The organism is Ruegeria sp. O4, from assembly GCF_056535125.1.
The window spans coordinates 1-45,963 of sequence record NZ_JBQERO010000026.1; the positions used below are offsets into that span (position 1 = coordinate 1).

40 protein-coding genes are annotated in these 45,963 nt (G+C 54.2%); 17 read left to right on the top strand and 23 right to left on the bottom strand.

The genetic code is table 11. The annotated features are described in order from the left end of the window. Window positions 1–86: 86 nt before the first annotated feature. The 4 genes from ACR0J7_RS18990 (at window position 87) to ACR0J7_RS19005 (ending at window position 3,992) form a co-directional block, all read left to right on the top strand. Window positions 87–818 (top strand): nuclear transport factor 2 family protein, encoded by a 732-nt coding sequence (locus ACR0J7_RS18990; RefSeq protein WP_480915310.1) that lies wholly within the window; start codon window positions 87–89, stop codon window positions 816–818. A gap of 60 nt (window positions 819–878) precedes the next feature. Continuing rightward, window positions 879–1,745 (top strand): protein-ADP-ribose hydrolase, encoded by an 867-nt coding sequence (locus tag ACR0J7_RS18995; RefSeq protein ID WP_480915262.1) that lies wholly within the window; start codon window positions 879–881, stop codon window positions 1,743–1,745. Continuing rightward, a complete protein-coding gene (locus ACR0J7_RS19000; protein ID WP_480915264.1) occupies window positions 1,733–2,632 on the top strand; it encodes an SIR2 family NAD-dependent protein deacylase in 900 nt (299 codons plus the stop codon). The genes ACR0J7_RS18995 and ACR0J7_RS19000 overlap by 13 nt, the downstream gene beginning before the upstream one ends. Window positions 2,633–2,777: 145 nt before the next feature. Then, window positions 2,778–3,992: a cytochrome P450 gene (locus ACR0J7_RS19005; RefSeq protein ID WP_480915265.1), complete on the top strand. Its 1,215-nt coding sequence runs from the start codon at window positions 2,778–2,780 to the stop codon at window positions 3,990–3,992. A gap of 73 nt (window positions 3,993–4,065) precedes the next feature. Here the strand turns inward: ACR0J7_RS19005 and ACR0J7_RS19010 are convergent, their stop codons facing one another. The 9 genes from ACR0J7_RS19010 to ACR0J7_RS19050 are packed head-to-tail and all read right to left on the bottom strand — an operon-like array spanning window position 4,066 to window position 12,828. Further along, window positions 4,066–4,452: a nuclear transport factor 2 family protein gene (locus tag ACR0J7_RS19010; protein ID WP_480915267.1), complete on the bottom strand. Its 387-nt coding sequence runs from the start codon at window positions 4,450–4,452 to the stop codon at window positions 4,066–4,068. Between the two features lie 9 nt (window positions 4,453–4,461). Then, entirely contained in the window at window positions 4,462–5,907 is a 1,446-nt protein-coding gene (locus tag ACR0J7_RS19015) for an aldehyde dehydrogenase (protein ID WP_480915268.1), read from the bottom strand. Between the two features lie 33 nt (window positions 5,908–5,940). Continuing rightward, on the bottom strand, window positions 5,941–6,720 hold the full coding sequence (locus tag ACR0J7_RS19020; RefSeq protein ID WP_480915270.1) for a coniferyl-alcohol dehydrogenase: 780 nt from the start codon (window positions 6,718–6,720) through the stop codon (window positions 5,941–5,943). Window positions 6,721–6,733: 13 nt separating this feature from the next. Further along, window positions 6,734–7,735, bottom strand: a complete 1,002-nt coding sequence (locus ACR0J7_RS19025) for a branched-chain amino acid ABC transporter permease (RefSeq protein WP_480915272.1) — start codon at window positions 7,733–7,735, stop codon at window positions 6,734–6,736. Further along, window positions 7,732–8,622 (bottom strand): branched-chain amino acid ABC transporter permease, encoded by an 891-nt coding sequence (locus ACR0J7_RS19030; protein ID WP_480915274.1) that lies wholly within the window; start codon window positions 8,620–8,622, stop codon window positions 7,732–7,734. The genes ACR0J7_RS19025 and ACR0J7_RS19030 overlap by 4 nt, the downstream gene beginning before the upstream one ends. Continuing rightward, window positions 8,623–9,333: an ABC transporter ATP-binding protein gene (locus ACR0J7_RS19035; protein ID WP_480915276.1), complete on the bottom strand. Its 711-nt coding sequence runs from the start codon at window positions 9,331–9,333 to the stop codon at window positions 8,623–8,625. Next, a complete protein-coding gene (locus tag ACR0J7_RS19040) occupies window positions 9,330–10,061 on the bottom strand; it encodes an ABC transporter ATP-binding protein (protein WP_480915278.1) in 732 nt (243 codons plus the stop codon). The genes ACR0J7_RS19035 and ACR0J7_RS19040 overlap by 4 nt, the downstream gene beginning before the upstream one ends. An 8-nt stretch (window positions 10,062–10,069) precedes the next feature. Then, a complete protein-coding gene (locus ACR0J7_RS19045; RefSeq protein WP_480915280.1) occupies window positions 10,070–11,356 on the bottom strand; it encodes an ABC transporter substrate-binding protein in 1,287 nt (428 codons plus the stop codon). Window positions 11,357–11,382: 26 nt separating this feature from the next. After that, window positions 11,383–12,828, bottom strand: a complete 1,446-nt coding sequence (locus tag ACR0J7_RS19050) for an aldehyde dehydrogenase family protein (RefSeq protein WP_480915281.1) — start codon at window positions 12,826–12,828, stop codon at window positions 11,383–11,385. A gap of 88 nt (window positions 12,829–12,916) precedes the next feature. Between ACR0J7_RS19050 and ACR0J7_RS19055 the strand changes: the two genes are divergently transcribed. Continuing rightward, window positions 12,917–13,783 carry an AraC family transcriptional regulator gene (locus ACR0J7_RS19055; RefSeq protein WP_480915282.1) on the top strand — a complete coding sequence of 289 codons (867 nt, stop codon included), beginning with the start codon at window positions 12,917–12,919 and terminating at the stop codon, window positions 13,781–13,783. Between the two features lie 11 nt (window positions 13,784–13,794). Here ACR0J7_RS19055 and ACR0J7_RS19060 read toward each other — a convergent pair whose 3' ends face one another. Next, on the bottom strand, window positions 13,795–14,682 hold the full coding sequence (locus ACR0J7_RS19060; RefSeq protein ID WP_480915283.1) for a LysR family transcriptional regulator: 888 nt from the start codon (window positions 14,680–14,682) through the stop codon (window positions 13,795–13,797). Window positions 14,683–15,135: 453 nt separating this feature from the next. Between ACR0J7_RS19060 and ACR0J7_RS19065 the strand changes: the two genes are divergently transcribed. Next, window positions 15,136–15,372, top strand: a complete 237-nt coding sequence (locus ACR0J7_RS19065; protein ID WP_480478382.1) for a glycine zipper domain-containing protein — start codon at window positions 15,136–15,138, stop codon at window positions 15,370–15,372. A 117-nt stretch (window positions 15,373–15,489) separates the two neighbouring features. On the opposite strand, the gene ACR0J7_RS19070 is transcribed toward ACR0J7_RS19065, so the two are convergent. Both ACR0J7_RS19070 and ACR0J7_RS19075 read right to left on the bottom strand, forming a co-directional pair. Next, window positions 15,490–16,485: a helix-turn-helix domain-containing protein gene (locus ACR0J7_RS19070; RefSeq protein WP_480915285.1), complete on the bottom strand. Its 996-nt coding sequence runs from the start codon at window positions 16,483–16,485 to the stop codon at window positions 15,490–15,492. A 31-nt stretch (window positions 16,486–16,516) separates the two neighbouring features. Then, window positions 16,517–17,923 carry an efflux transporter outer membrane subunit gene (locus ACR0J7_RS19075; protein ID WP_480915287.1) on the bottom strand — a complete coding sequence of 469 codons (1,407 nt, stop codon included), beginning with the start codon at window positions 17,921–17,923 and terminating at the stop codon, window positions 16,517–16,519. A 250-nt stretch (window positions 17,924–18,173) separates the two neighbouring features. Between ACR0J7_RS19075 and ACR0J7_RS19080 the strand changes: the two genes are divergently transcribed. Next, on the top strand, window positions 18,174–18,455 hold the full coding sequence (locus ACR0J7_RS19080; RefSeq protein WP_480915289.1) for a hypothetical protein: 282 nt from the start codon (window positions 18,174–18,176) through the stop codon (window positions 18,453–18,455). Window positions 18,456–18,607: 152 nt separating this feature from the next. On the opposite strand, the gene ACR0J7_RS19085 is transcribed toward ACR0J7_RS19080, so the two are convergent. From ACR0J7_RS19085 to ACR0J7_RS19105, 5 genes are all read right to left on the bottom strand, one after another. Then, a complete protein-coding gene (locus ACR0J7_RS19085) occupies window positions 18,608–19,840 on the bottom strand; it encodes an HlyD family secretion protein (protein ID WP_480915291.1) in 1,233 nt (410 codons plus the stop codon). Further along, window positions 19,833–20,189, bottom strand: coding sequence for a hypothetical protein (locus ACR0J7_RS19090; RefSeq protein WP_282153365.1), 357 nt, complete (start codon window positions 20,187–20,189; stop codon window positions 19,833–19,835). The genes ACR0J7_RS19085 and ACR0J7_RS19090 overlap by 8 nt, the downstream gene beginning before the upstream one ends. 36 nt (window positions 20,190–20,225) lie before the next feature. Then, window positions 20,226–20,963 carry an outer membrane protein gene (locus ACR0J7_RS19095; protein WP_480915293.1) on the bottom strand — a complete coding sequence of 246 codons (738 nt, stop codon included), beginning with the start codon at window positions 20,961–20,963 and terminating at the stop codon, window positions 20,226–20,228. 70 nt (window positions 20,964–21,033) lie between these two features. Continuing rightward, window positions 21,034–22,542 carry a DUF1254 domain-containing protein gene (locus tag ACR0J7_RS19100; protein ID WP_480915295.1) on the bottom strand — a complete coding sequence of 503 codons (1,509 nt, stop codon included), beginning with the start codon at window positions 22,540–22,542 and terminating at the stop codon, window positions 21,034–21,036. A 98-nt stretch (window positions 22,543–22,640) separates the two neighbouring features. After that, a complete protein-coding gene (locus ACR0J7_RS19105; RefSeq protein WP_480478599.1) occupies window positions 22,641–23,978 on the bottom strand; it encodes a DUF1254 domain-containing protein in 1,338 nt (445 codons plus the stop codon). A gap of 190 nt (window positions 23,979–24,168) precedes the next feature. Between ACR0J7_RS19105 and ACR0J7_RS19110 the strand changes: the two genes are divergently transcribed. Further along, complete coding sequence (locus ACR0J7_RS19110) at window positions 24,169–25,188, top strand: helix-turn-helix transcriptional regulator (protein WP_480915297.1); 1,020 nt, start codon at window positions 24,169–24,171, stop codon at window positions 25,186–25,188. 483 nt (window positions 25,189–25,671) lie between these two features. Beyond that, complete coding sequence (locus ACR0J7_RS19115; protein WP_480915299.1) at window positions 25,672–26,727, top strand: tyrosine-type recombinase/integrase; 1,056 nt, start codon at window positions 25,672–25,674, stop codon at window positions 26,725–26,727. Between the two features lie 84 nt (window positions 26,728–26,811). Here the strand turns inward: ACR0J7_RS19115 and ACR0J7_RS19120 are convergent, their stop codons facing one another. Beyond that, complete coding sequence (locus tag ACR0J7_RS19120) at window positions 26,812–27,864, bottom strand: ParB N-terminal domain-containing protein (RefSeq protein WP_170702625.1); 1,053 nt, start codon at window positions 27,862–27,864, stop codon at window positions 26,812–26,814. Continuing rightward, on the bottom strand, window positions 27,861–29,171 hold the full coding sequence (locus tag ACR0J7_RS19125; RefSeq protein WP_170702626.1) for an AAA family ATPase: 1,311 nt from the start codon (window positions 29,169–29,171) through the stop codon (window positions 27,861–27,863). Before ACR0J7_RS19125 ends, ACR0J7_RS19120 begins: the two co-directional genes overlap by 4 nt. Window positions 29,172–29,544: 373 nt before the next feature. Between ACR0J7_RS19125 and ACR0J7_RS19130 the strand changes: the two genes are divergently transcribed. Next, window positions 29,545–30,243, top strand: coding sequence for a DnaA N-terminal domain-containing protein (locus ACR0J7_RS19130; protein WP_480900845.1), 699 nt, complete (start codon window positions 29,545–29,547; stop codon window positions 30,241–30,243). 55 nt (window positions 30,244–30,298) lie between these two features. Here the strand turns inward: ACR0J7_RS19130 and ACR0J7_RS19135 are convergent, their stop codons facing one another. Next, on the bottom strand, window positions 30,299–31,318 hold the full coding sequence (locus tag ACR0J7_RS19135; protein WP_480915301.1) for a nucleotidyl transferase AbiEii/AbiGii toxin family protein: 1,020 nt from the start codon (window positions 31,316–31,318) through the stop codon (window positions 30,299–30,301). After that, window positions 31,309–31,905 (bottom strand): DUF6088 family protein, encoded by a 597-nt coding sequence (locus ACR0J7_RS19140; protein WP_171127191.1) that lies wholly within the window; start codon window positions 31,903–31,905, stop codon window positions 31,309–31,311. The genes ACR0J7_RS19135 and ACR0J7_RS19140 overlap by 10 nt, the downstream gene beginning before the upstream one ends. Before the next feature lie 714 nt (window positions 31,906–32,619). Between ACR0J7_RS19140 and ACR0J7_RS19145 the strand changes: the two genes are divergently transcribed. From ACR0J7_RS19145 to ACR0J7_RS19170, 6 genes are all read left to right on the top strand, one after another. Next, the gene (locus ACR0J7_RS19145) at window positions 32,620–33,669 is read left to right on the top strand and encodes a sugar ABC transporter substrate-binding protein (RefSeq protein WP_480481488.1); all 1,050 of its coding nucleotides are present in this window, start codon (window positions 32,620–32,622) and stop codon (window positions 33,667–33,669) included. A 167-nt stretch (window positions 33,670–33,836) separates the two neighbouring features. Beyond that, window positions 33,837–35,369 (top strand): sugar ABC transporter ATP-binding protein, encoded by a 1,533-nt coding sequence (locus ACR0J7_RS19150; protein ID WP_480537557.1) that lies wholly within the window; start codon window positions 33,837–33,839, stop codon window positions 35,367–35,369. Between the two features lie 12 nt (window positions 35,370–35,381). Continuing rightward, window positions 35,382–36,542 carry a sugar ABC transporter permease gene (locus tag ACR0J7_RS19155; RefSeq protein WP_480900847.1) on the top strand — a complete coding sequence of 387 codons (1,161 nt, stop codon included), beginning with the start codon at window positions 35,382–35,384 and terminating at the stop codon, window positions 36,540–36,542. A gap of 83 nt (window positions 36,543–36,625) precedes the next feature. Beyond that, complete coding sequence (locus tag ACR0J7_RS19160) at window positions 36,626–37,693, top strand: substrate-binding domain-containing protein (RefSeq protein WP_480900849.1); 1,068 nt, start codon at window positions 36,626–36,628, stop codon at window positions 37,691–37,693. 60 nt (window positions 37,694–37,753) lie between these two features. Beyond that, entirely contained in the window at window positions 37,754–38,737 is a 984-nt protein-coding gene (locus tag ACR0J7_RS19165; protein ID WP_480900850.1) for a carbohydrate kinase family protein, read from the top strand. A 34-nt stretch (window positions 38,738–38,771) separates the two neighbouring features. Next, window positions 38,772–41,120: a glycoside hydrolase family 65 protein gene (locus ACR0J7_RS19170; RefSeq protein WP_480900852.1), complete on the top strand. Its 2,349-nt coding sequence runs from the start codon at window positions 38,772–38,774 to the stop codon at window positions 41,118–41,120. Window positions 41,121–41,171: 51 nt separating this feature from the next. Here ACR0J7_RS19170 and ACR0J7_RS19175 read toward each other — a convergent pair whose 3' ends face one another. Continuing rightward, a complete protein-coding gene (locus ACR0J7_RS19175) occupies window positions 41,172–42,329 on the bottom strand; it encodes a sugar-binding transcriptional regulator (RefSeq protein WP_480900853.1) in 1,158 nt (385 codons plus the stop codon). 137 nt (window positions 42,330–42,466) lie between these two features. Here ACR0J7_RS19175 and ACR0J7_RS19180 point away from each other — a divergent pair, with 137 nt between their 5' ends. Then, on the top strand, window positions 42,467–43,129 hold the full coding sequence (locus ACR0J7_RS19180; RefSeq protein WP_480915306.1) for an HAD family hydrolase: 663 nt from the start codon (window positions 42,467–42,469) through the stop codon (window positions 43,127–43,129). A 147-nt stretch (window positions 43,130–43,276) separates the two neighbouring features. Here the strand turns inward: ACR0J7_RS19180 and ACR0J7_RS19185 are convergent, their stop codons facing one another. After that, window positions 43,277–45,913, bottom strand: a complete 2,637-nt coding sequence (locus tag ACR0J7_RS19185) for a molybdopterin-dependent oxidoreductase (protein WP_480915308.1) — start codon at window positions 45,911–45,913, stop codon at window positions 43,277–43,279. Window positions 45,914–45,963: the final 50 nt, after the last annotated feature.

Here is a 45,963-nt window from a genome sequence, read left to right on the forward strand (position 1 = left end):
TCGATCCCAAAGGCAACCTGCGAGAATATGGGAAACGCGTGCTCAGCGCTTAAGGTGTCATTCTGCACTCAGCCGGAGCAGACCCCATTTTCACCAACTTCGACCCGGATGCGGCACAACAGTTGCTGGCTGACAACTACATTCAACACAATCCCGCCGTTCCCACCGGCGCAGCGTCAATTCTGGGTTTCATACCCGCATTGCAGGAAAGTGGTCTGAAAACCGAAACACACCGTGTCATTGCAGAAGGCGACCTGGTTGTCCTGCATAACACGTACCACAACGCTCAGGCCTTTGGAGCTGAAACTCTCGTCGGTTTCGACGTATTCCGTGTCGAGGACGGCAAAGTGGCTGAGCATTGGGACAACCTGCAAGTACCAGGAAAAACAAACCCGTCTGGTCACACCATGACAGACGGTGCGGCCGAGATCTCCGATCTCGACAAAACGGCGGAAAACAAAGCTCTGGTAACGAGTTTTGTTGAAACCGTTCTGCAAGGTGGCGACGCATCCAACATTACGGACTTTATCTCTGCTGAAACATACATTCAGCACAACCCGGCCATCGCTGACGGCCTGGACGGGCTGGGATCGGCATTGGCCGCAATGGCCGATAACGGCATCTCAATGGTTTACACCGATACACCAATTGTTGTGGCAGAAGGCAATTTCGTTTTCACGGCTTCAGAAGGAACTCTGGGCGGCGCACCGACAGCATTCTTTGACCTGTTCCGAGTCGAAGACGGTAAGATCGTAGAGCATTGGGACACGACCTCCGAAATCCCGTCCGAAATGGCCCACAACAACGGAAAATTCTGACATCCGAACCTTATGCCTCCTGGCGACATTCGCCGGGAGGCACCATCAGGGAGCAAAGCAATGCTGCAATATGCTGATCTGATCAAACTAAGAGTGCCCTTTGTGCCGGCATCCGGCGCTGCCTATCTGACAGATGCCGTGTCAGCGATCAAAGCAGATCCAGCCTCCCGCGAATTCTGCAGCCGCCATCAAGTCCCCCATTCTCCGGCAGAAAAAAGACGATGGGTGCAGGCTGCGCTTACAATGCGACCGACCGGAGCGCTGTCGGATGAATTGACAAACTCTGTTGATCGTTTGCTACAATCTGAATTAACGCAAAAGGACATCGTGGATGCGGCGTCTCTGCCACGTACTGCTGGCCCCTGCCCTTTTGGCGAATTGATCAGCTTTTGGAACGGCGACATCACGACACTAAAGATTGATGCGATAACTAACGCTGCAAACGCGCAGATGCTGGGGTGTTTCCAACCTTTTCATGCTTGCATTGACAACGCCATACAATGTGCCGCCGGGCCTCAGTTGCGCGAAGATTGCGCCACGATCATGTCCCTACAAGGTCGGGATGAACGGACAGGCGAAGCTAAAATCACGCGCGGATACAACTTGCCGTCAAAATTCGTGCTGCACACGGTTGGTCCCATCGTCCGAAACCATCGATCCACAGCTGAGCAAGCTCGGCAATTAGCGAGTTGTTACACGTCTTGCCTTTCTCTGGCGGCACAAGCCGGGGTAAAATCGCTTGCCTTTTGCGCAATTTCGACAGGCGTTTTTGGATACCCGCCAGAAGAAGCAGCTGGCGTCGCCTTGCGAACGGTTTCGGATTGGCTGCAAGCCCATCAAGGAACTTTAGAACACGTCGTTTTCAATACATTCGGCGATGCAGCCACTCAGATCTACGAAAGGAAAGTTGCGTCATGGAAGCGATAACGCAAGCAGCGCAGTTTGTGATGGATGCGGACGCGATTCTGATAGGTGCAGGCGCGGGATTGTCTGCTGCAGCGGGGCTTGATTATACAAGCGAAGCTGACTTCGCTGAACGTTTTCCGGGCATGCTGCAATACGGGGCCAGGTACCAATATCAGCTGATGGGATATCCCTTTCCTGACGAAGCGTTGAAATGGGGATATTATTCGGTGGCGCTGGACTATGTATACAGAGCGCAATCGACTGAGGTTTATCAAAATTTGCGCGCCATTGTAGGTGGCAAGGCGTATTTCGTCCTGACCTCAAATGTTGATCGATACTTCCACAAGAACGGATTTGCCGAAGAGCAGATTTTCACGCCCCAGGGTGACTATGAACGATTCCAGTGTTTCAACCGCTGCCATGACGGCACATGGGATGGGAAGCCTCTCGTTGCTGCAATGCTCCCGCATGTGAACCAAAAAACGCAGATGATCGAAGATCCGTATACGCTGCCAACCTGCCCCCGATGTGGTGGGCAGGTATTCATGAATGTGCGCGGCGGCAACTGGTTTGTGGAAGACCCGTACAGGCCGCAGGCGCGACGGCTTACCAAGTGGCTTTCGGAACAGGAAGGAAAGAAGCTTGCCCTGATCGAAATTGGCTCAGGATTCAACACGCCTGGTGTGATACGGGTGCCGATGGAAACGATTGCTGCGCAACTTCCAAATGCCACGCTGATCCGCATCAACCGCGACCACGCGAACGGCCCTAAAGGAACGGTTTCGATCCAAGCAACAGCGGATCAGGCGCTGGCTCAACTATTGAAAGCACGGGAATCCACCTTAGAGCAAATGCCCAAATCGAGCCGGGCATTGACTTCATTCCGGGGGGCTTTCGGTTGCCGTTGAAAGGGGATCGGAGAGAAAGATCCGACTGGTCACAGGCGGTCAAACGAGCCCCACGCATCCAGGTGCCGTTCAATTGGTACCTGACAGCGCGTGCGGCGACCTGTTCTCGATACGACGAGAAATCCATAAATGCGGAGTTACACAGATGCCAGACACCCCCATGACCGTGGCTCTTGATGCGGAAGAGTTTAAACAGGACAGATACGGGTTTATCGAACATTTGAGGGCACAGTCCTTTTATGCACGCACACCCGATGGAGGGATGATTTTCTACAATCAGGAAGACGTTGCAGAGATATTCAAATGCAGGGATTTCCGATTCTATTTTGAAGGGATAGACGAAACAAAGAGCCCCTACCTGAAAAAAGCGATTGATCACGAACTTCTTAATATGCACGGGGTAGGTCATGATCGCCTATCACGGCTGGTCAAAATCGCTTTACGGGATCGGATCGTGGACGGGATGCGCCAATCCATCGAAGCGATTTCCAGGGATCTGACAGCGGTTTTTCCTGACACAGGAGAGGTTGAGTTTTGCGCGGACTTGGCCGACCCTTTGCCTTCACGGGTTCTGGGGCCAATGTTTGACGTACCTTACGTGGAAACAGAAGGCCTGAACGACTGGATCAAGGTGGGTGGTCGCAAGCTGGATGCCCTCCAAACCGGTGTCGGGATAGAAAAGGTCGAAGAAGCCAATCGCCGAATTCACACCTATTTGCGCGATCTGCTGTCTGAACGCCGTAAAAATCCAGGCGAGGATCTGTTCAGCGAACTTATTCAGGCCGAAATTGACGGCGATCGAATGTCTGAAGATGAGATTGTCTATTTGTCCGCCGAACTGGCCTCGGCCGGGGTGGATACAACGCGGACACAGCTTCCCTTGATCCTTCTGGCGTTGCTTCAACACCCTGATGAACTTGAAAAACTCCGAGCGGATCCCGGTCTTGCGCTGCGCGCTGTTGACGAGGGTATGCGTTTCGCCCCGCTTCCATGGGCCATTCCACATCAGGCAACCGGAGAGTTTGAGTACAAGGGCCTGAAGTTTCGTAAAGGGGATGTTGCCTATGCGCTTGTGCCAGGTGCTAATCGGGACCCGTCGGTTGTCAAAGATCCTCAGAGTTTCAATATCACCCGCGAGGGGCGCACACGCAATTTCTCGTTCGGAGCAGGCATGCATGCGTGTCCCGGCGCGCAACTGGCAAGGATGGAAATGTCGGTGGCGCTTCAGGGTCTGGTATCAGAGTTTTCGACCGTCAGCCTGTTTGAACAACCCGATTGGGAACCGGGTTATGAGGGGCGCGGGCTCAGAACACTGAAGCTCCGTGTAGAGCGCAGGGCAGAGCACCGTCGCACACAATAACGCGTATCTCTTATCGAAGAACCGGACCCGGAATCTCTCGTATCGAAAGACAACCGGGTCCGGGTCAGTAAGTTCAGAACATACCGTTATCGTTTCTGGCGTGGTCGGGGATCACTTGCAGGACGTCCCAGTGTTCGACAATCTTGCCATTTCCATCCAGACGAAAGATGTCCATTCCCGCGTATTCCAGACCTTCTGGCCAGATCTGGTGGCAATGAAGCACGACGTGATTGCCCTCGGCTATTGCGCGTTTCACGACGACTGACTTCACCGGATACTCTTCGGCCATCTTGATGAAATAGTCGATGAAACCCTGCTTTCCGTCTTCAACATCCGGGTTGTGCTGGATGTATTCATCTCCGACATATTGTTCGATGGCTTTAGTCGGTTCGCAATCGTTGAACATCATCTCGTAAAACGCGATGACATTCTTTTTGTTTTGCTCCAGATCGTTTGTCATTTCGGCTCCTCAGAATGGGAAATGCTGATTTGGATCTTCGATTGTTACCCACCGAACCGAAGTGAACGCATCGATCCCGGAACGGCCTCCAAATCGACCGTACCCGCTGTCTTTTACTCCACCAAACGGCATCTGCGCTTCATCTGAAACGGTTGGTCCATTGATATGACAGATCCCGGATACGATGCGATCGGCCACTGACATGGCACGTGTAATATCGCTGCCGTAAACGGCGGCTGACAGACCATATTCCGTGTCATTGGCAACGCGGATGGCTTCTTCGTCGTCCTTGACGCGAATGATTGATTTCACCGGGCCAAAGCTCTCTTCGCTGTAAATCCGCATCTCTGGCGTAACATTGTCGATCAATGTCGCTTCGACGATGGTTCCTTTGCGGTTACCGCCCGCAACGACTTTACCGCCTTTACCGGTTGCATCGGCGATGAGGTCATCCATTTTCTCTGCGGCTTGTGAGCTTACCAACGAACCCAGCACGACCTTTTCGCGCGGATTGCCCGCGGGAAGGTTGGAAGCTTTGGTTGCCAGCGCTTCGACAAATTCATCTGCGATCCGGTCTTGAACGATGATCCGCTCGGTCGACATACAGATCTGTCCCTGGTTCATGAACGCCCCGAACGCCGCCCCGTTTACGGCCGCGTTCACATCAGCATCATCAAGGATGATCAACGGTGCCTTTCCTCCCAACTCCAGCAGCGCAGGTTTTAGGTTACGGGCAGCACGTTCCCCGATGATACGACCAACGTGAGTTGAACCTGTAAAATTCACGTGCCGCACTCGCACATCGTCAATCAGGGCGCCAACAATTTCGGGTGCATCCTCTGGCGCATTGGTGATCACATTCATCACGCCGGGCGGAAAGCCTGCGTCTTTAAAGGCCTGACCGATGGCAAGCTGGACAGCTGGACACAGTTCCGAAGCTTTAAGAATGGCAGTGTTTCCGCAAGCAATCGCGGTGGATACAGCGCGTGTGCCCAGAATGACCGGCGCATTCCAGGGCGCAATTCCGACGCAGACGCCCAATGGCTTGCGCTGCGCCATTGCCAGCGTTCCGGGTTTGTTTGCCGGGATGACCTCGCCGGATATCTGCGTTGTTAGAGACGCAGCTTCGCGCAGCATACCCGCAGCTAGAATGCAATTGAAACCGGCCCATATTGACGTGGCACCGGTTTCGGCAACCATGGCATCAACAATCTTACAGGTATTGGATTCTATAGCTTCGGCAGCTTTCAACAACAGGCCGCGCCTTTCCGCTGGGCTTGTCTTTGACCATGCCGGAAACGCGTCGGCCGCTGCCTGTACCGCCTTTTCGACATCCTTCACGCCCGCTGCCGGAGCAACGGTGGCAATCTCACCAGTGACCGGGTCAGCGCGCTCGAATGTCTTACCGCTTTCCGCAGGCAAATCTTCTCCGTTGATCAACATTGAAATGTTCATCTTACTCTCCTGAAATCAGATTGTTTGTGGCGCTCAGTTCAACCCATTGCTCGTTGCGTCGATATTGGCCCGCATTCCGCCATCACTTGCGATATTGGTGCCGCGCAGCCAGACGGATCCGTCGGACAGCAGAAAGGCTACAATCGGTGCAATATCCTTGGCCGTGCCCGGGCGGTCCATGATACGCATGTCCTCTTCCGCGCGTTCCCCAAGCGTCTCAAGAAAATCACCCAAAATTGGTGTATCTACTGGCCCCGGACTGACTGCGTTCATACGAATACCCCTATCACGCCACGTCCAGCGGTTCTCATGCGTCCAGGCAACAAGCGCCTGTTTACCAAAGAAATAGCTATTTTCAGCGGTGATACCATGCGTTTTGCAGAAGGCCTCGACACCGTCAAAATCCAAATCATTGGTCGCCCTGATCTTGGCAACCTCGCCCTCCCAGCCGATCCCGGCCAGTGACGCCAGATTCACAATCGAAGCATTATCCGCCAAACTGTCGACCAGACCCAGGGTCAGTTTCTTCAAAGCCACAAGATTTACAGTGACGACAACTTCGGGCGGTGCCGTGGGCGGAACCCCTGCAATGTTGGCCAAGCCATCGGCGTTATAGCCCTTCAGCGTTTCGATCAGATCTGCCACACCGGTTGCATCCGTTAGATCCACCTGATGAAAGGCATCCAGTTCGACCGAAGGTTCGTTCCGGTCGACGCCGATGACCTTTGCGCCATGCTGTTTCAGTTGCACCGCAGTTTCCGCGCCAATTCCAGAGGCGACACCCGTTACAATAATAGTTTTGTCCTTCAACATGTCTTACTCCTCATCATGTGTTTGATTTTTTGACGATATAGCCGGTTGGAATTGCCTCTCCCGGCAGACGCGGACCAATCCAGCCCCACACCCCTTTGGGCAGGAACAAAGCAAAAAACACGGCCACTGCCCCAAGCCCGACAAGGTACCAGGCGCCATAGGCGGCAAAGACGGTTTCGATCACAAAGAACAGCACAGCCCCTATGATGGCGCCTTCGATCCGGCCAAGCCCGCCAACAAGCACCATGAAGAGCATGTACGCCGTCCACTGCACTCCGAAGAAGGCGCGCGGTTGAAAGTTTGACGCTGAGGCCAGCCATATGGCGCCGGCTGCTGCAGTTCCCGCTGCGGCCAGAACAAAGACGATGCGTTTCGTCTTCATCACATTCACACCGACCGAGCGCGCCCCGATTTCGTCGTCGCGAATGGCGGTAATGGCAGCGCCTGTGCGGCTACGCAGGAGCACAACAAGAATGACGAATACAGCAATTGTAATTCCCAAAGCCATCCACAGTGTAATCGTGCTGCGGGTCTGAATATCATATGCGTTCAGTGAAATCAGCGATGTGCCGGTCTCGCCCTGAATGAGTGGGTCAAGGTTCACACAAAGATGCGCCAGAGAAGACAGAACCCACATACCAATTGCAAACTCACCATCCTTCAACGAAAGCATGAACAGCGAGGTTATCCATCCAAGTGCGGCACCGAATGCTATAGCAATCAGAATGGCAATATAGGGATCAACCCCGGCATCCGCCAATCGAATGGTGGCATAGGCCGCTGTGCCAAAGAACAGTGTCTGACCGATCGAAACCAGCCCGGCGAACCCGGCAAGTGCATTCCACATCACCGCCAGCAAAACATAGACCAGCAGCGCCACAGCCCGACCGCTTCCCCCGACACCGAAAACCCATGGTGTTGCGGCCAGCGCAACCACGGCAATAATCATTGCGATCATGGTCAAATTTGCGGTGGCACCACCGCGCGACACAGTCAATTTGGCGGTCGTGTTCATGTCTGCGCTCCTTTTCCAAGAAGTCCGGGCAAGTTGAAACCGTTGCCGCCCAAGCGGATAAATACAGCTGCAAGGAATGCCAGGTGCCCGCAAATCAGAAAGCCCTGAGGGTGGATCATCGCGCCGATGGATTGGGCAATCGCAAGGGTCATCGCTCCCGCCATCACGCGCCACATGGACCCCAGCCCGCCAATCACCACGGCTTCGAAAGCGAATAGCAGCTGCGCTGAACCGTCATATGGGCCCCATGCGCTGCGCAAGCCAAGTGCCGCCGCCGCCAGAACCCCGGTCGCAAGTGCAATGCCTGTGGCGATGGCCAGCGTGCGGCCTGTATCAATACCCAAGAGCGATGCAGTGGCCCGGTCCTGGCTGGTCGCCTGAATGCGCCGCCCAAGATCAGTCCGGTTCAGCAACCATTCCAACGCGAAAATCGTCGCTATCGCTGCCATCAGAATGTAGACACTGATCTGACCGATATAGATGTTTCCCGACAGTTCGAACGACGCCCAGGACAGATCTCCGACCAAAGGCGCAAGCGAATTGCTATCCGCGCCGAACGCTTGAAACATCAGATTGTCCAGAATGATCGCCATGCCGAAAGTTGCCAGAAGGGGCAACAGTTCACCTCCCTGAGAGGCTTTGGACAGCACAAACCGGTGCAGAAACAGCCCGAGCCCGAACATTACGCAAATTATGATAATGATAGCGAGATAAAGCGAAATCGCGAGATTTGAACTCAGGACCAGCAGACCAAACGCCGCCAGAATGATGAGCGCGCCATGGGCCAGATTGATAATATTCATCACCGAGTACATGAAGGCCAATCCAATAGCCAGAACGGTGTAGTATCCGCCGAGCAGAATGGCGTTGATTAGTTGCGAAGTCATTTAGTGGCCCTCCTCATGCCCAAACGACGCCGAGGCCATTTGCTCCAGAGATGTTTCGGAAGGCTTCGCATGTAGTGTTACGTTGCCTTCGCACATGACGATGATGTCATCCGCTGTATTGAGAGTTCGGGAGAGATCCTGTTCGACCACGACAATGGCAAGTCCCATGTCGCGCACTTGTTTCAGCGCGTCATAGGCCAATTCAACCGCAGCAGGTGAAAGTCCGAGTGAAACTTCATCCAACATGACGGCAACGGGATCGCCCATCAGGGCTCTGCCAATGGCAACCGCCTGTTGTTCACCACCCGAAAGTTTGCCCGCCGAGGATTTGTCCAGCTTGGCCAGGTTCGGGAAGGCTTCATAGATTGCTTCGACGGTCCAAGGCCCCTCCCGGCTCGTGGACATACCCAGCATTAGGTTTTCCCGCACGGTCATCTGCGGGAATAAACGCCGGCCTTCCGGCACAAGGGACAGGCCCGATCTCGCGCGATGATGCGCTGGCAGCTCCGAAATATCGACTCCGGACAGCACCACCTTCCCCGAGGTTGCCTTGTGATCCCCGGCAATACTCCGCAACAACGTCGTTTTTCCCGCGCCGTTGGCACCGGCCACAAAGATCATTTCACCCGGTCTGGCGGTCAGGGAAACCCCATGTACCGCCTGCAACTGTCCGTGACCGGCCACGATATTGGAAACTTCGAGCGTGCTCATGCTGCTGCTCCAAAATAGGCGACCTGCACTTCCGGAGAGTCGATGACAGCCTGTGGTTCCCCATCCGCTATCACTTCACCACCGGCCATGCAGACCAATCGGCTGCAGGTTTCCATCAGCAAACGCATGATATGTTCGATCCAGATGATGGTGACGCCGCGCCCGTGAATTTTGCGAACCAAGGCGACTAAGTCGTCCCCTTCCGTGTCCGTCAACCCGCCTCCGATCTCATCAAGCAGCAAGACCTTCGGGTCTGTCGCCAGAGCGCGCGACAGCTCCAGTCGTTTGCGATCGAGAAGACCCAAAGTCTCACCACGGCGGTTCGCGACATGGGACAGACCGGTTTCCTCCAGAACCTCCCACGCTGTCGCTACCGGATCATCCGGCATCTCGTTACGGCCGTGCTCAACCGCAACAAGAACATTTTCAAACACGGTCATCCCCAGAAAAGGGCGGGGCACCTGATGGGTGCGCCCCAGCCCGCGATGGCAGCGTTCCGCCGTATCAAGAACGGTGACGTCTTCGTTCATCAGATGAACCGAACCACCGGTTGGCCGAAGGGCTCCCGTCAGAAGATTCAGGTAGGTTGTTTTCCCGGCCCCGTTTGGACCCAAAACACCCACAATTTCACCCGGATGAAAGTCCAGCGAAATATCCCTGAGAACTTTGTAATCCCCGAACGACATCGAAATACCGTCCGAACGAAGTACGGTGGATGAAGACGTCATGATTGGCCTCACCCGTTGTATGGAATCAACGTGCCGGTAACCGGAACGTTGGTGTCCGTCGCATTTTCGGTGATGACATAGTCAAATTGGTGTTTGTCACCCTTAGATTTCTGCCACTGGGTGCCAATGATTGGGCCAGAGGCTACATTCGGAACCGGCCCGGAATTGAAGTCAACCACACCACCGATTGTATCGGCCTTCAGGGTCGGCATGACTGCGGCTACTGCCTCTTTGTCTTTTGGGCTGCCCGATGCGCTCAATGCCGCGATGGCCACGTCAAAGGCGGAAAGGGATGCTCCCAATTGTTGTGTCCACTGTCGACTTGTTGCCGCTTCGTACCCATCGCACAAAGCCTTCCCGTTAAGACCGGTGACCGGCGAAGTGTAGGGGAAATCACAGTGCCAGTACGCTGCGCTCGCAATATTCTCACCCAGCCCGCCAAGTGCTTCGATGTCAGACGGGAACAAACCCGTTTTTGCCACCTGAACAATCTTGATCTGCCGATGCAGACCTTGCTGCGCTGCCTGGCGCCAGAAGGCTGCGAAATCCGGTGGGATCGGGAACGTGTTGAAGATTTCAACACCGGCATCACGGAACATACGAATCTGCTGCGAATAGTCCGAAGTACCAGTTTCATAGGCACCGGGATCGACGATTTCATACCCTGCTGCGGCAAGTTGCGGTGCCAAAGCAGCGCGAATGGCATTGCCATCCGCATCGTTGGGATACATCACGCCAACTTTCTTGTTGGTTTCGATCAGATCCCATTGAGAGATATAGGCCTCGTAAAACTCGTTCACACCGAAACCGAAATGGTAACCGTATTTGAACGGCGAAGGTTCTCCGGGTTTAGCGCCGCGGCCAAAATACCAGGCTTCCCACGGCATAACGGTGGAAATGCAGGGCACCCCGGCAGCCTCGCATGCGTCCGAAACTGGGTTGATCGTTTCTGGGGTCGAAACCGCAATCATGATGTCAATGTTCTCGTTGTTGATTAGGTCTCGGGCAAGCTGTCCGGCACGTGCAGGGTCGGACTGAGTATCGCGATCCAGAATTTCGACCGCATACCCGGTGCCATCAATCGTCACACCGCTTGACAGCGCTTCACGCACCTTTTCCAAAACATATCCATCGGTTTGGCCAAATCCGGCCAGAGGGCCGGAAATTGGGCTGATAAAACCGATTTTCAATATTTCGCCTGACTGGGCTAACGCCGTTGTTCGGCCAATGGTAAAAGTGCCGATCGCGGCCCCGGCTCCGATCAATAGACCTCGGCGTGAAAGATGAACGGACATTTTCCTCTCCTTTCGGTGACTGAGCCCTATCCCGGCCCGGTAGATGTGCTGGTGATCCAGCGCAGTTCAGTGAATTCCTGAATAGCCCATCGCCCGCCGAAGCGACCAAACCCACTGGCTTTCACACCGCCAAAAGGCGCATGCGGGTTGTCGCGGACGGTAGTTCGGTTGATGTGGCAAATGCCCGTGTGCAATTGACCGGCTACATCAAAGGCGCGCTTTTCGTCGGAAGAGAACACCGACGAAGCAAGCCCATATTCGCTGTCATTTGCAACAGTGATTGCTTCTGCGTCATCGTTCACGCGCGTGACAGACAAGATGGGTCCAAAAACCTCTTCGTTGTAAAGACGCATGTCGGCTTCGACGGCATCTATCAACGTCGGCTCCACAAACGATCCGCGGATACCGCCGCCGCCAACCAACTGGGCTCCTTTTGAGACCGCGTCACTGATCAAAAGGGAAAGACGTTCGGCTGCCGCCATGGTGATCACAGGACCGACATCCGTGCTGTTCTTGAGCGGATCTCCGACTTCAAGCTTTTTGCGCCCGGCTTCGATCTTTTCGATCAATTCATCCGCAACACCTTCCGCGACAATCAATCGCTCAGTCGACATGCAGATCTGGCCCTGGTTGTTGAATGCGCCAATCAGCGCCGCTTCGGCCGCTGCATCAATGTCCGCGTCGTCAAGCACAATCTGATTTGCCTGACCACCCAGCTCCAGTAACGAGCGCTTCAGGTTGGTTGCACAAAGTTCGGCAACCCGACGCCCTACCCGCGTTGACCCTGTGAAATTGACCCGGCGCACGACTGGCGATCTGATCAGTGCTTCGACGGCAGTTTCGCTGTCTTCGGGCAAAGTCAGAACAATTTGCAGTACGTCATCAGGTATTCCGGCGGAATGAAACACCTCGCCCAATCTGCAAAAGGTTCCTGGTGCGAATTCGTTGCCTTTGAGAATAACGGTATTGCCGCACAAAAGAGGGGCAGCGACGGCACGCACCCCCAGAATAATGGGTGCATTCCAAGGAGCTATCCCCAAGCATACGCCACAAGGTTCCTTATAGGTCCGGCTGGTTATTCCCTCCTGATCGGGAATGTCTTCTATGCGGTCGACTTCATCCGCATAACCAGCTACGCCCCGCAACATGGAAGCTGCAAAGCTGACATTGTGACGCGCCCAATCTATAGGTGCTCCGATTTCATCGCACTGGGAAGCGACAAACTCATCCACCTTTCCCTGCAGAATATCTGCGGCCGCCACAAGAAGTTGAGCACGCTCTGAAGTAGGACGTGACGACCAGCCGGGGAATGCAGCGGCGGCCCGACTCGCAATACTCTGGCAATCTTCAACACCGATGGCAGGTTCACGGCTCACCGTTTCTCCAGTAGACGGACTGTGCCGCTCCAAAACACGGGATTTGCGCGCAAATGCTATTTCAGTTGGTGAATTCATACCCTGTCTGCTGGACATGCCAGCCCTCCTATTGACAATTATGCCGAATAGATTATCACATAAAATGTGAAATTTTGGGCATTCATTGTTAATTTTTTGGGTAAATATGCAAATTCAGGACTACGCGGTACTCGATCATCAAAAAGAGGCACTTCACAAGCGGACGATTCGTATCCGCCACCCGCGTAATTTCGCCACGCTTCTAATGCTCGATTCCGGTGTGCTGAGCTGGAAGGATACTGAGCGTGAAATAGAAGGACCGGCACTTTGCTTTTGGCCAGCGCACAACCGACCTCGTCTACAAACCGGGGCTGGGGCACAGATGAAAATCTTGGGTTTGAGTGAATCGCTCCTGGCAGATGCACTTGGGGCCAAGGCGGAATCTGTCCATTTGCGCATGCTGGTTGAGCATCCGTTCGATGTTAGGCTTTCTGATGCTAACAGGGTTCTGAAAGTTAACGCCTTGCTGGACTGGTTTCAGATCGAGCTGACTGATCCCGAGGCCCGATCTCCGATGTCACTGGCCGCCTATTTGCGGATCGTCCTCATTCAAGCACTTCGGGTGCATCGCCCCGACCCTGCAGATAGAGCATTAGAGAAAACCAGCATTCTGAGGCGGTTCCGACATCTGGTTGAGCTACATTACCGCGACCATTGGCTCGTCCCCCAATATGCCGAAGAACTCGGCGTCGACTATGACCGCCTTCATCGTATTTGCAAACGCGAGACAAGGCGCAGCCCCGCTGAGCTGGTACATGAGCGGCTCACGGCCGAGGCGAAAGCGCGACTGGAGAAAACCGGAGACCCGCTCAAGAAAATTGCATCGGATCTCGGTTTTGCCGACGCGACACGTTTCAGCCATTTCTTCAAAAGGCGAACCGAACTGTCACCAGGAGCTTACCGGGCAGTGGTTTCCCGTCCAGAAGGCGACAACCTCGCAGAGCTCAAACAGGGATTTTCCGACTGGCCTTAGTCGGGCTAGGCTTACAAATGGTGATTCAATTCAGCCCGTAGTGTTTCGATAAACGCCACCACCTTGCGATTCCTGAACGCCGTCGGAATATGCACTGCATGCACATCGATCTTTCTTGACTGGAAGCCTTCCAAAACGCGCACCAGCTTTCCTGAAACCAGATCATCCCCCAGAAAAACCTCCGGACAATGGTAAATCCCTTTGCCCGCATAAGCCGGAGCAAGGCAGGCAGGTGGGCTGTTGGCAATATAAGGCCCGCTGACGGGCACCTGCATCATCTGACCCTCAATAAGAAAGGGCCATCTGTTGGGGTTTGGATTGTTCGCGTCACGGATGCATGAGTGTGACTGCAAGTCGTTGGGATGGGCAGGAGACCCGAATTCTTCAATATACGAAGATGAGGCGACGGCCAGGTATTCTGAACTCGCCAGTTTTTGCGCAATCAGACTCGAGTCCTTCAAAGGTCCCATTCGTATCGCAACATCGAACGCACCTTCAGCCAAATCGACATGCCTATCGGACATGTCGATTTCGACGATTACATCCGGGTAAGCTGTCATAAACTTGATGGCTGCACCTACCACAAAGGTCTCTCCGAAAGTTAAAGGTGCAGTTACTCTCAACAATCCTGAGAAGCCGCCGCTTTGGTCCATCATCAGATCCAGCGCATCGCATTCACTTAGCACTTTCCGGCACCCTTCTAGATAGGTCCGGCCTTCGTTGGTTAACGAAAGGCTTCTAGTGGTTCGATGAAGAAGAGTAACTTCCATATGCCTTTCGATTATGCCGATGTATTTGCTTACGAGCTTGTTGGAGATGCCGAGCCTTTTTCCCGCAGCAATAAACGAACCGGTCTCAACGACGGCGACGAACGCCCGCATACCGTCAATTTTGTCCATGCCGGTTCTCCGTTCGATCGATTATCACCAACTGGCTTCTGGTAATGCCAAAACAACTTCGATACCAGATCAACCTCGATGACCGCGCTTGCCTCACGACCACGAAGGCAAGAACTGGACAGCAAATACGGACAGACCAACTCAGTTTTCTTCTTCACGAGTTCGCATCAGATACTTGATGACCCGCTGAGCAATTGGTCAAGCGATACTCGAGATATAGTATTCGTTGTTGGTGCAGTGGTTAGAGGTGAAGTATCGCCCCGCAGCGCAACACGCTCAGTGTTTTTGGATGTCCCATAATCACACATTCATGCCCCAATATCACAAGAAATTCCACCGGACTTTCCTCAAATTGAGTGTCAGAAGGCGGACACGAAGGACGCCACAGTCAGAAAGGTTGGAACCATGATAAACGCTACTAAATTCACTCTTCTTTCCACTCTCTCCGCCACAATGCTTCTGGTACTTCCTTTGTCGGCACAAGCCGACTTTGTCGCGGAAAAAGCTGTCCGAGGTGCTGTTGCAGGTGCAGTCGTTGCCGAAGCCACTGGCGGTGACGCCGCAGAAGGCGCTGTTGTTGGTGCCACTGTCGGGGCAGTAGCTGGTGCGGTGCAAAAGAACGACTTTGAAGATCGTCACGACGATTTCGACAATAACAAAGGCGGTAAAAGCCATCACAAGGACCACTGAACCCAATACAACAACGCCTAGACACGCTGGACCATTCCAGGCGGGCTGGAAAATTCCGGCCCGTTGCCTCAAACCGGGTCGGGACATGATCTGCCGGGGTTTGTTGTCAAAAGCAATTCAGCGGTTTTTCTGAAAAGCACTGGGGCTTTGCCCAGCCCAGCGGCGGAACGCCGTCGAGAATGCAGCATGATCACCATATCCCAGAATAAATGCGATTTCAGAAATATTGAGCCCGTCCCTCAGATAGGTCTTGGCAAGATCGAAACGCAACTCTTCGACAAGTTGCCGAAAACTTGTTCCTTCCTGCGTCATATGCCGGGTCAGTGTGCGACGGCTCATCCCCAATTCTGACGCGATCTCATCCGCTGTCAGGATGCGCCCCGGCAATCTGCCAATCACCAGCGCCTCGACCTGTGCCCTGAAACTCTGTTTCACCTTCCCCACTTTGCGCAGGCGTTCGGCCCCCAATTCATTCAGATACGCGACAAGGTCCTGATCGTAACCGGGAATCGACCGGTCCAGCGCGCCTGGCTTGAAGCGGATGCCATTGAACGGGCAGGCAAATCTTACTGAGCAATTCGCTATTTTTTCAAAAGCTTTCGCATCCGTACCACCCTCGTGACGCAGGCAAAGTTCTTCCGGAAAAAAATCGGCCCCTGCTATCGCACGTAGACGGGCCAACAGCCCAAAGACCCGAAACTCCTGAAACCGGTGATACCGCATCAATGCACCTTCGGGGGTTACAACCTCCATGACATCGTGGCCGCTGTCCTGTTTGAGGACGAACTCTGTCGATGAGTCTGAAAGACTGTAGAAACGCGCACCGTTTTCAATTGCCTGACGCAGTGTGGCCGAACTTCGGGCGATATAAGCCGTCAATGTGCTGGCCTGTCTGAATGCAATCCCGATCCGGGCGGCCAGAGTAATGTCATCTGCGGCCTGACACGCGTTGCGCAGCAAAGTGGCTTCCTGCATGGCGCTGACCTGCATTTCGCCCACCCTGCCCGAAACAAGCCCGACGCCCACAAGCAATCTGGAATATGCGGCATTGCCAAGCTCAGCTTCGACATGTTTGCAGATATGAAGAAACCGCTCGTTCTTGTTCGGGATCATGGAAGCACCGGAAAAAAAATATAAATGTAAGTCACCTGTAAGACCCCCCAAGAGCAACATTCAGGTCAACAAAGTCTACGGCAAAATTGCGCCTGTCCAACGCCAGAGCATTCTCCGCAGCAAGCAAGGCGCGTTCTGCATCCAGCACCTGCAAGAAACTGCTGCGACCTTCGATGTAACCCTTGCGAGCCAGTTTCAGCACTTCATTGAGCTCGCGGATGGCTTCGGTTGTGAATTGCACCGCTTCCTGATGGTTCTTCAGACTGACCAGGGAATCCTGAACTTCTTCGACGGCTTCGACAACCGTTTCTTCCCAAGCGGCCAGCAATTCCTCGCTTCGTGCTTTTTGAAACCGGACCCGCGATTTCCGCTCGGGCAGATCAAACAGCGGGACATCCAGTCCGAGCCGGGCAAAGCCAGCTGTTGGCAGAATATCGTCTCCAGAATAGTTGATGTTGATGTTCCCGGTCAGACGCAGTTCGGGGTAAAGATCTGCTTCTGCCACACCTGCAAGTGCGACAGATTCCGCCAATCGGCTTTCCGCAAGCAGAACGTCCGGCCTGCTTCGCACCAAATCGGCGGGTACCCCGGTCCTGAGGCTCGAGATTGAGGGAACGGGTTGAGGCGCAGTCCGGTCCAATCCTTCGCGCGGTCGGTCCCAAGCTTGTCCTAACAGCGTTCCGACACGAGAAACAGATTTGAAGAACAGAATTTTGGTTTCTGGCAGTTCCGCGCGCGCCGTAGCAACCAGCGTTCGGGCCTGGGCAACATCAAGTTCAGTGACAATCGGAATTTCAGCGCCGCCATCAGGCTCAGGTTGCGCTACCCCAGCGCGTTGTTGCGCGCGAAGCGTCGCGTCCAATGTCTTTTCCCGCGACGCAACCACTCGATGATTGATACGGATCAGCTCCTGAAAAAAGCGTGCATCGATATAGGCAGTCGTCAATTCGCCCAATAACGTGATACGCGCCACGTTCGCATCCGCATAAGCCCCTTCCAACCGGTAGAAAGCTGCTTCTTTCTCACGCTTCAACTTGCCAAAAAGATCAAGCTGCCAACTTGCTTCGGCTCGGACAAAGCCGCTGTTCACCCGCCCGTTGGTCCCTCCTGCAGAAGCCTGTACTTCGGATACTCGCGTCGCTCCTGAAACCGGATAGCCCGCACCATCCAATATCGCCCGGGACTGTTCAATCCGCGCGACCGCCCGACGAATATCCAGGTTTTGCTTTAGCCCCAATTCAACAAGCCTATTGAGTTTGGCGTCGCCATAGGCCTGCCACCATTTCGTCTGTGCTCTGGCGATTGAAGCTTCGTTCTGAGTTCCCAAAAATTGATCCGGCACCTCCTTTTCAGGATTAACAAAATCATCACCAACCGTACATCCGGACAGAGTGATGATTTGGGCTCCAAACAATCTAAAGAAGCTTCGCCTATCCATTTGTTTCCTGAATTATCTCAATTGCTTGTCGTATTTCAGATGCAGTTTGGCTGACGGCCTGGTGCGTTCGAATGTCGGATATCTCATGCCGAACAACGCCGCTGTTCCCAGAACGCGCCTTCATGTCCCAAATTCGCACATCTCTGTCCCAAAGGCACAAGCGGAACTGCCCCGGAATTGACATCTTGGGTTCATCAGAGGCCAGACCAGACACCGGCCTTGAAACAGTTTCACAGGAAAGGAAAACCAAATGTTCAACAAAACTCTCTCCACCGCAGCCGTTTTTGTTCTGACCGCCACTCTGGCCTCTGCGTCGGTTGCCCCAACTTCCGCAGACTCCACTCCTCAGGCTTTCGCCTCTGAATCCTATGAGGTCGCGGATACCGCCGGCATGGACAACCGCCAGGACCGCCGCGACGATCGGCAGGACACGCGTGACGGGCGCCAGGATATGCGCCAGGATTGCCGTCAGAGCGAAGGGCTGGGCCTCGACAAGGTCGACTGCAAAATGGACAAGCGCCAAGCAGGCTAAGCTTTCTCTTCAACACCACTCACTCTCAGTGCGTCGCAGGAATCTTGCGGCGCATTTTTCTTTGCTATGGCTGTGCTCCTGACGACATCAGGCTGCCATGTAAGAAAGACGCCAACCCCCAGCAGTTCGTTGGCGGTTGGCGCCAGCCTTTGCTAATGACCGGAAAATACGAGGCGTTGAACCGGCAATAGCAAGGTTTGAATCCTCAGGATAACGGCATGCACAACGCCGACTGTGTCGACCATGTGCAAGAACAGTTTTTGCCCGCCCCCCAGATCACCATGTGCGATACGATCATGATTGCTGGTATAGGCATTGGCGATGCACTTGCTGCCCGGCTTGATCCCATCCGCACCGCCTGCATAGAGCGGTTCCAGAATGATTGTTACCGTTCCCGGACGCGCCCTGTCTTGAATATCGGCCAGCTGGTCCGTCGGCCGGAACTGACCGGCTGGAATCACTTCCTGAATGTCCGCTACGACCATGGGCACCACGGTAAAGGGTTTCGAAATGCAGGAGATTTCCGCTGGCATTCCGACCTCGAAAATCTGGTCATTGACCTGATCGAACCCGGCCTGGAACTCGGCCGGACCCAAGGTGTCAGGCACCAGCAATCCAGCCGGTCTGAGTACAGGGTTCACGTAGTCGCCGACTTTCAACGCAAATTGCTGCAAAAGGCCGGGTTCACCGGCATAGATGGTGGTCTTTTCCAGCGCGATAAGCGCCTCATCCAACCGGGCCTGCGCACTTTCACGTTTGGCTTCGATCAGTTGTTGCAGCGTGGCCGCCACTGCATCACGGTTGGCGACGGCAGTATCCAATGCACCCTGACGTGAGGCTACGGACAGCTCAAGCCGCTCAATCTCTCGCTCTCCGACAATATCCGAATTGCGATCCGCTAGTTCCTTGTTGGTCTCCAACTCGTCAATGGCCTGCTGCAAGGATCCTTCGGCCTGACGCATAAGCCCTTCGGCGGCTTCAAGCTCAGCACTCAGAACGGCCTCTTCCGCCGCGATCTCACCCAGAGCCTTTCTGGCCGTAATGACTGCGGCCTGCTGACTGGAATCATCCAGCTTGAACAACGGCTGGCCCTGTTCGACATGCTGACGGTTATCTACGTAGATTTCGCTGACACGCCCACCGGATTCGGGCAGAATGGTCAGGGTCCGGTAGAAGCTGGACACATGGGTTGTGGAGGGGTGGTAGTAGAAGATCATTGTGATCAACGACACAGTCAGGACAAAACAGGAGACGATGCCCCAGCGCAGCTCGTACCACATCGACTGAAACGTGATTTCCTGCCCCCAGCGTTTGCCCTGCGCATAGCGTCGGAACAGGTAATCCGGCAGGATTGTGACCAGAGAACACAGGAGAAACTCAAGCATCCCGTTTCTCCTTTCTGTCCGATCGGATCGCATCCGATATATCCCGCAGCGCGCCGCCGTAATCCGGCAATTGCACCGCTGCCAGCAACAGGGCGGCAATCCAGAAGATGTTGTTGTGGGTAAACAGGGCGATCAGTGCCAGTACCGTAATCAACTGAAACTGCGTGTTATTCTGTGCATGTGCCATTTGTTCAGGCAGTGCGTGTAGACGCAGATAGAAGTTGCCAACCACAAGCGTCAGGATGACAACCAGCCAAATCACGATAGTGAACAACGTGTCGGTTCCGTCCGCCTGCGCCAGAAAGCCGGGAAGATGCTCATGGGCCAGTGGGTGTTTATCCGGTGTCACTTTTCATGTCCTTCTGAGATAGAAACGACCAAGCGGTCAGAAACGATAGGTTGCGCCGATCAGCGGGCCCGACTGACTGAACGAGAAATCACTGCCGTCAATTTCATGATCGACTGAGATATAGCGGTATCCACCCCGCAAAACCCAATTGTCGTTGATGGCATAATCCGCCGTGACCAGCACCTGCCAGGTCTCGCTATCACTGCGGAACCCTCCGTAATCTACAAATCCCGATGCTGCCCATTTGTCCGACAGGCGTGCTCTGCCACGCAGGCCGATGACAGGATCAACCCAGTCTTCATCTGCCCCGGCTGGATTTGATGTGGCACCCGGTGTTGTTACTGTGATTTCCGAATCCGTACCGAACCAGCGAAACCCGCCGACCAGATCAAAGGACAGATCCCGAGTTTCCTGTACGCGATACCCTACATAACCGCTGAATATCTGGGTCCGAAATGACGAGTCGATACCTGACCCGAGAGGCCCGGACCCGGCCTGTCCAAAGGACAGGTCCGTGTGCATGTAGTCGGCAAGCAAGCTCCACTGCCCGTTGCTTGCCACGAAGCTGCCCATGAACGCGAAGTCCAGATTACTGAGCGCATCATCAAAACTCAGGCGCCCTTCGACCGTACCCGTAGAGGTGTCGATCTCGGTTTCGGTCTCGGCCACGAAAAGATAAAACGAGGCCTCGTACTCCCATTCGGAGTTCTGCGCCAAAGCAGGCCCCGCCAGCAGAATGGCACAGGTGGTGCATCCGGCGACAAATCTATTCAACGGCTATATCCCTTCACAATCTTAAAGCCCATCAGGGCCGCCGCTATCGGGCAGCCCGATCCGGTTTTCGTCATTCTGTTGGCTCGAAATCACCTGGTTTCCAGCTTTTGTCGAACCAGGGCTCTAACGGGCCGTAAAGGCGCAGCAGCACATTGAAACTACGGTCCGGCAAGGTTTGAACCCAGTTGCCTTCGTGCCCCTCCGGCGGTTCGGGAGAGAACCAAACGGTATAGCTGCCATCGTCATTTGGCCGCAGGTCCGGGCTGTTGCTGTCCACTCCGCCGCTTTTTTGATCGGTTTCTAGGATCGACCGGGTCTGACCGCTGTAAACCATGAAGGACCAGAAATTCTTCGCAGGCACCGGCCCAGGAAGAGTGACGGTATAGGTTTTGCCGCCATCCAGATAATCGCCGTTCACATCCTTGGCCGCAACTTCGTAAACCGAGCCGCTACCGACCGGTGGGGAAGTCATTGCCGGGGTTATTCCGGTGGCATAGTAGAAAAAGAACGTCCGGTCGTCGAACATCCGCGCGCCGCTTTCCTCGAACGTGTAGCTCTGCCTCTGGAATGGAGAGTTCCACTGCCGGTCCTCATAGAAAAAGGTTGCAGGGTCGCGCGGGCTGAAGTTCAACGTCCGGGCTGTGGCATTACCGATGGCAGCGGCTTCGGTAAGGATTTCCCGCATCCTTTCATCAGGCTCGAAAGGCTCACCCTTCTTGATCCCGATGGACGCGAATTTTCCGACAATTTCCGGGTCAAAAGCGCCCACTGGTTCCTTCTGGATAGCGTGATTTATTTCGTCGTAGAATTCGAAATTATTGGCGTGAACAGTATTGTATTGCACACCCGTCAGATCGTGAAAAACCTCGTCGGGTGGACTATCTGCCTGTGACAGCAGGTAAATCTTCAACCCTTCCTTGACACGTGCCACCGGACCTTCGGTACTGCCGTCCGGGTCCGGTGAAGCGCGTAAAATCAGCCAGTGGTCGTAGGTCTTGGTTCGGAAGATGAAATACTCGTTCTCCGGCAGGTCACCTTCGTAATCGTTTGGAACGATCAGATATTTGCCGCCTTCACCTTTGTCGGGGCCGACCGCGCCGATATCGGTAACGTATTCAAACGCCGCGTCATCCAAGATTCCAAGCAATCCAGCGGGGGCTTCTATCACAACCGGCCCATCGGACACATCAACTTGCGATGCGATATAGATTGTCGTGGTATTCGGGGTCAGCCAGATCGACCGCGCATCCATCAGGCCAGAGTGAATGATCACATCATTTGGTTCGACGCCCTGGTCCCGGTATCCTTTTAGCAACCCCTGAACCGACGCGATCTGGATACCGTCCAGAAAGGCGGTAACGCCACGTGTAAGGTCCAGATTGTCGTAAATCTTGGCAACGGTATCCTCCAAGGGCATTCCGTCAAAGAACCGCAGCTCACCCAAGGCCTCGGTCTGTACAAGGTCCGGCGTCATCACCCCCTCAGGCACTTGCGCCGCATATTTGCGGTCCGATTGCGGAGGATACACAGGATCGTTTTCGGCATGCACCTGATTGGACAATAAGACGGTACTACCCATCAATGCTGCAAATAAGATTCGTGATGACACTGGCAATCTCCTGATTTGGTCAGAGTATTTGGCGCAGACCCGTCAGGTCTGCGTCGCTTCACAGTTGTTTATTGCGTTACTTTCTCGACATCTGGCAGCTTCCAACCGCTTTCGATCCAGCCGTCCGACGGCCCGTAAAGACGGAACAACAAGAAGAAATCTTCGCCCGTCGGGATCCAGTTGCTTTCCAAGCCCTCAGGTGGCTCGGGTGCGAAATACACATCAGCCGAGCCATCCTCGTTCACCTGCATATCCGGCAGGTTCGGCGTTGCCAGACCAACCCGTTCGTTCCCGGTGACAAAACCTTTGGACTGCATCGAGTAAACAATGACAGACCAGAAGTCATCGGCGGGCGTATCCGCGGGAACCGTCAGTTTGTAGGTATCCGTTCCATTCAGCGGTGACCCTTGTGAGTCGTTCAGACCGGTCAGATAGAATGTCCCACCACCAAGGTTCTTGGGCAGATAGGTGATCCAGGAATAAGACCCTCCTGCCCGGTCGTCGATCAACACCATCTCATCCGAGACATAGGGAAACCCGGCCTCAGGCTGGCCTTCGGCGAAGTCCCAGATGCCCCACTGTCTGTCTTCCCAAATCGGGATCACGGATTTGGTTATGAAATGTTCCTGCATGGTGTCATAGGCGCATTTCAGGCCTTCCAGCAATGCCTCCTGCATTTCAGCGTCAGGCTCGAAAGGTTGACCGCGAACCATCCCCAACGAGGCCAGCATCGCCATCATGACCTTATCCTGTTCAAGCACCGGCTCGCGTTGAATCACCTCATTCATGTCAGTGAAATAGGTCATGTCATAGACTGGCAAAGTGTTCACCGGGTTCTCTTTGACATCCACGAATTTGGTCGGAGGCGGGTTGTCTGCCTGCGCCAGCGGATACCATTGCAGAGTTTGTGCGTATGCCGCCTGATCTGCATGGGTGCCACCATTCTTAGCGACTGGGCGGAAGGCAAAATGCACACCAAAGGTGTTGGATTTCAGAACGTAATACCCATCCTCGGGCACGTCCCCGTCATAGCCTGGAGGCAGGATCAGATATTTGCCGCCTTTGCCCTCATCCGATCCGGTTGTTCCCACATCCGCCAACGGAACCTGCCATCCGTCAGTGATGGTACCGAAAAACGCAGCCTTTTCTGCGGCAGGCGGTACGTCGATCACAATCGGACCATCCTTGGTCGTCAACCCGCCAAACGTATACGGTGTCACGTCATTGGCGGTCAAAAAACCGTGACGGCTGTCCATCGGCTCGGACATATAGCCCAGCGTACCGAACTCGGCGCCCGCATCTCGCTGAAGCGACAACTCGATATCATAGACACTGACCGCGGGAATGGCCCAGATTGCTGCTTCACACGCCCGACGCACCACAATGTCGCGTTGAAGGTCGGACATCTCTGCCGCACTTGGCACAGATTGAAGCAGCAGGCCGGATATTGTTGCTGCGGTGAAAGTTATGGATTTCAAGTTAGACACCATCATCTCCCAATGGTTGCGGCATGGAAAAAGTCTTTTCTAAATAGTTTCATAATTTTGAATGGGAGGTGTATCATTTCACGACAAATACAAAAAAATGTTAGGCCAGATGAATTTACCCCCAATGATCAGCGCGAAATCACTCGGCGAAATGCCGGGTTTCACGCTGGAACATCTCGGCGCACGTGCTCTGGATCGCGCCATGGAAGCTGCCGGATTGCCACATCAGTTTACCGAACTGCGCGAGGGATATATCCCCGAATACGTACTGGCATCCTTTGTTCAGCAGGTCGGCCAACAGCTGGGTGAAGATAATATCGGTTTGTTATGGGCCCCGGTTCTGACAGTCGCGGATTATGGAAAATGGGGCGATTACGTTCTGGGCGCGGCAACGCTGGGCGGTGCGTTATCCCGAGCTCGGAATGTCATGCCCCTGCATTCATCTGGTGACAGAACGCAGCTTCGTCTGATCGGCAACAATGCAGTCTACCGCTATGAATTTGAGTTGCGTAGCCACCCTGCCTACGCCCAGATTGCATTCTCGGCGCTTGGTGCGATGCTCAGCCTCTTTCGGCATTTCCTCGGTCCGCGCTGGCGCCCGACACGCCTTCACTGCGATATGCCTCCGATTAGAAGGGCAGACGATGCCGAAATCGCATTCGGGTGTCCGATTCATTGGAACAAAAAGGCGTTGGAAATCTGTTTCCCACGACATCTTCTGACGGCCAGCGCACCCGCAAGCCCTGTCTGTGTATCCACGATCGAAGACATCGTGCGCGAAAGAGCAGGAGGCCCGCCGCGCGATTTTCATCAGGTCGTTGAATCAGTATTACTGATGCAGCTCAAGGAGCAGAATATCTGTATCGACCGAACTGCATGGGCGCTGAATATATCTGTTCGAAGTTTGCAACGGAAATTGGAACAGGAAAACACTACATTCCGCACCCTGACCAGCGAAGTGGTTGTTACTCGCGCGAAAGAGCTACTTCGGCACGGGGGTATGTCTGTGAAGGCGATCTCGCTTGAGCTCGGCTATTCCAGCCAGCACAATTTCAGCCGCGCCTTTCGGGATCGCGTTGGGATGTCACCAACGCAATATCTGAGCCGATCTGCCGGAGATCGCACGTAGAACAAGCCCGATCTGCGCCATTGTGATGCTTAGCTCTTGGCTGAGCATCACTTAGGAACTGTTCCAAAGTGTGCGACACCAACCTTAGAATTTTCCGTCTATTAATAGGTTTTTCTTCTAATGATCATAATATGCCTTTTTTACGCACTAGTTTACAGATTTGGTTGGACTACATATAACACCCGATAAGTATCCCTTATCATGATTGATTGATTTCGCCGGAAAATGCGCGCAGAATGTGCCTCATGTCGGTTTTCCTTAACCACTGGACTCGCGATGGCATTGGTCCATAACCCGTAGACCCCTGCCCCGATCCGGCAGCAAACCTAAGTAGATGCAGCACAGTAACCTGGGATTTTGTAAACATGGACCGGCACAAACTCAGCCCGAGTCTACTCTTAAAGGACCAGAACAGCATAAGGCCAACCATGAGACATGGTGAAAACAAGCAAGAGCAGTCTACAGATTAGGGAAAATCGACACATGAAGCCCCCTGCCCCATACCTCCCCGCCGCCGCCCCTGCCCTCTCGGACACAGATCAGGAGGCGCTCACTGATCTTTATGTGCGCGGCACACCGGAAAACACGCTCAGGGCCTATGAACGGGATCTGCTTTATGTCACCGCCTGGAAGTCCGCGCGCTTCGCAGCGACGCTGGACTGGCCGGAATCTGAGGCCACCGCCCTCGCCTTCATTCTCGATCACGCCCGTGATTTGAATGACGCGCCAGAAACGGATGTGGCGCGCGAAACCGCAGAAGCGCTGATTGCTCAGGGGCTGCGCAAGTCCCTCATCTGCCCTGCCCCTTCGACGCTGGACCGGCGCATCGCCTCCTGGCTCGCCTTTCATCGAATGAAGAACCTGACCAGCCCTTTCGGTGCACCGCAGGTTAAGCAGGCCCGTGCCAAGGCGCGCCGGGCCGCAGCCCGGCCCCTTGCCCCAAAATCGCAGCACCCGATTACCCGCGATGTGCTCGAGCAGCTGCTGTCCACCTGTCGGGGGTCCCGGCGGGATTGCCGCGACCGCGCCATCTTGATGCTGGGTTGGGCTTCTGGTGGTAGACGGCGCTCGGAGATCACCGGATTGATGTTTGAAGACGTCTCGCTAAAGGAGTTCGACGAGAAAAGCCTGGTTTGGATTTCACTGCTGGAGACCAAGACGACAACCAAAGGTGAAACGCCGCGGCTGGTGCTGAAAGACCGCGCGGCCCAGGCGCTGGTGCATTGGGTTGAGGTGGGCGAGATCCGCGAAGGGCCGCTGTTCCGCCCTGTCTCCAAGGCCGACCGGGTGCTGAAACGCCGCCTTTCCCCGGATGCGATCTATCAGATCGTCAAACATCGCCTCCAGTTGGCGGGGTTGCCGGAAGACTTCGCCTCGCCGCACGGTCTGCGTTCAGGGTTCCTGACCCAAGCGGCGCTGGACGGCGCCCCGATCCAGGCCGCCATGCGCCTGTCGCTGCACCGCTCCATGGCGCAGGCGCAGAAGTACTATGACGATGTCGATATCGCAGAGAACCCAGCGACAGACTTGTTGGGGTAAGCTGGTGCTAAACGAAGAAAGCGGTAACCCGTGGGTTACCGCCATCAAAATTAAGAAATCTGAGCATGGGTAACCCGCGGGTTACTACTCGTTCAAAACAGCTTCGAAAGCCTCAACCGCTCTCTGGAGCTTTGACCGGTCAATCGAACTAAAGTCCTGACCAGACAATATCCTGCACTCTCCCTTGCGCGCAGTGATTTTTGAAGCGCCCACGTGGAACTCATACTTCACGCTCTCAACCTTCTCACGCCGCTTGCCGCTAGCTGGTTCAGCATCAGAACTTGCCACGAAAGCATCAAGTATTTCGTTTTGCTCACCGGCTGTGGATGCGCGCACTAACACATCTCTTAATGCAGCAGCTGAAGCCGATGACGCTCGAAGTTTCCGCGCAACCTCAACGCCAAGGTTTCTGGAAACACTCTTTGGAAACGGCAACGCACCCTCAAGTTCACTGAGCAGGTAAACAAAGCTACGAATATAGGAGCGTTTCATCTTGTGCAGGGATGAGTACAGCCTTCCGACCAAAGCTTCTGCATCCCCTGCCCCCAACTCTGAATCTTTAGAAGCAAGAATTGCCACTTGCGCCATCTCAGCAAACGTCAAGTCTTCCCGAACAACGTTCTCTTCAACCATGTCAATATAGAGGTCGATGCGATCACTCTGGGATTTGGCAACTCGCGCCGTAACACTGGAAAAGCGTTCATCACCGGTCTCTTCATAAAGCTGCTTAAGAGCAGTTACTCGTCTCCAACCTTTTTTGAGTTGGAAGCGTCCATCTGAATCCTTATAAAGCTCTATGGGCTCCTTCTGGCCGCGTTCCTGAATTGAAGCCTTGAGTTCATCCATCTCGTCGGAACTTGCGACAGCCGAAAGATCCAAGCGATCTCGTGGCAGATCTGTCGTATGAATTTCATTGATGCCAACCGCAACCAAGACTCGCCCCTCATCACGAGCTTTACGATACTCCTTAGCATCGGAGGCATTTTGCCGTCGCTGTTCGACACGGTTCTCAGTGCTTTCATTTAGGCTGTTTGCTGTCTCGCGAACCGCAGCCCCCATCGGCCCCACTTCGCGGCGGCGTGTTTTCTTGAGGTCATCTTCATCAATTGGAGTGAAGCCAAATTTATTCCCGCTCATTCTACCCGCTCCTCAATTTTAGTACGTGCCTCCCAAGCCCTTAGGACGACATCCCTAAATTCGCTGTATGCATTATCAAATGACTGACGCGCCCGTTTCCATGTGTCCCGAGTCATCTGTCTGTAGTCCTGCTCGTAAACAGACATCTGGAACCTACCAGATTGCTCGACCGCACGTGTCATTTCGATGGGATTTTGACAGACATCGGCGCCGAAGACATTTTTGAAAGCATCCATCATCGCGACGTGCAAAGAGTTGCTAGCCTCGAAGCGAGTCATGAGAACACGTATGTCATCGAACCTTTTAGGAAGCGTGATACCAGCATCCTGTGCAATACGTTCGAACCCGCTGGTTATGTCTTCCAAGGCATCGCCAAGCTGACCAAGATAACTCGTTGTGCTGTCATACTCCCAATAACCAGGACCAGACGGAATATAGAGGATGTCAGCAGCAAAGGCCGCATTCAAAGACTGGTATCCAATTGCCGGCGGGCAATCGAAAACAATCAAATCATATTGGTCGTCAGGCAACTCATCGAGATATCTTGCTACGCATCCAAAAAAACTCCATGCCTTATGAATGGACCTGTACTGAGCGGACGCAAATTCAACGAAGGCCGCGTTCGCACAGCTCGGGATGATGTCGATCGTCGACCAAGAAGTTCTTTGAATGAAGTCTTGTACACGTTGCGCGCCAATCGACTGAACATCTTCAGGCAATTCGTCGGCAGTAGGGTAGGGGCAATCTGCGGGATCATCATATTCGTCCGCGATCCGGTTCGCCTCACGGCAGAGATCGCGGCACATAATGCCCCAGACAGTATTCCACTCTCTAACTTCAGCCAGACCCATCGAATGCGTGAGTGTCGCCTGGGGGTCGAAATCCACCACCAGAACACGGTAACCATCAAGCGCGGCCGCATTCGCCAAGTGCTGGGCAACGACAGTTTTGCCGACACCACCCTTAAAGTTCGAAACCGCTACTCTCATAGCCCGGCCTGCCGGCCTTTGAGGCAGAAGGCTTTTACCTCTAAATCTCAGGCGCCGTCTCAACTCATTTATCTCAGCCAGAGAAAACCATCTTTGCCGCCCGTCATCTTCAGTCGCCCCTTGCGGAAGAGACGGATCTTCGGCCAACTTCTTTCTCAAGGTGTCCGCCGGGACATCAAACATGAACTGGCTAATTTCCCAGATCGAGAATGGTCGAAGCACTTTCTCGTCAGCGGGCGAGAAAGTAGCGCGGCGGACGGCAGCCTGTTGGGCCAGGCTTCGTTCGTTCATAGCTTGAAGGTCGGTGTGGTCACGCATGGTGCTGCTCTTGTTATATCACGAATGTCTTCTAATAACGCGATTTTGGAAAACTGCAAAACGTAAAGAATGGAGTTTCCGCTTTTTCGCCTCCGACTCGGTAAAAACGGGAGGTATTTCGAAAGCGAAGCTATGTTTTGGTGACAGGCAGCGACCAATTACCAGATATATGGTGACACTCGACCCCCAATATGGTGACAGCATAGTGTCACCTATAACCTATTAACCGAATTTTCTTTTGATTTTGAAGAAAGAGGCGGTCATCCTGTTTTTCAAAGCCCGTTGACAAACTACGGGATTTCATCACACTGAACCCAATTGATGGAATCGGTCAGCGAAACCGATCCGCTCGAGGCACAGTGGCAGTATCAAAATGGAAATAAAACGATTTACAGGATTTCAGGCCGGTTCTCAGAAGTACGATCTTTTGACTGCAATCTCTGTTGCGGGATTGAATGGCACACCCGGTTTTCAATGTTCGATGATGCGGCTCATTGCGTTGATAACGGCCCGATACAACTGGCGCACTGATGAGCTGACGGTCGGACAAAAAGAAATGGCCCGCCTCTGGTCCGTGGACGAACGAACCGTCAAGAGAGAAATTAAGCGATTGACGGATTCAAGTATACTTCTCCAGCTTAGGCCTGGGGTTAGAGGCCGCGTCGCAGCGTACCGACTCAACTACACGGAAATTTACCGTCTGAGCGAACCGATTTGGCGAAATGTTGGTTCTGATTTTGTATCGCGCATGGAGACACAAACTCCAAAACCGACCGAAAAGGTTGTTCATGTACAATTTGGCCAAGAAAAACCAGGAGCTGTTGAACATGAGGGACAAGACCTTCAGGATCCGTGGGGCAGGGCGCTTCGGCGCCTATCAGAGTCTGAAGCACTATTGTTTAAAAGTTGGTACTGCGATCTCAAATTTGTTGAAATACAAGATCAGACAATCACCTTGCGCGCACCCAGCAAGTTCATCGCACAGTACATTCAATCTCACCATTTGAAACCTTTACTTGGAGCGGTCCAGCTCGAGTTCGGGCGAATTCAGAAAGTGTGTTTGCTCGGCTAACAATCCAGATTTGTAAGTCGCACGCTGTGCCGTGAGACAACCGAAATTGCTGATTTCAACCGTTGAGTTTGGCCTCGAACATCCCGATGGTTTTCAGAATGTTGTCGAACAAGGGGGGATCCCCGATGATCATTTCTTGCATCCCCACATAGTCCCAGCGCAGCGCTGCTTTCAGCTCAGGGTTCGGTAGCAATCTTAGTGATCCGGGCCTGGCATTCTCGTAGTTAGCCCAAGCCGCTTTGAAGAAGACGGACTTATGGTGTGCAACCTGATCCAGCAAATCGATCTGTTCGATAGCGCGAGAATGGGTCTCGTGTTTGATCAACTGAGCCATGTCGTAATAATGGCGCGACATACGGTCAGCCAGAGGTTTGGTGATGTCCTGATGATAGAGCATATGCAGGATCGTGGCTTTCTCCCAGAATGTGCGTTCAACACCCAAGACCTTCACATCGACGTCGCTCGCCTCCAACAGGTCTGGAAATGCCTGATGCACATAAGGTGATATCCTGCGGGACTCGGCTGGAAGGTGAACCCCACGGGCGCCAAATTCGAACCGCACTACCGGCTGGATGTAGCCGCTGGCCGCACTTGTCTCGGATGGATAGGCGAAAAGCAAGGTTTGTGCATCATTAGGATCGACCGAGAGGGAAAAGTGCTGATCAAGCACGGCGCCAAACTTGATCTTGGTTTCTTTCAGAAGCGGTCCTGAGACTACTTTGGTGGCCGTATCCTGAAGCTCCTGCAGCAGTTGCTTTTGTTTTTTGCCTGAAAGGGCAGGGTGCTCGGGGTCACGTGTGCCGTCGAAACCGAGCTGTGCCCGGTCGAGAGACAGATCCACGTCTTCTGAGAACCGATGGATGATGTCATAGACCTTGGATAGCGATGTCCCACCCTTGAAGATCATGTGAGTGCCAAAAGAGGGCAGGGCGAATAGATGTTTCAGCGACCAGCAGACCCAGAAATCCTTCTCAACGATTGCCTTGGAAATGCCAAGCTTTGCGGCCGTTTCCTGAAACGCTTCTTCACGGTTCTTTGGAGTATCGTTGGCAAACTGGTCCAAGATCAGACCCATGCCACGATTTGCTGCACTACCGGGTGCATCCAGGCCGGAACATATCTACTTTGTCTTGCGAGCAATGCGCGGTCCTTAACATCCAGATTGCGGGCCAGCGTGTCGACAACACGGCTATCCACCCGGTTTTTGCCAACATAGCGTAACGCCTGAAATACGGCGCCGGTTTTCTGGCCTGCACCAACTAGCGTTTTGGATGATGCATTCCGGAACTGGATGACTTGTCGACCAACTGTCTTGGTGCGGGTCGGGCCGTCGGTCATGTAAGTCGGCTTGGACGGCACTTGGGTCGACAGCCCCAACTGGTTGGCTGCCATGGCAGGGGAGGGCTGTAGAACCTGATTGTCTTTGCGTGCAATCGCTTTGGCAATGTCATCGGCTGACGGAGACAACAGCCCTAATCGGGCGCTCTTTCTCGGATAGTCATAAAGCCCACGCGTTAACCGTCGGATCATCCCTTGATCCGCCAAACGCGACAATGCCTGATCCACACTTGCGCGGGAGCCAATATCCAGAAAGTCGGTTGGCGCAAAGATTGAGCCCCGGCCTTTTCCGATGATGCGTTGTCTAATCGATGAAGTGATCATAGTTTTCTCCTTGTCAGAAAATATAATACTTTTTTCTGACTTACAAGTTAGCAGAGTATCTGGGTGATTTTGTAAGTTCGGGCGGGAAGCCGACCTTCGCTGCGATCTCCAATAGTAATTGGCAAAGCGTGGAAGCGGACGTTCGAGGGAAAAGACCCGACCAATTGAAAGCGAAGTGCCGACTGATTGAAAGCGACCAGTTGTCCCGGCGGAAAGCGGTCCTTCGCTGTTCTCGCAAAACAAGACATTCACAGTTTTAGTTAGCGGTCATTCGACAACGTTTGCATGAATTGGCCTATTGGTCCGCTTGAGCGCGCCAACAGAGAAAACACCAGACGTTGTTGGACTGGCTATCTCATCAGGGTGTTCGATTGCCGATTGCGAGGCTTTTTAGCCCGCTTCGCGATTGCGGCACAACTCTGGCGCGGCCTGCCCGAGAGATTTCAATGACTTCGATAAGTGAGTAGAAGCACATTATGCTATTGTTAAATAAAGTAAAATCACTTTAGGCGCAGAGATCTAAATGGCATTGTGAATATTTATGCTTTCTAAATATACAAATTCTCCTCTCAAACTTCACCGCTATGTTAGCGTTATCGCTTTGGGATTGATGCTTGTTCTTACCGGTTAGCCGATATCCAGCACAATTTGCGAAGCATTTAGCGTTGCCGACCCAATTGGACCGGCAGCCAAGGAACATACACTGGAGGAAATATGTCCCTTTTGCAGACCATTACCCGTAGAGCCGCCTTGCTGTCTGTCGCCGCTGTCGCACTAACTGCCGGGACAGCGTTTGCAGGCGATGTCAAAATTGGCTTTCTGCTGAAAACCATGCAGGAAGAGCGCTACAAGCGCGACCGCGCCGCGTTTACTGCGAAAGCTGAGGAACTGGGCGCCGAAGTTATCTTTGATTCAGCGAACAATGACGAGCTGACCCAGCTGGCTAAGTTTGAAAACATGCTCGCCAAGGGAGCAGATGTCATCGTGTTGCAGCCGGTGAATACCGGTACTGCTGGTAGCATGGTCAGCATGGCAAACAGCGAAGGTGTGCGCGTTGTCGGGTATGACTCGATGCTTGTGGACGGGCCGCTGGATGCGATGGTGATGCAAGACAGCTGGGCCGTGGGTCGCCTGCAAGGCGAAGCCATGGTCGAATGGTTGCAGGAGAAGAACGGAGAGGTGTCCGGCAAGATCGCCCTGATTCAAGGTCAACCCGGCGACTCTAACGCGATTGCCATGAGCAGCGGTGTGTTGGAGATTGTCGAAGCGAACCCGGGGCTTGAGCTGGTAACAAATCAGGCCCATGAAGGGTGGTCCTCTGAGAAGGCCATGGCGACTGCGGAAAATACGCTGACCTCAAACAGCAACAGCATCGACGCGTTTATCGCCAACAACAGTGGCATGGCCCGTGGAGTTATCGCGGCATTGGAAGCACAGGGGCTGGCTTCATCAGACAAAGTGTTTGTAGCCGGATCTGATGCCGACCTGGCCAACATCCAATACGTCGCGCAAGGCAAGCAAGCCGTTGAAATCTGGAAACAGATCGATCCCTTGGCTGAAACCGCGGCAGAAGTTGCAGTGGCTTTGGCTAAAGCGCCGGACACTGCTCCTGCTGATCTGGTCGAGGTGGACAAGGTTATCAACAACGGCTTCACCGATGTGCCAACAATCGTGACCCCGATCACGCTTGTGACACAGGACAACATCGATGACACGATCATCGCTGGCGGCTTCTACTCCAAGGAAGAAGTCTACGGGAACTGATCCTCGGGACCTTTTCCTGAAGGAGGGCGTTTCGCCATCTGGCTCCCTATGCGTGTACTCCCCGCGCGCAGCTTTATGGTGCCCTCCTTCCTTAACCCGTCACGGAGGAACTGCCGGTCAGGGTGGGGAACGTCCGAAATACCTTTCTGAATGTGATGGGAAAAAGCATGTCTGAAGTCGTCCTGAAAATGCAGGGTATCATCAAGGATTTTCCCGGTGTCCGCGCCCTGAATAATGTCAATTTCGAAGCCCGCTCGGGTGAGCTTCTGGCGCTGATGGGAGAAAACGGAGCGGGCAAATCCACGTTGATGAAAGTGCTCAGTGGAGTTTGGCCCTATCCGACCTACGAAGGCGATATCTATTTGCGCGGCGAAAAGGTCCGATTCGCGAATACAAAAGAGGCCGAGGCAGCAGGCATCGGTATCATCTACCAAGAACTCAACCTGATCCCCGGTTTGTCTGTCGCCGAAAACATCTTTCTGGATCGCCAGTTCACCGATGCCAAGGGCAGGATCAACTGGAACCAGACCTTTGCCGAAACCCAGAAGCTGCTGACCGAACTGGGCATCAATGACATTCGCCCGACCGATCTGGTGCAGAACATCACTGTGGGCAAACAACAGATGGTTGAGATTGCCAAAGCTTTGTCGCTCAAGGCCGAGATACTGGTGCTGGACGAACCGACGTCGGCGCTGACAGATAAGGAGGTCAAGGATCTCTTCCGTATCATCCGCAAGCTGAAAGCCGACGGTGTCTGCATGTGCTACATTTCGCACAAAATGGAAGAGATTGAGCAGATCGCCGACCGGATTGCGGTTCTGCGCGATGGCCAGACCATCGGTGACGTCACGCCTATCGCGGATATCACGCTTGATCAGATCATCGCCCGAATGGTTGGACGCGACATCAAAGATATGTTCCCCAAGGTCGATTTCACACCGGGTGAGGTGACTTTGGAGGTCAACGATCTGTCCGTCACAAACCCCGACCTGCCTGGCAGCTATCTGGTCAAGAACGCCAGCTTCGTTGCCCGCAAAGGCGAGATATTGGGCATCTCCGGGCTAATGGGCGCTGGCCGGACCGAACTGGTTGGCGGTGTATTCGGTGCTTATCCGGACCAGACCACCGGTGAAGTGAAGCTGAACGGGCAAAAGCTGGACATCAAATCGCCGAAGGACGCCATTGATGCCGGCATCGCGCTGCTGACCGAAGATCGTAAGGCTTTGGGGCTGTTTTTGGACAAATCCATTTCCTTCAACACGACGATTTCCTCGCTTGAGACGATCAGTTCAAAGGTTCTGGGCATTATCAACACCCAGCAGGAGCGCAAAATCGTTAAGGAATATGTCGACCAGTTGGGCGTTAAAACACCGTCGATTGACACCGTTATCGGTACACTCAGCGGCGGCAATCAGCAGAAGGTCATTCTGGGTAAGTGGCTGAACTCACGGCCGGATGTGTTCATTCTGGATGAACCCACACGTGGGATCGATATCGGTGCCAAGGTCGAGATTTACAAGCTGCTGAACGAACTGGTCCTACAAGGTGTCACCGTCATCATGATTTCTTCGGAACTGCCTGAGGTCTTGGGCATGTGTGACCGGATTCTGGTGATGTGCGAAGGCGAGATCGTGTCGAACTTTGAACGGGACGACGCGAAGAAAGAAGCAATCATGGCGTATGCCACCGGCAGCGCATAAGGGAGGAAGCAAATGAGTGCTGACAGCAACGTTGCAGGTGTTGGCGTCAATGGCGCCAAGGAAAACCACCTGATAAACTTCATAAAGGATAACGCAACACTGATTGCGTTGATCGTGCTTGTCGTTGGGCTCAGCTTTGCCGACGACGCGTTTTTCACCGCGAGGAACCTTAGCAACCTATCCCGGCAGGTTACCATCATCGGGATCATTGCCGTAGGCATGACCATGGTCATTCTGATTGCGGGCATTGACCTATCCGTTGGCTCTGTCGTCGGGTTATCAGCGGTCGTCTGTACGCTCATGATGCAATGGGGCGTGCCGACCATAGTGGCGGTACCTGCAACCCTTTTGATCGTGGGTGTTGGAATAGGTCTGTGGAACGGGTTCTGGATAGCCAAGTTCAACATACCCCCATTCATCATAACCCTTGGAATGCTGACTATCGCACGCGGTTTGGCACTGACCCTGACCAATGGCAGTTCTGTTCCGGTAACGAGTAATGTGTTTCCATTGATTGGTGGTGCCTATATCCCGCCGATGTTGTCCAGTATCGTGCTGATCGTGTGTGCTGCGCTTGCTGTTTATTCGATCTTCCGGGATGTTCAGCAAAGCAAGGCGCATGGCGTCGAAGTGAATATGCAGGAACTGTTGGTCAACGGGGCCGTAATGATCGGCGGGTTTGCTTTGGCCTTCCACGTGTTCACCAGCTACAAAGGGATCCCCGTTCCTGTTGCGATCTTTGCAGTCATTGCGTTTGCCGGGATCTATACGTTGAACAGTACCCGCTTTGGTCGCCGGCTTTATGCGCTTGGCGGAAACGAGGATGCGGCTCGCCTGTCCGGCATCAACGTCGTCCGCACCAAGATGATTGTCTATACGGTCATTTCGGTCCTGTCGGCGCTGGCTGGTATCATCCTGGCCTCGCGTCTGAACGGTGCCTCACCCAACCTTGGAACCATGTTTGAGCTTGATGCGATTGCAGCGGTTGTTATCGGCGGTACCAGCCTAGCGGGCGGTTCTGGCAAGGTGAGTGGAACCATCATCGGTGCCCTGCTGATCGGCGTCCTGAACAACGGCATGAGCCTGCTTGGTGTGGTCACGTTCTATCAGTTGATCATCAAGGGCCTGATCATCATCCTCGCCGTCTGGTTCGATGTGATGCAGAAAAAATAATGTTGCTGGCCTGCCCCCGGTCACACGCACCGGGGGCAAAGCCAAAATCCCCGAAAACTTGAATGACAGTTGGGAGGTAAGCGATGGTCCAGTCCATTTTAGCAACCTTACGCACAGACGGCCTCAGAGTTTTGGGTTTGGCCGGTCTTCTATCCGCATCGCTGCCAATGATCGCGGCAGCGCAGGACAACGCTACAATCGGGTTCCTGCTCAAGACCATGCAGGAAGCCAGATACCAGACTGACAAATCCCTGTTCATCGCACGCGCGGAATCCCAAGGCGCAGATGTGATCTTTGACAGCAGCGGCAATGATCCATTGCGTCAGTTGCAGCAGGTTGAGGAAATGCTGGAATCGGGGGTGGACGTTCTGGTCCTGCAACCCGTCAACACCGCAACCGCTGGTGCCCTTGTTGATCTGGCCCACGATCAAGGCGTCAAAGTGGTCGGGTACGACTCGATGCTGCAGGACGGGCCGCTTGACGTCATGGTCATGCAGGACAGTTGGGCTGTCGGCCAGCTTCAGGCCGAAGCGATGGTCGAGTGGCTGAATGACACCCGCGGTGAGGTCAAAGGCCGTGTCGCCCTGATCCGCGGTCAACCTGGTGATGCCAATGCCGAAGCGCTCAGCAGTGGTGTGTTGAAGGTCATCGCCGATAATCCGGGTCTCGAACTTGTTGCGGATCGTAGCCACGTGGACTGGTCTCCGGATATGGCCAGAGACACTGCCGAAAACCTTCTGGTCGAATATGAAAACGACATCGATGCATTCATTGCCAATAACAGCGGGCTTGCTTTCGGGGTTCTGGCAGCATTGTCGGATGAGGATCTGGCATCGGCGGATCAGGTCTTTGTTGCCGGTTCAGACGCTGATCTGCGGAATGTCCAGATGGTCGCAAACGATGTGCAGGCGCTGGAAATCTGGAAGCAAATCAAACCTTTGGCCTATGAGGCGGCGGATATTGCCGTGAAAATTGCGCAGTCTCCGGATGCGGAAGTTAGTGATTTGATCGGAGACCATACGCTAATTGACAACGGTTTCGCGGAAATCCCGACGGTTATCACCCCTGTTTTCGCAGTGTCAAAAGATACGATCAACAGCACGGTGATCGATGGCGGGTTCTATACCAGCGAACAGATCTATCAGAACTGAAGCTGCTATAATCACGCATACGCCCGTCGACAAAACAGCGAATAAAAGCAAGGGACCGAAATGTCTGACAAGATCAATGTCGCAGTCCTTGGCCCGATCCCAAGGGACAATATCACCAGCTATCAGGGTGAGAAATTCAATAAATTTGGCTGCGCGGTCTATACAGCGGTCTGTATGTCCTCGCTGGCCGGTCCGGGTTCGCGGATCAACGTTGTCAGCCATGTGCGCAGGTCGGACGTCGACAATGTTCGCAACTTGCTGTCTGAGTTTCCGCATCTGGATGTCAGCCATGTTACAGGCGACGCCGATCAGGGCGCAGTGATCGATCTGGTCTACGTCGATCAGAACCATCGCAACGAAAAGCAAACGGGTTTTATGAACCCGATCCTGCCTGACGACATCGAAGATCTGATGGACTGCGAGGCCTTTGTTTTCGTTCCAATCACGGATTTCGAGGTTCCGTTGGAAACAATTCGATACATCAAAGCCAACAGCGATGGTCTGGTTGTGTTTGATGCGCATGGTCCCACCAGTGGCTGTTCAGCACATGGCGAACGGTATCATAAATTCTGGATCGATAGAGATCGCTGGCTTCCGCATATCGACCTACTAAAGATGAATTTGGAAGAGGCTCAATGCAGTTGGTTCAAAGGGGAATACGGCTCTGACGAGTTGCAGGAAATAAGCGAACTCACGATGGACCAGTTGCCCAAGTTCGCCCAACACTGCCTGGATCTGGGCGTCAAGGCGCTCTACGTCACGCTGGATCAACACGGCTGCGCCGTCTACCACAGGGATGCAACCGGCCGGATGCGAGAACATCTGGTCAAGCGGGTGCTTGTCGAGGATGTGGTCGACACCACGGGTTGCGGTGACAGCTTTGCTGGTGGCTTGGCTTTTGGCTACCTCAAGACTGGTGATTTCGTCAAAGCCTGCCAGTTCGGAAACTGTGCAGGGGCGCAGCGCTGCTCGAGCAGCGAGCTGGATGTCTACGGATCACTGGAAGAAACCGAACGTCAGATTGCCGAAACCTACGGCGACTGAATTATCCGCAATATCACACGAATGGAGCCCTGACATGCTGACATTGCTGAGCAGTAGCGACTGGCTGATCGAAGAAACTCAATTCAATCTGGATGAAGCGAACTTCAAGGAGACCATTTTCACGGTCGGCAACGGCTATCAGGGCACACGTGGGTCGCTGGAAGAGGGCCACAAAGGAGAGCTGTCTGGCACCTATCTGGCCGGTGTTTACGATCACCATGACTCGACGGTGATCGATCAGGTCAATGTGCCGACCTGGCTGCCGCTTCGGGTCCGTGTCGAAGGTGAATTTCTGGATGTCCAAACGTGTAAAGTGGTCGAGCACAAGCGCGTGTTGGATCTGCAGACCGGATTTCTCCACCGAGATACGGTGTTTGAAGATAGCAAAGGCCGTCGCACTCGCACCACCAGCATCCGCTTTGCCAGTTTTGCCGATCAGCACATCTGTGGCATTCGCCTGACGGTTACGCCTGAGAACCACTCCTCGGAGATCACTGTCGAAAGCGCCCTTGATGCCCAACGGTACAATCTGGACCGCCTGCCAGCTTATCAGGGAATTCCGGTCTTCCACCCCGAGGTAAAATGGGAAAAATGGGCCAAAAGCCGACACCTGAAGGTCACTCAGTCACATGCAAGCAGCGATGCGTCCTATATCGAAGCTCTAACTCTGGACACTGGCATTTCGATTGGCATGGCGTCTGCCTTGGATTGTCCTTCCTTCAGCGAGTTCAAAGGCGCAAACCGTGATTATGAGCGGGTTTCGCAAACCGTTTCTGTCGAGGCGCTCAACGGGCAAAGCCTGACCTTCGAAAAGCTGGTGTCGATTTATACATCGCGAGATCTGAACGGCGCGGAATTGGCGGCCAAGTGCGAAGCCTCCCTTGAGACCGCGCATGCCAAAGGGTTCTCCGCATGTCTAAGCGAAAGTGCCGCAGCCTGGCGCGAAAAATGGGATTCCTGTGATTGTGTGGTGACCGGTGATCCTGAAGCAACGCGGGCGATGCGCTTCAACATATATCACTTGCTTATAGCAGCCAACGAAAACGACCCGCGCGCGAATATCGGCGCCAAGTCCATGTCTGGGGAAGGATACAAAGGTCACGTTTTCTGGGATACCGAGATATTCCTGCTGCCATTCTACATTTTCACGCAGCCGGAGACCGCCAAAGCCCTTCTGAAATACCGTTTCAACACGTTGAACGGCGCACTTGAGAACGCCCGAATGAATGGGCTTAAGGGCGCGCAGTACGCGTGGGAATCTGCTGATACCGGAGTAGAGACAACGCCAAAATGGACAGCGGACGGTGCGAACCGTATCTGGACCGGAGAAGAAGAGATTCACGTCACCGCATGCGTGGCATATGGCATCCTCAGTTATGTTGCGGCGACCGGAGACAGAGATTTCCTTCGCGATTTCGGTGCCGAGGTTTTGTATCAAACCAGCCGGTTCTGGATCAGTCGGCTGGAATGGAACAAAGACAAGGACCGGTACGAGCTGACAAATGTTATCGGGCCGGACGAGTTCCACGAACATGTCGACAACAACACATTCACCAATCGGATGGCGAAATGGCACCTTGAACAATCGGCTCGCGTTTTCGCAGAATTCAGCAAAACCACTTCAGCAGTTCATGACGAATTGCTGATACGGTTGGATTTAACCCGAAAAGAAGTGGATCAGTGGCTGGAAACAGCGGAAAAAATCTATGTTCCATTTGATCCCTCCCGCAATCTGATCGAACAGTTTGAAGGGTATTTCCAGCTCAAGGACATTCCCATCACCGAATGGGACAAAAACCGTATGCCAGTCTACCCCGAGGGGCATGATCACTTTTCACTGAATGGCTCGATGCTGCTCAAGCAACCTGACGTGATCATGTTGAATTATCTCTTGCCCGACGAGTTTTCAGACGAAATCAAAAAGGCGAATTACGCGTTTTACGAGAAACGCACGATGCACAAGTCATCACTTAGCCCGGCCATTCATTCGATCATGGGGATTGAAGTTGGCGACATTTCCTCGGCCCATCACTATTTCGAACGTTCTGCCTTTGTTGATCTGGTCAACAATCAGGGAAACACACAGGACGGGATGCATATCGCATCGGCCGGTGGCACCTGGCAGTCGCTTGTTTGTGGGTTTGGCGGGTTCCGGGTCAAGCACGGCAAGATGACGTTCAAACCCTGGCTGCCCGAGGCATGGTCCGGCATCCGGTTTAATCTGAAGTGGCAGGGGAATGACGTCGAAGTTCTGATTTCTCATGACGAGTGTCGGTTTAAGCTGATTGCTCCGTCCGGCACGAAAGAGGATATCGAGGTGATGGGCCATCCTGTTACTTTGATTGCCGGAGAGGAAGCGGTCTTAGCACCGCAGCCTGCGTGACAACCAAGATTTTTCTCGCAGGAATGGTCAAGGTGTGCCGAGGTGCTATCGTCAGTCTGCAAGAGCCTCAGCAACGCGCGTGTGCAGTTGTTCCGCTGCCGCGTGATCGATGAGCAATTCGTTAACAAGTCCCCGGGTGATCAGTTCGAATACCGTATCGCCTCGTTCCTTCTGAATCGCGACGACCACAACACCACTTTGATCAGGATCGTCAAATGCCCGATCTGCGATGGCTTTGACATGCTCTGTTTTGATCCCGGTCCACAGCCCATTCAGCTCGTCAATCAGGTCCATCTTGGCCTGTGAAATTTCGGTTCTCGGGATCAAAATACCGCCAAGGTCCCCGACGACCAATTGCCGGAGATCGTCAGCCCTTAACCCGCCAGCCTGAACCAGCTCTTCAAAACTGCCCAGAACCGGAGTGCTTGAAGACCCGACGCTGGAAATCAACATATCCATCTTATCAATCAATGCGTCTGGACCCGAAAACACGCGGTGAAATCCCGGGGTGTCAGAGATGTACTGCCAAATGGAACGGCGCATGGTCTCATCGTAGTGACGGGGTATGTATGCCGGGAAACCAGTGAGCTGAGGGCTATCCTCCGGCTGATCGTTAAATAGCTCATCAAACGTTCCGGCAAGCCGGCTGGCAGAGTATCCATGCTGAGCCAGCGACATCAATTCTGCGCAAACCGCTGCAAACTCAGTCTTTTGCGACTTATCTATGGGCTGCCTTGAGGCTGCAATCCCTTCTGCCAGAGACTTGATTGTTCGACCCCACGCAACGCCGATGACGTTCGATTTCTCGATCAGTTCTATCAATCGTCCGGATGCGGTTCGTCCAAACCTGGTACGGCGCTGTGACAGCGCAGCCTCGGTGTTCCCCGGGCCGCTTTCAAACACCCCAAGCCGAGGCGGTCTGAGGTTGTTCCTGTTGCAATATCGCTTCAGATCAGAATTCAACCCTGAAGGAGCCAGCATTTCGTCCATCTGGGCAATCCACTCGTCTGAGAATTGTTCTTTGACGAAGCGTTGTTCGATGACCAAGTAGTTTTGGCGTTCAGCGTGTTTCAGTAACCGCGATACATGCGGTTGAGACAGGCCACCAAGAATTGCTCCTATCTCTACCTGCGACATGTTGTGCGTTGCGCGCATATAGGCAGCGCACTGGGCGCGTTCTTCAAATGGAAGTTTTTTAACGTCGATCATTTGTTCAATATTGTTCGTTAGCAGGATCCTGACAGCGTGAATAACTATGCCATATAAACATTCACATGCCAGCCGATTGAAGAAAAATCCTTACATGCTACGTGTTTCTTGCACAGGCTCGAACCAGGAGATTCAGCATGCCGATCAAAGGACTGATCTTTGACCTCGATGGTGTTTTGGTCGACACCGTACCGGCGCATTTTGCTGCTTGGAAACGCATGTTCGAAGAATACGGGTATGAGTTTGGAAGGGCGGAATACCGGCGACTTGTCGATGGGCGCCCTCGTTATGACGGCGCGCGCGCGGTCATGACCCGGCATTCGGAGAATGAAGTCAGAACCGCCGCAGACAAAAAAAATGACTATTATGTTGAAATGATCGAGCGAGGCGAATTTCGTGTCTTCGATGCTGCTGTGCACCTCGTAAGACAATGCCAGTCGGAGGGTTACGGGCTGGCGGCCGCTTCCAGCAGCGCCAATGTCCGAGCCGTTCTCGAAAAAGCTGGTTTGTTGGATGCCTTTCCGGTTGTTATCGGAGGCGACGATGTCGAAAAAGGGAAACCCAACCCTGATATATTCCTCACCGCCGCCAGCGGGCTGGGGCTTAATGTGGATGAATGTATCGTGATCGAGGATTCCTCTTCCGGTGTCGAAGCGGCAAAGAATGGTGGTTTCTATTGCGTAGGTCTTCTTCATGAAGATCACGAGAGTGAACTAACGGCTGCGGATTGCGTCATTTCTTCGCTGGCCGAGATTGATATTGCGCAGATAGATGAAGCCAGATCTAAGTTGCCAGTTTGAGTACTGTTTAGCGATTTAGAATTGGATTTCTTTGGGACGAAGAAAATTTGCTCCAAAATTTTTTGCCATATGCATCGCGAAGCCCAAGCGGCCGCGAAGTGTGCAAAGTCGCCATTGCCACACATGGGGACAATCGAAACCAGACGTTTACTCCGTCACCTCGCGAATTTGATTGCGTAAAACCAAGGCGGCGATCTCGGGACGGCAGGAGCCACAGTTTGTGCCCGCCTCGAGCGCGGCACCGACCTGTTCCACACTCCTCAAACCGTCGGTCTCGATAGCTTCAAGGATAGTGTTTTCTCCGACATTGAAACACGAGCATAGTACCGGACCGGGGTCGGATCGACCCTCCGGCGCGACGCCGGCCAGCGCCTCCGGCGCATCGGTGCCGGGAAGCGTTGCGAGGTAGTCACGCATCACCGCGACGGGTTCGGCCGCCACGAAAAGAACAGCACGAATCCTGCCGTTCTCGTGCAGGGCCAGCCGAGTGGTGCCGCGGCCAGTGTCTCGTAGCATTTGCAGGCGCGCCTCGGGCAGACGGAACATGGTGCGCGCGGCGGCTTCCCAGTCGTCGACAGCTGACAGCCCGGCCAGTTCGGCACGATACCCGGCTCGAGTTCGGGCAAGCGCCCAATAGTCAGTATCCGGACTCAATGCACTGTCCGAGGCCGCAAAGCCGTACCAAGCTGCCGGGAACCGTTCCAGCGATACCACGCTTGCCTTGCTTTCTGGCTGGCCTGAGACAGGATCGGTTTCTGCAGCGACCAGTGTGTTAATTCGCGCAGATGGTGCGGTCGCCGCGGTCCAGTGCATCGGCGTGAACAGTTGGCCCAATTGCACGGCTTCGGTGATCCGCGCCCGCAGGATCGCGGTGCCATGAGAATTGCGCAGCCGGACAAGATCCGCCGTGCCAATGCCGAGTTCTCTGGCATCCGTCGGATGAATATCTACGTAAGGCTCGGCCAGATGCGCTGACAATCGCGGCGACCGGGCCGTGCGCGTCATCGTATGCCATTGATCGCGGTTGCGCCCGGTATTGAGCCGGAACTGATGGTGAAAGTCGGTTGCGACGATTGGTGGCTTCCAGCGGACCGGGAGCATTCTTGCCTTTCCGTCATCATGAAAGAAACGGCCATTGGCAAAGAAGCGGCCACCTTCTCGCGTAGTCGTTATCGGCCAGCGCGTCGGAGGCAGCGCGTCATAGGCATCTTCGTCGAGATCGCTCAGCCCGGAAATGTCAAAATCACCTCCGAACCGGCCAGCGACGCCCGAAAGTGCAGCGTATTCGCGGAAGATTTCGGCGGGCGTTGCGTAGGAAAATTCCTTCTCCCACCCCATGCGGCGCCCAACCTCGGCCAGGATCTTCCAATCGGGCCGGGCCCCACCTGGCACTGGCAGTGCGGCGCGCTGCCTGCTGATCGTACGGTCCGAGTTTGTGACCGTGCCGCTTTTCTCGCCCCAGGCAGCCGCGGGCAGCAAGACATCTGCCAGCCGGGCAGTGTCGGTCTCGGCAGTGATGTCGCTGACCACTGTGAAATCGCAGGCGCCAATCGCCGCACGCACCGCTTCGGCTTCGGGCATGGTGACCGCCGGGTTGGTGTGAATGATCCAGAGCGCCTTAATCCGGCCATCCCCGACCGCGCGGTACATGTCGATCGCCTTCAACCCCGGAGCATCCGGAACTGCACGGGCGGACCAGAACTCCCGGACTGCAGCCCGGTGTTCCGCATTTTCCAGATCCATATGGCAGGCAAGCATATTGGCAAGCCCGCCTACCTCACGCCCGCCCATTGCGTTCGGCTGGCCGGTCACCGAAAACGGACCACAGCCGGGCTTTCCGATCCGCCCGGTTGCCAGATGACAGTTTAAGATCGCATTGACCTTGTCGCTGCCCGAGGTCGATTGGTTTACCCCCTGACTGTAGATCGTCACAACCTTTTCAGTGCGAATCCACAAGTTGCAGAAGGCACGCAACTGAGCTGGATCCAGCCCGGTTTCTTCGACGCGCGCATTGCTGGCGGCATCCAGAGCGGCGCGGGCGCCGGTGACATTCCCGAGAAATTCCAGATCGAGCGCACCTTGCTCTTCGATGGACCTCAGAAGGAGGTTGAACAAAGCGACATCGCTGCCGGGATCAAGCGCGAGATGCAGATCGGCTCCGTCGCAGCTGGCGGTCCGGCGCGGATCAATCACGACGACTTTGGTGCCGCGGGCCTTTCGTGCCGCCAGCAGGCGCTGATACAGTACCGGATGACACCAAGCGAGGTTGGAACCGACCAGCACCACCAGATCCGCATCTTCCAGATCCTCATAAGTGCCCGGAACGGTGTCGGCGCCAAAGGCGCGCTTGTGACCGACAACGGATGAGGCCATGCAAAGCCGCGAGTTGGTGTCAATATTGGCCGAGCCGATAAATCCCTTCATCAGTTTATTGGCAACGTAGTAATCCTCGGTCAGCAACTGTCCCGAGACATAGAACGCCACACTATCTGGTCCATATTCCGTAATGATCTGGCGGAATCGCCCTGCAACCAAATCCAGCGCCTCGTCCCAGTCTGCGTCCCGGTCAGCAATCCGCGGGCTGAGAAGTCGCCCCTCAGTTCCGAGGGTCTCGCCGAGCGCCGACCCCTTGGAACAGAGGCGCCCGCAATTCGCCGGGTGGTCGGGATCGCCGCGCACATCGAGCCCCCCCTGTCCGTTCCCGCGCAGCAACACACCGCATCCAACGCCGCAATAGGGGCAGGTTGGACGTGTCGCGGTTTGCTGCCGCTCCTTTGATAGCATTTATTGCAGCAAAGGAGACGAACTATGGGACTGAAACGGACGGACGAATT

Bases quoted from the DNA above. Each gene is read 5' to 3' on its own strand.
- ACR0J7_RS19075 (WP_480915287.1), bottom strand. From the start codon at position 17,923: ATGGATAGGCGAAGCTTCTTTAGATTGTTTGGAGCCCAAATCATCACT.
- ACR0J7_RS19015 (WP_480915268.1), bottom strand. From the start codon at position 5,907: ATGAACATTTCAATGTTGATCAACGGAGAAGATTTGCCTGCGGAAAGC.
- ACR0J7_RS19050 (WP_480915281.1), bottom strand. From the start codon at position 12,828: ATGTCCAGCAGACAGGGTATGAATTCACCAACTGAAATAGCATTTGCG.
- ACR0J7_RS19130 (WP_480900845.1), top strand. From the start codon at position 29,545: ATGGAAATAAAACGATTTACAGGATTTCAGGCCGGTTCTCAGAAGTAC.
- ACR0J7_RS19145 (WP_480481488.1), top strand. From the start codon at position 32,620: ATGTCCCTTTTGCAGACCATTACCCGTAGAGCCGCCTTGCTGTCTGTC.
- ACR0J7_RS19060 (WP_480915283.1), bottom strand. From the start codon at position 14,682: ATGGACAAAATTGACGGTATGCGGGCGTTCGTCGCCGTCGTTGAGACC.
- ACR0J7_RS19160 (WP_480900849.1), top strand. From the start codon at position 36,626: ATGGTCCAGTCCATTTTAGCAACCTTACGCACAGACGGCCTCAGAGTT.
- ACR0J7_RS19170 (WP_480900852.1), top strand. From the start codon at position 38,772: ATGCTGACATTGCTGAGCAGTAGCGACTGGCTGATCGAAGAAACTCAA.
- ACR0J7_RS19110 (WP_480915297.1), top strand. From the start codon at position 24,169: ATGAATTTACCCCCAATGATCAGCGCGAAATCACTCGGCGAAATGCCG.
- ACR0J7_RS19125 (WP_170702626.1), bottom strand. From the start codon at position 29,171: ATGCGTGACCACACCGACCTTCAAGCTATGAACGAACGAAGCCTGGCC.
- ACR0J7_RS19055 (WP_480915282.1), top strand. From the start codon at position 12,917: ATGCAAATTCAGGACTACGCGGTACTCGATCATCAAAAAGAGGCACTT.
- ACR0J7_RS19105 (WP_480478599.1), bottom strand. From the start codon at position 23,978: ATGTCCGACCTTCAACGCGACATTGTGGTGCGTCGGGCGTGTGAAGCA.
- ACR0J7_RS19100 (WP_480915295.1), bottom strand. From the start codon at position 22,542: ATGGGTAGTACCGTCTTATTGTCCAATCAGGTGCATGCCGAAAACGAT.
- ACR0J7_RS19115 (WP_480915299.1), top strand. From the start codon at position 25,672: ATGAAGCCCCCTGCCCCATACCTCCCCGCCGCCGCCCCTGCCCTCTCG.
- ACR0J7_RS19150 (WP_480537557.1), top strand. From the start codon at position 33,837: ATGTCTGAAGTCGTCCTGAAAATGCAGGGTATCATCAAGGATTTTCCC.
- ACR0J7_RS19185 (WP_480915308.1), bottom strand. From the start codon at position 45,913: ATGCTATCAAAGGAGCGGCAGCAAACCGCGACACGTCCAACCTGCCCC.
- ACR0J7_RS19000 (WP_480915264.1), top strand. From the start codon at position 1,733: ATGGAAGCGATAACGCAAGCAGCGCAGTTTGTGATGGATGCGGACGCG.
- ACR0J7_RS19165 (WP_480900850.1), top strand. From the start codon at position 37,754: ATGTCTGACAAGATCAATGTCGCAGTCCTTGGCCCGATCCCAAGGGAC.
- ACR0J7_RS19025 (WP_480915272.1), bottom strand. From the start codon at position 7,735: ATGAACACGACCGCCAAATTGACTGTGTCGCGCGGTGGTGCCACCGCA.
- ACR0J7_RS19175 (WP_480900853.1), bottom strand. From the start codon at position 42,329: ATGATCGACGTTAAAAAACTTCCATTTGAAGAACGCGCCCAGTGCGCT.
- ACR0J7_RS19020 (WP_480915270.1), bottom strand. From the start codon at position 6,720: ATGTTGAAGGACAAAACTATTATTGTAACGGGTGTCGCCTCTGGAATT.
- ACR0J7_RS19070 (WP_480915285.1), bottom strand. From the start codon at position 16,485: ATGATCCCGAACAAGAACGAGCGGTTTCTTCATATCTGCAAACATGTC.
- ACR0J7_RS19140 (WP_171127191.1), bottom strand. From the start codon at position 31,905: ATGATCACTTCATCGATTAGACAACGCATCATCGGAAAAGGCCGGGGC.
- ACR0J7_RS19035 (WP_480915276.1), bottom strand. From the start codon at position 9,333: ATGAGCACGCTCGAAGTTTCCAATATCGTGGCCGGTCACGGACAGTTG.
- ACR0J7_RS19030 (WP_480915274.1), bottom strand. From the start codon at position 8,622: ATGACTTCGCAACTAATCAACGCCATTCTGCTCGGCGGATACTACACC.
- ACR0J7_RS19045 (WP_480915280.1), bottom strand. From the start codon at position 11,356: ATGTCCGTTCATCTTTCACGCCGAGGTCTATTGATCGGAGCCGGGGCC.
- ACR0J7_RS19005 (WP_480915265.1), top strand. From the start codon at position 2,778: ATGCCAGACACCCCCATGACCGTGGCTCTTGATGCGGAAGAGTTTAAA.
- ACR0J7_RS19085 (WP_480915291.1), bottom strand. From the start codon at position 19,840: ATGCTTGAGTTTCTCCTGTGTTCTCTGGTCACAATCCTGCCGGATTAC.
- ACR0J7_RS19040 (WP_480915278.1), bottom strand. From the start codon at position 10,061: ATGACGTCTTCATCCACCGTACTTCGTTCGGACGGTATTTCGATGTCG.
- ACR0J7_RS19120 (WP_170702625.1), bottom strand. From the start codon at position 27,864: ATGAGCGGGAATAAATTTGGCTTCACTCCAATTGATGAAGATGACCTC.
- ACR0J7_RS18995 (WP_480915262.1), top strand. From the start codon at position 879: ATGCTGCAATATGCTGATCTGATCAAACTAAGAGTGCCCTTTGTGCCG.
- ACR0J7_RS19155 (WP_480900847.1), top strand. From the start codon at position 35,382: ATGAGTGCTGACAGCAACGTTGCAGGTGTTGGCGTCAATGGCGCCAAG.
- ACR0J7_RS19065 (WP_480478382.1), top strand. From the start codon at position 15,136: ATGCTTCTGGTACTTCCTTTGTCGGCACAAGCCGACTTTGTCGCGGAA.
- ACR0J7_RS19010 (WP_480915267.1), bottom strand. From the start codon at position 4,452: ATGACAAACGATCTGGAGCAAAACAAAAAGAATGTCATCGCGTTTTAC.
- ACR0J7_RS19135 (WP_480915301.1), bottom strand. From the start codon at position 31,318: ATGGGTCTGATCTTGGACCAGTTTGCCAACGATACTCCAAAGAACCGT.
- ACR0J7_RS19080 (WP_480915289.1), top strand. From the start codon at position 18,174: ATGTTCAACAAAACTCTCTCCACCGCAGCCGTTTTTGTTCTGACCGCC.
- ACR0J7_RS19180 (WP_480915306.1), top strand. From the start codon at position 42,467: ATGCCGATCAAAGGACTGATCTTTGACCTCGATGGTGTTTTGGTCGAC.